General features: G+C 60.7%; 53 protein-coding genes (2 of these 53 cut by a window edge). 27 read left to right on the top strand and 26 right to left on the bottom strand.

Going from position 1 to position 55,906, the window contains the following annotated elements; genetic code table 11:
* Together ACYU7Q_RS19745 and ACYU7Q_RS19740 are read left to right on the top strand one after the other, a co-directional pair.
* A protein-coding gene (locus tag ACYU7Q_RS19745) for a glycerophosphodiester phosphodiesterase family protein (protein ID WP_460611177.1) crosses the window boundary here: on the top strand, positions 1–615 show its 3' portion. Its footprint begins 237 nt before the window's first position; only the last 615 of its 852 coding nucleotides appear in the window; its start codon lies off the left edge, out of view; the stop codon is at positions 613–615.
* 280 nt (positions 616–895) lie between these two features.
* Complete coding sequence (locus ACYU7Q_RS19740) at positions 896–1,282, top strand: helix-turn-helix domain-containing protein (protein ID WP_460611176.1); 387 nt, start codon at positions 896–898, stop codon at positions 1,280–1,282.
* A 269-nt stretch (positions 1,283–1,551) separates the two neighbouring features.
* Here the strand turns inward: ACYU7Q_RS19740 and ACYU7Q_RS19735 are convergent, their stop codons facing one another.
* Together ACYU7Q_RS19735 and recF are read right to left on the bottom strand one after the other, a co-directional pair.
* Complete coding sequence (locus ACYU7Q_RS19735; protein ID WP_460611175.1) at positions 1,552–1,863, bottom strand: DciA family protein; 312 nt, start codon at positions 1,861–1,863, stop codon at positions 1,552–1,554.
* A 70-nt stretch (positions 1,864–1,933) separates the two neighbouring features.
* On the bottom strand, positions 1,934–3,049 hold the full coding sequence (gene recF / locus ACYU7Q_RS19730; RefSeq protein ID WP_460611174.1) for a DNA replication/repair protein RecF: 1,116 nt from the start codon (positions 3,047–3,049) through the stop codon (positions 1,934–1,936).
* Positions 3,050–3,252: 203 nt separating this feature from the next.
* Between recF and pdhA the strand changes: the two genes are divergently transcribed.
* From pdhA to recJ, 12 genes are all read left to right on the top strand, one after another.
* The gene (gene pdhA / locus ACYU7Q_RS19725; RefSeq protein ID WP_460611415.1) at positions 3,253–4,305 is read left to right on the top strand and encodes a pyruvate dehydrogenase (acetyl-transferring) E1 component subunit alpha; all 1,053 of its coding nucleotides are present in this window, start codon (positions 3,253–3,255) and stop codon (positions 4,303–4,305) included.
* 57 nt (positions 4,306–4,362) lie between these two features.
* Entirely contained in the window at positions 4,363–5,139 is a 777-nt protein-coding gene (locus tag ACYU7Q_RS19720) for a tetratricopeptide repeat protein (RefSeq protein WP_460611173.1), read from the top strand.
* A gap of 179 nt (positions 5,140–5,318) precedes the next feature.
* Complete coding sequence (ribH, locus tag ACYU7Q_RS19715) at positions 5,319–5,795, top strand: 6,7-dimethyl-8-ribityllumazine synthase (RefSeq protein WP_460611172.1); 477 nt, start codon at positions 5,319–5,321, stop codon at positions 5,793–5,795.
* Between the two features lie 188 nt (positions 5,796–5,983).
* Positions 5,984–6,367 carry a TraR/DksA family transcriptional regulator gene (locus ACYU7Q_RS19710; protein ID WP_198069582.1) on the top strand — a complete coding sequence of 128 codons (384 nt, stop codon included), beginning with the start codon at positions 5,984–5,986 and terminating at the stop codon, positions 6,365–6,367.
* Positions 6,368–6,518: 151 nt separating this feature from the next.
* The gene (locus ACYU7Q_RS19705; RefSeq protein WP_460611171.1) at positions 6,519–8,507 is read left to right on the top strand and encodes a pseudouridine synthase; all 1,989 of its coding nucleotides are present in this window, start codon (positions 6,519–6,521) and stop codon (positions 8,505–8,507) included.
* 95 nt (positions 8,508–8,602) lie between these two features.
* Entirely contained in the window at positions 8,603–9,343 is a 741-nt protein-coding gene (locus tag ACYU7Q_RS19700; protein WP_460611170.1) for a type III pantothenate kinase, read from the top strand.
* Positions 9,330–10,661 (top strand): hypothetical protein, encoded by a 1,332-nt coding sequence (locus ACYU7Q_RS19695; RefSeq protein WP_460611169.1) that lies wholly within the window; start codon positions 9,330–9,332, stop codon positions 10,659–10,661. Before ACYU7Q_RS19700 ends, ACYU7Q_RS19695 begins: the two co-directional genes overlap by 14 nt.
* A 26-nt stretch (positions 10,662–10,687) precedes the next feature.
* Entirely contained in the window at positions 10,688–11,266 is a 579-nt protein-coding gene (gene lptC / locus ACYU7Q_RS19690; RefSeq protein WP_460611168.1) for an LPS export ABC transporter periplasmic protein LptC, read from the top strand.
* A gap of 22 nt (positions 11,267–11,288) precedes the next feature.
* Positions 11,289–11,552: a hypothetical protein gene (locus ACYU7Q_RS19685; RefSeq protein WP_460611167.1), complete on the top strand. Its 264-nt coding sequence runs from the start codon at positions 11,289–11,291 to the stop codon at positions 11,550–11,552.
* 164 nt (positions 11,553–11,716) lie between these two features.
* Positions 11,717–13,843, top strand: coding sequence for a peptidylprolyl isomerase (locus ACYU7Q_RS19680; protein ID WP_460611166.1), 2,127 nt, complete (start codon positions 11,717–11,719; stop codon positions 13,841–13,843).
* A gap of 191 nt (positions 13,844–14,034) precedes the next feature.
* The gene (locus tag ACYU7Q_RS19675) at positions 14,035–15,861 is read left to right on the top strand and encodes a tetratricopeptide repeat protein (RefSeq protein WP_460611165.1); all 1,827 of its coding nucleotides are present in this window, start codon (positions 14,035–14,037) and stop codon (positions 15,859–15,861) included.
* Between the two features lie 289 nt (positions 15,862–16,150).
* A complete protein-coding gene (gene recJ, locus ACYU7Q_RS19670) occupies positions 16,151–17,890 on the top strand; it encodes a single-stranded-DNA-specific exonuclease RecJ (protein ID WP_460611164.1) in 1,740 nt (579 codons plus the stop codon).
* A 16-nt stretch (positions 17,891–17,906) separates the two neighbouring features.
* Here recJ and ACYU7Q_RS19665 read toward each other — a convergent pair whose 3' ends face one another.
* Positions 17,907–18,263: a DoxX family protein gene (locus ACYU7Q_RS19665; protein WP_460611163.1), complete on the bottom strand. Its 357-nt coding sequence runs from the start codon at positions 18,261–18,263 to the stop codon at positions 17,907–17,909.
* Between the two features lie 178 nt (positions 18,264–18,441).
* On the opposite strand from ACYU7Q_RS19665, the gene ACYU7Q_RS19660 reads away from it, so the two are divergent.
* On the top strand, positions 18,442–19,602 hold the full coding sequence (locus tag ACYU7Q_RS19660; protein WP_460611162.1) for an acyl-CoA dehydrogenase: 1,161 nt from the start codon (positions 18,442–18,444) through the stop codon (positions 19,600–19,602).
* Between the two features lie 158 nt (positions 19,603–19,760).
* The gene (locus ACYU7Q_RS19655; protein WP_198069593.1) at positions 19,761–20,687 is read left to right on the top strand and encodes a helix-turn-helix domain-containing protein; all 927 of its coding nucleotides are present in this window, start codon (positions 19,761–19,763) and stop codon (positions 20,685–20,687) included.
* A gap of 84 nt (positions 20,688–20,771) precedes the next feature.
* On the opposite strand, the gene ACYU7Q_RS19650 is transcribed toward ACYU7Q_RS19655, so the two are convergent.
* A complete protein-coding gene (locus ACYU7Q_RS19650) occupies positions 20,772–21,593 on the bottom strand; it encodes a hypothetical protein (protein ID WP_460611161.1) in 822 nt (273 codons plus the stop codon).
* A gap of 138 nt (positions 21,594–21,731) precedes the next feature.
* On the bottom strand, positions 21,732–22,094 hold the full coding sequence (locus ACYU7Q_RS19645; RefSeq protein ID WP_460611160.1) for a hypothetical protein: 363 nt from the start codon (positions 22,092–22,094) through the stop codon (positions 21,732–21,734).
* Positions 22,095–22,429: 335 nt separating this feature from the next.
* Here ACYU7Q_RS19645 and ACYU7Q_RS19640 point away from each other — a divergent pair, with 335 nt between their 5' ends.
* From ACYU7Q_RS19640 to ACYU7Q_RS19625, 4 genes are all read left to right on the top strand, one after another.
* Positions 22,430–23,140, top strand: a complete 711-nt coding sequence (locus tag ACYU7Q_RS19640) for a C40 family peptidase (protein ID WP_460611159.1) — start codon at positions 22,430–22,432, stop codon at positions 23,138–23,140.
* A gap of 251 nt (positions 23,141–23,391) precedes the next feature.
* On the top strand, positions 23,392–25,125 hold the full coding sequence (locus tag ACYU7Q_RS19635) for a DUF1800 domain-containing protein (RefSeq protein WP_460611158.1): 1,734 nt from the start codon (positions 23,392–23,394) through the stop codon (positions 25,123–25,125).
* A 16-nt stretch (positions 25,126–25,141) separates the two neighbouring features.
* Positions 25,142–26,719 carry a DUF1501 domain-containing protein gene (locus tag ACYU7Q_RS19630; protein WP_460611157.1) on the top strand — a complete coding sequence of 526 codons (1,578 nt, stop codon included), beginning with the start codon at positions 25,142–25,144 and terminating at the stop codon, positions 26,717–26,719.
* A gap of 184 nt (positions 26,720–26,903) precedes the next feature.
* Entirely contained in the window at positions 26,904–27,143 is a 240-nt protein-coding gene (locus ACYU7Q_RS19625) for a hypothetical protein (protein ID WP_460611156.1), read from the top strand.
* A gap of 121 nt (positions 27,144–27,264) precedes the next feature.
* Here the strand turns inward: ACYU7Q_RS19625 and ACYU7Q_RS19620 are convergent, their stop codons facing one another.
* From ACYU7Q_RS19620 to ACYU7Q_RS19605, 4 genes are all read right to left on the bottom strand, one after another.
* Complete coding sequence (locus ACYU7Q_RS19620; protein ID WP_460611155.1) at positions 27,265–28,392, bottom strand: energy transducer TonB; 1,128 nt, start codon at positions 28,390–28,392, stop codon at positions 27,265–27,267.
* A gap of 35 nt (positions 28,393–28,427) precedes the next feature.
* Complete coding sequence (locus ACYU7Q_RS19615; protein WP_460611154.1) at positions 28,428–29,216, bottom strand: energy transducer TonB; 789 nt, start codon at positions 29,214–29,216, stop codon at positions 28,428–28,430.
* A gap of 115 nt (positions 29,217–29,331) precedes the next feature.
* A complete protein-coding gene (locus ACYU7Q_RS19610; protein WP_460611153.1) occupies positions 29,332–31,767 on the bottom strand; it encodes a penicillin acylase family protein in 2,436 nt (811 codons plus the stop codon).
* 216 nt (positions 31,768–31,983) lie between these two features.
* Entirely contained in the window at positions 31,984–32,871 is an 888-nt protein-coding gene (locus tag ACYU7Q_RS19605) for a septal ring lytic transglycosylase RlpA family protein (RefSeq protein WP_460611152.1), read from the bottom strand.
* 346 nt (positions 32,872–33,217) lie between these two features.
* On the opposite strand from ACYU7Q_RS19605, the gene ACYU7Q_RS19600 reads away from it, so the two are divergent.
* Positions 33,218–34,144 carry a DUF72 domain-containing protein gene (locus ACYU7Q_RS19600; RefSeq protein WP_460611151.1) on the top strand — a complete coding sequence of 309 codons (927 nt, stop codon included), beginning with the start codon at positions 33,218–33,220 and terminating at the stop codon, positions 34,142–34,144.
* A 72-nt stretch (positions 34,145–34,216) separates the two neighbouring features.
* Here the strand turns inward: ACYU7Q_RS19600 and ACYU7Q_RS19595 are convergent, their stop codons facing one another.
* From ACYU7Q_RS19595 to ACYU7Q_RS19540, 12 genes are all read right to left on the bottom strand, one after another.
* Entirely contained in the window at positions 34,217–34,807 is a 591-nt protein-coding gene (locus ACYU7Q_RS19595) for an arylesterase (RefSeq protein ID WP_460611150.1), read from the bottom strand.
* 120 nt (positions 34,808–34,927) lie between these two features.
* On the bottom strand, positions 34,928–35,230 hold the full coding sequence (locus tag ACYU7Q_RS19590) for a DUF4286 family protein (protein WP_460611149.1): 303 nt from the start codon (positions 35,228–35,230) through the stop codon (positions 34,928–34,930).
* A 77-nt stretch (positions 35,231–35,307) separates the two neighbouring features.
* On the bottom strand, positions 35,308–35,439 hold the full coding sequence (locus tag ACYU7Q_RS19585; protein ID WP_460611414.1) for a DUF6526 family protein: 132 nt from the start codon (positions 35,437–35,439) through the stop codon (positions 35,308–35,310).
* 143 nt (positions 35,440–35,582) lie between these two features.
* A complete protein-coding gene (locus ACYU7Q_RS19580; RefSeq protein WP_460611148.1) occupies positions 35,583–35,978 on the bottom strand; it encodes a hypothetical protein in 396 nt (131 codons plus the stop codon).
* A 139-nt stretch (positions 35,979–36,117) separates the two neighbouring features.
* Positions 36,118–37,356 carry an MFS transporter gene (locus tag ACYU7Q_RS19575; RefSeq protein ID WP_460611147.1) on the bottom strand — a complete coding sequence of 413 codons (1,239 nt, stop codon included), beginning with the start codon at positions 37,354–37,356 and terminating at the stop codon, positions 36,118–36,120.
* 58 nt (positions 37,357–37,414) lie between these two features.
* Entirely contained in the window at positions 37,415–38,398 is a 984-nt protein-coding gene (locus ACYU7Q_RS19570; RefSeq protein WP_460611146.1) for a cation diffusion facilitator family transporter, read from the bottom strand.
* A gap of 127 nt (positions 38,399–38,525) precedes the next feature.
* On the bottom strand, positions 38,526–39,326 hold the full coding sequence (locus tag ACYU7Q_RS19565) for a GldM family protein (RefSeq protein ID WP_460611145.1): 801 nt from the start codon (positions 39,324–39,326) through the stop codon (positions 38,526–38,528).
* Between the two features lie 135 nt (positions 39,327–39,461).
* Complete coding sequence (locus ACYU7Q_RS19560; protein ID WP_460611144.1) at positions 39,462–40,157, bottom strand: ClpP family protease; 696 nt, start codon at positions 40,155–40,157, stop codon at positions 39,462–39,464.
* A gap of 94 nt (positions 40,158–40,251) precedes the next feature.
* Positions 40,252–40,506, bottom strand: coding sequence for a hypothetical protein (locus ACYU7Q_RS19555; RefSeq protein ID WP_460611143.1), 255 nt, complete (start codon positions 40,504–40,506; stop codon positions 40,252–40,254).
* 3 nt (positions 40,507–40,509) lie between these two features.
* Complete coding sequence (locus ACYU7Q_RS19550; RefSeq protein ID WP_460611142.1) at positions 40,510–41,097, bottom strand: RNA polymerase sigma factor; 588 nt, start codon at positions 41,095–41,097, stop codon at positions 40,510–40,512.
* Positions 41,098–41,213: 116 nt separating this feature from the next.
* Positions 41,214–43,583, bottom strand: coding sequence for a TonB-dependent receptor (locus ACYU7Q_RS19545; RefSeq protein WP_460611141.1), 2,370 nt, complete (start codon positions 43,581–43,583; stop codon positions 41,214–41,216).
* Positions 43,584–43,772: 189 nt separating this feature from the next.
* Positions 43,773–44,123, bottom strand: a complete 351-nt coding sequence (locus tag ACYU7Q_RS19540) for a hypothetical protein (protein ID WP_460611140.1) — start codon at positions 44,121–44,123, stop codon at positions 43,773–43,775.
* A 172-nt stretch (positions 44,124–44,295) separates the two neighbouring features.
* On the opposite strand from ACYU7Q_RS19540, the gene ACYU7Q_RS19535 reads away from it, so the two are divergent.
* Together ACYU7Q_RS19535 and htpG are read left to right on the top strand one after the other, a co-directional pair.
* Positions 44,296–44,772, top strand: coding sequence for a hypothetical protein (locus ACYU7Q_RS19535; protein ID WP_460611139.1), 477 nt, complete (start codon positions 44,296–44,298; stop codon positions 44,770–44,772).
* Between the two features lie 126 nt (positions 44,773–44,898).
* Entirely contained in the window at positions 44,899–46,716 is a 1,818-nt protein-coding gene (gene htpG / locus ACYU7Q_RS19530; protein WP_460611138.1) for a heat shock protein Hsp90 family protein, read from the top strand.
* 118 nt (positions 46,717–46,834) lie between these two features.
* Here htpG and ACYU7Q_RS19525 read toward each other — a convergent pair whose 3' ends face one another.
* Positions 46,835–47,749: a class I SAM-dependent methyltransferase gene (locus tag ACYU7Q_RS19525; RefSeq protein ID WP_460611137.1), complete on the bottom strand. Its 915-nt coding sequence runs from the start codon at positions 47,747–47,749 to the stop codon at positions 46,835–46,837.
* 108 nt (positions 47,750–47,857) lie between these two features.
* On the opposite strand from ACYU7Q_RS19525, the gene ACYU7Q_RS19520 reads away from it, so the two are divergent.
* Positions 47,858–48,814 (top strand): YpdA family putative bacillithiol disulfide reductase, encoded by a 957-nt coding sequence (locus ACYU7Q_RS19520; RefSeq protein WP_460611136.1) that lies wholly within the window; start codon positions 47,858–47,860, stop codon positions 48,812–48,814.
* 72 nt (positions 48,815–48,886) lie between these two features.
* Here ACYU7Q_RS19520 and ACYU7Q_RS19515 read toward each other — a convergent pair whose 3' ends face one another.
* From ACYU7Q_RS19515 to ACYU7Q_RS19505, 3 genes are all read right to left on the bottom strand, one after another.
* Positions 48,887–49,351, bottom strand: a complete 465-nt coding sequence (locus ACYU7Q_RS19515) for a hypothetical protein (protein WP_460611135.1) — start codon at positions 49,349–49,351, stop codon at positions 48,887–48,889.
* 212 nt (positions 49,352–49,563) lie between these two features.
* Positions 49,564–50,955 (bottom strand): SGNH/GDSL hydrolase family protein, encoded by a 1,392-nt coding sequence (locus ACYU7Q_RS19510; protein WP_460611134.1) that lies wholly within the window; start codon positions 50,953–50,955, stop codon positions 49,564–49,566.
* Positions 50,956–50,984: 29 nt separating this feature from the next.
* Entirely contained in the window at positions 50,985–52,328 is a 1,344-nt protein-coding gene (locus tag ACYU7Q_RS19505) for an OmpP1/FadL family transporter (protein ID WP_460611133.1), read from the bottom strand.
* 149 nt (positions 52,329–52,477) lie between these two features.
* On the opposite strand from ACYU7Q_RS19505, the gene lptB reads away from it, so the two are divergent.
* The 3 genes from lptB to ACYU7Q_RS19490 all read left to right on the top strand — a co-directional run bounded on the left by lptB (position 52,478) and on the right by ACYU7Q_RS19490 (position 55,240).
* Positions 52,478–53,209 carry an LPS export ABC transporter ATP-binding protein gene (gene lptB / locus ACYU7Q_RS19500; protein ID WP_460611132.1) on the top strand — a complete coding sequence of 244 codons (732 nt, stop codon included), beginning with the start codon at positions 52,478–52,480 and terminating at the stop codon, positions 53,207–53,209.
* Positions 53,210–53,322: 113 nt separating this feature from the next.
* The gene (locus tag ACYU7Q_RS19495) at positions 53,323–54,876 is read left to right on the top strand and encodes a GH3 auxin-responsive promoter family protein (protein WP_460611131.1); all 1,554 of its coding nucleotides are present in this window, start codon (positions 53,323–53,325) and stop codon (positions 54,874–54,876) included.
* A gap of 133 nt (positions 54,877–55,009) precedes the next feature.
* Positions 55,010–55,240 carry a hypothetical protein gene (locus tag ACYU7Q_RS19490; protein ID WP_460611130.1) on the top strand — a complete coding sequence of 77 codons (231 nt, stop codon included), beginning with the start codon at positions 55,010–55,012 and terminating at the stop codon, positions 55,238–55,240.
* Between the two features lie 16 nt (positions 55,241–55,256).
* Here ACYU7Q_RS19490 and ACYU7Q_RS19485 read toward each other — a convergent pair whose 3' ends face one another.
* A protein-coding gene (locus ACYU7Q_RS19485; RefSeq protein WP_460611129.1) for an AIM24 family protein crosses the window boundary here: on the bottom strand, positions 55,257–55,906 show its 3' portion. Its footprint extends 133 nt past the window's final position; 650 of the gene's 783 nt are visible here — the last part of the coding sequence; its start codon lies off the right edge, out of view — the gene reads right to left on this strand; it ends in the stop codon at positions 55,257–55,259.

Genomic DNA, 55,906 nt, shown 5'->3' with positions numbered 1-55,906 from the left:
CCGCGCTTCAATCTCTACCAAATGCCCTATGCCACCATTCGCCGCTGCGATTGCGGCCTGCGGCATCATCCGGCCTTTCCAGAGCAAGTTTCCGAGCCCGCTCACAAGCCGCTGCTACGCGAAGTGCTGGCTGCTGCCGAGGCTTTCGCCCGCCCCACTGACCTCCCACCCATTCGGTATGCCATCGAAATAAAAAGCAGCCCGTCCGAAGATTATCTCTTCCATCCTGCCCCCGAATATTTCCTGTCATTGGTCTTAGCCGAAATCAGCAAGGCGCAGGTTGCAGCCCGTACCACCTTGCTATGTTTTGACCCCCGGATTCTTCGGCTCACCCATCAGCAACAACCCTCCCTCGCTACCTGCCTGCTCCTTGAAGCCGACCAACCCTGGATTGCCAGCATCGACGAGCTCGGCTTCGTGCCCACCACGTTGGGCCCCGATTTTACCTCTGTTACAGTAGCGGCCGTGCAGCAGTTGCGTAACCAGTATCCCAGCCTTCGGCTTGTACCGTGGACCGTAAACCAAAAGTCCGATATGAAAAACTTAATCGCACTTGGCGTAGACGGCATCACCACTGATTACCCAAACCGTTTTCTAGCTCTTACTGCCGAGTAGTGGCGGCAGTTGGGGGCATTTGGTAGCTGCGGTTTGTGCTAAAATTGATTTTGTAGTGCCTGGAAGTCAATTACTCAGTGTATCAATTTGAGTTTAAATCTGTGTTACAGAAATGCATTGCAAACTGTAATTCTGTTCAATAGTGTATCTTTATTGTGTTATTGTAACACTGTTAATCGAGTCTTTTAACATTGTTACAAGTGTAATTATTGTCCAAGGTTATTTGTTTAACTGGGTTACGTTATACATATTTGCATCAGCGTTACGCAACACTCTTTCTATGCCACATCAAGGCGAAATCCTTCAAGAAGCCATCAAAAACAGTGGTATTTCTATCACTCGTATCGTCGAGGAGCTAGGTATTACACGTCCAACCATCTACCGTAAATTCAAGGATGAGACAATTGATTACGGGTTTGTAAAAAGAATCGGTGAGATAATCAATCACGATTTTTCCGACGAGTTTACAAGCGTACAACAATCTGTTTTACCGTTTGTAACAAGTGCTCCAAAACATACAGTTGCAAATAGTGTTACGCCACGTGTAACACAAACACTTAATACTGACGCCGAGCTTTCTAAACAGCTATTAGCCCTTCAAACGAAGTACATAGCGCTACTGGAAGCCTATAATGAGCTATTGCTAAAAGTGTATGGACCTAAGTGACAAAAACGTTCCACGTGAAACATTTTTGTCCTCGCCCCGTCCCTTAGAGGTGTTCGATTCAGAGGCGTCTAAGCGTCTAAATAGTAAAGAAGGGTAGGGGGGATTAGGAGAAGCCCAACGGCTAACAAGCATCAAGCATTGGGTGCAGTGCATCGATGAGAGTGCTCGCAGCTGGGGCGAGGGGTTATGGAAAATGATTGGCGAACGAACACGCCGCAAATGCTTAACCCCATCTTTAATCCACGCAGACAATGGCTGCTTCAGCCAACCTAAAGGAAGATGACTTCCGTGACCACCGTTGCTCCAACCTCTGCATTGATAAGTTCGGCCACGCGGGTCTTTGCCATGAGCAGCTCGTGTTTGAGAGGGGCAGAACTGAGACGCACAAAAAGCCGGCCCTTATTGACGTAGACCTCCTGGGTTTTCAACGCAACGGCTTTGCCCATTACCCGCTCCCAGCTCGATACCACGGTTACCTCATTAAGCTTGCCCTGTAGCTGGTAAGCGCGAACCAGCGCTTCGAGGCCTTCCTTGAGCGGAATGATATCGCCGGAGCGAGAAGGAGCAGAAGTTTTTTTCACGAGGGATAGGCAAATTCAACCAGCAAAAGGGCGCTAATTGGGCGCCCGCAAAGGTACTGCCGTGCGATGCCTAAACGGGTGCCACGGTGCCATTCTGCACCCGAAATCGGAGGATGGGGACGGTCACCCGCGCCAGGGCCTGGTCGGTACGTTCGAGGTTGGTGTCGGTGAGGAAAACCTGGCCGAAGGTCTCGTCGGCTACCAATTCGAGAAGGCGGGCAATACGCTTGTCATCAAGACGGTCAAAGATGTCATCAAGCAGGAGCAGAGGCTTGTTGTGCTGCTTGGCTGCGAGCAGCTCAAACTGCGCCAGCTTGAGGGCAATAGCGAATGACTTCTGCTGGCCCTGGGAGGCGTGGCTCTTTACCGGCATGTCATTCATGAGAAAGACAAAATCGTCGCGGTGGGAGCCCACGGTGCTGCGCTGCATCACAAAGTCCTTGCGCTCATTCAGGCGCAGCAGTTGAGCGAAGTCGGCTCCAACCAGCTGGCTTTTGTAAGAGAGCATGACCTGCTCGCGGCCATCAGCCAGCTGCTCGTAGTGCCGCTGAAAGATGGGGAGATAGTCGACGAGAAAAGCTGCGCGCAGTGCTGTGAGCTGTTGGCCCAAGGGGGCCAGCTGCTCATCGATGGCTAGCAGGTAGTCGCGGTCGAAACCGTGGGCGTTGCTGTGCCCGCCTTGCTTAAGCACGGCATTGCGCTGGCGCAACAAAGAATTATAAGAAATGAGCTGCTCCAGAAACTCATGGTCGAGCTGCGCCATGAGGCTATCGAAATACTTGCGACGCTCCTCGCTGCCTTGGCGGATTAAGTCCGTATCGTAGGGCGAAATGAGGACCGCGGGGTAGCGACCAATATGGTCGGCCATGCGCTCGTAGGCCTGCTTGTCGTGCGTAACGGTCTTTTTCTGACCCTGGCGGAGGCTTACCTGGATGGTTTCTTTATCAGAAGTAGTAGTCGAAGAAAAAACGCCCTTAACTACAAAGAAATCAGCGTCTTGCTTAATGCAAAGGGCGTCGGAAGCGGTAATTGCGCTTTTCGTCAGGGATAAGTAGTGAATGGCGTCCAACAAGTTGGTTTTGCCGCTTCCGTTGTCACCGATGAAGCAATTGAGGCCGGGCGATAAACGAAGCGCGGCGTCGTCGTAATTTTTAAAAAAAAGAAGCTGGAGGGAGTCAAGAGTCATAAGGTGCGGATTTGCCAGCAGTTTTACGTAATTTCGCCCTCCCAACGCGAATTATTTCTTTCCTTAACAGTGCTATGGCGGATACGAAAGTAAAAGCTGCTTCTAAAAAACCGACGGCCTCGAAGGCTACCAATGGTTCAGCCGCCAAAGCTGCCAAAGGAAAGAGCAACGGTGTAACCACCGTGGCCCAGCCCGACCCCGTTATGCCCGGAACCGATAAGCCCACGGCGGCTGCGTCGGGTTCTGCTACGACTGTGCCCGCCTCTACGGCTACGTTCCCGAAGGAAACGTACCTGAAGTGGTACGAGCAAATGCAGCTCATGCGCAAGTTTGAGGACAAAGCAGGGCAGCTATACGGTCAGCAAAAAATCAAAGGTTTTTGCCACCTCTACATCGGCCAGGAGGCTTGCGTAGCGGGGCAGGTATCGGCGCTGGAAAAAGGCGACAAATACATCACCGCTTACCGCGACCACGCCCATCCGCTGGCGCTGGGCACTTCGCCCAATGCCGTGATGGCCGAGCTGTTTGCCAAAGCCACCGGCTGCTCAAAGGGCAAAGGCGGCTCGATGCACATGTTCGATAAGGAAGTTGGTTTCATGGGCGGCCACGGCATCGTGGGCGGCCAGGTGCCGATGGGCGCGGGCATTGCCTTCGCCGAGAAGTATAACAAGACGGGCAAGCTTTGCATCTGCTCGATGGGTGATGGCGCGGTGCGCCAGGGTGCCCTTCACGAGGCCTTCAACATGGCCATGCTGTGGAAGCTGCCGGTCATCTTCGTGATTGAGAACAACGGCTACGCCATGGGCACGTCGGTGGCACGCACCTCGAACGTGACCGACCTCTACAAGATTGGCCTAAGCTACGACATGCCTTCCGAGCCCGTGAACGGCATGCGGGTAGAAGACGTGCACGAGGCCGTGGCCCGCGCCGCCGAGCGCGCCCGCGCCGGCGAAGGCCCCACGCTGCTCGAGTTCAAGACTTACCGCTACAAGGGCCACTCGATGAGCGACCCGGCCAAGTACCGCACCAAAGAGGAGCTGGAAGACTACCGCCACCGCGATGCCATCGAGGGTGTGCGCCACACGATTCTGACCAATAACTTCGCCACCGAAGCCGACCTCGAAGCCATTGATGAGCGCATCAAGGCCGTAGTGCAGGAGTCGGTTGACTTTGCCGAGAACTCGCCTTACCCCACGTCCGATGAACTGTATAAGGACGTGTACGTGCAGGCCGATTATCCCTACATCCACGACTAATTAACCGGGCCCCCGCCCCCGGCCTGCTTGCGGGCCGCCGTAGCAATACCCATTGTAATGTCGAAGATTCCCTACACTGGCAAGAGCCAGCAGGCCCGCCAGGGGCAAGCAAACCAGCCAACCAACGTGCCAGCCGACCCGCTGGCTCCGGCTGAAGAATTTGTGCCGTCCGAAAACCCGCTGCTGGAAGACCCGGACGCCCTGGCCGCCCGCCTGGCCGAGTCCGAGGATTTTGTGCGCAACAACCGCAGCCTGCTGCTGGGTATTCTGGCCGTGGTGGTGCTGGCCGTGGTAGGCGGCTTCGGCTACTACACCTGGCGCAACCAGCAGGACTCGAAGGCGCAGGCCAGCATGTTCCGTGCCGTGAATAACTGGGAAGCTGATTCGCTCAACAAAGCCATTAAAGGCGACGGCAAGGCTCCCGGCCTCACCACTGTGGCCAATGAGTACGGCAACACGAAAGCCGGCAACCTGGCCAACTTCTACGCCGGGGTGGCTTCGCTGAAGCAAGGCAAATACAAGGAGGCCCTCGATTACCTCGAGGATTTTAGCTCCGACGACTACCTGGTGCAAAGCCGTGCCTACTCCCTGATGGGCGATGCGCAGCTGGAGCTGAACAAGCCCAAGGAAGCCGCCGACCTTTACGCCAAAGCCGCCGAGCACAACGCTAACGAGTTTTTCTCGCCCGGTTATTTGCTAAAAGAAGGCATGGCCCGCGAGCTGGCCAAAGATGACGAAGGTGCCATCAAAGCCTACGACCGCATCATCACCGATTATCCCACGGCCCAGGAAGTAGCGGAAGCCCGCCAGTACAAAGCCAAGCTGGAGAAATAAGCCGAGTGAACAGCCCATCGGGCCGGCATCACAACTTTAATTGCGCTTCCTCATATTTGGGGAAGCGCAATTTTTTTACTTTAATCAAAGGGAAAGCAAACCATCGCGGCAGTTCCGGCTTACTGACACGGCGGCGAAAGGCCTCTGCACAAAATTCTCTTTCGAACACCAACCGCGATATGGCAACTTCATTACAAAATCTCAGCGAATACGACGCTTCTACCTTTATCGACATCAGCAACAAGCGCTTCGGGCTGGTGGTGGCCGACTGGAACCGCGAGATAACCGATGTGCTCAGCACCGGCGCATACGATACGCTGATAAAGCACGGCGCCGTGGCCGATAACATCTACCGCAACACCGTGCCCGGCAGCTTCGAACTGACCCTTGGGGCGCAGTTTCTGGCCCAGCACGAGGAGATTGATGCGGTGATTTGCCTGGGCGTGGTCATTCAGGGCGAAACCAAGCACGACGACTACATCTGCCACGCAGTGGCGCAAGGAATTACCCAGGTGGGATTGAAATTCAACAAACCGGTTATTTTTGGTCTGGTGACGACCAACACGCTGGAACAAGCCTGGGACCGCGCCGGCGGAAAGCACGGCAATAAAGGCGTGGAAGCGGCTGTAGCAGCCATCCAAATGTTAGGCTTTTAGCATTCGGAGGAAAAACGAGCCGAAACGCGTAACTTTGCACCCGCAAAATCAAGCCTGCAAAGGCTTGTAATGGTGGGAATAGCACCGCTAATGGGGATGCCAAACTATTTAGCAGTTTCCGACGTTGCGGCACCACCATCTACTCATCATTCCTTAACTTCCCCTAGCAGGCCTTTTTTCTCATTGCAATGAACGACGACAACATTCGCTATTCGCGGGAGGACTTGAATGAGTTCGACCAGATTATCCAGGAAAAACTGACAGCGGCCCGCAAGGAACTGTCTTTCATCAAGGAAACCCTGAACCGCAGCAACGACTCGGGCACCGACACTACGGCATCTTCGGCCAAGGTATTGGAAGACGGTGCCGAAACGGCCGAGAAGGAGAGCATGAACCAGCTGGCCTCGCGCCAGATGAAGTTCATCCAGCAGCTCGAAAACGCCCAGGTTCGCATCAAAAACGGCACCTACGGCGTGTGCATCGGCACGGGCAAGCTCATTCCCAAGGAGCGTCTGCGCGCCGTGCCACACACCCAGCATTCGATTGAAGCTAAAATGGCCCGGCGCGACTAAGCCGCCGCTTTTTTGGTAGTCGGCATTGAGCAGCCGATAGTCAGAATTTTATTCGGGTTACCACTGTTGCCCACTTTCTGACTACCGGCTGCTCAATGCCGACCTTTTTTTAACCTGTACCGTAGCGATACGGCACGCAACTTTTCTCCCCATGGGCAAGAAACATTTTTCAGAAGATAAGGCGGACCGTCGCGGCGGCCGCAGTGCCGGCGGTCCCGGCGGCTTTGGTGGCAATGCTGCCGGCCGAAGCGAGCGGCCCGGCGCAAGCCGAGGCGGTGAGCGCGGAAACGACCGTGGTGGTGACCGTAGCAATTTTGGCGGCAACGGCCGGCCGGCTTCCAATGGTGCATTTGGTCGCCCTGCTACTGGTAGCGCATTTGGCCGTCCGTCGGGCGGAGCCTTTGGCGGCGGGAAAAAACTTGACGGTGGCGGCGAGAAGCGCCCTTACGGCAGCAGCTACGGCGGTGGCCAGCGCGAAGGCGGCAGCGGCTTCGGTAGCGGCAACAAGAGCTTCGGCGGCGGCAAAAGCTTCGGCAATGACCGTCCCTTTGAGCGCCGCGACGAGCGTCCCCGCCTGGGCAAGGAGCAGCGTACCGGCACCAGCTACGGCCGCACCGCCGAGCCCCGCCCCGAGCGCAACAGCTTCGGCGGCGACCGTGACCGCAACGACCGCGGCGCCAACACCGAGGCCCGGCCCGTCCGCCCGTATCAGCCCAAGGAGAACTGGAAGGGCCAGCCCTACCGCCGCGATGGTGAGAAGGCCGTGCCGCGGGGCGAGCCCGGCGAACGCAACCGCAAATTCCAAAAGAGCAACCCCTACGCGCCGGCCGCCGACAGCAGCCCGCGCAGCGGTGGCAGCTTCGGCCGCAGCACACCCCGCGAAACCGAGAGTTTCGACCGCAGCGACGAGCGCGGCCCGAACCGGCCCATCCGCTCGGCTCGTCCCTTTGAGGCCAACCCGCCGCAACCACGGGAGGAGCGTAGCGAGCGCCGCGGTGCCAACATCGAGCGCGACAATGCCAGCAATGCCGACTACCGCGCCGACCAGGCCGCGTTTGGCCGCAAGTTCACGCCCGGCGCCTTTGGCCGCCGCGATGGTGCGCCCGGCAGCAGCCGTAGCACCGGCGAGCGTCCCGGTGGCTATGAGAAGCGCAGCACCGAGCGCTGGACGCCGGCTCCCGGTAGCTTTGCCGAACGCCGCGAGGCCCTGAAAGCTCAGGAGCGCAGCGTGCGCCGCTCGGGTACGGGCTACGGCGCCAACGTGGACAAGCCCCGCGCTGCCCGCCCCGCCGTGCAGGAAAACCGCGCCGATAAGCCCCGCTTCGGCGAGCGCCCGGGTGAGGCTCCCGACTACAAAAACCTGAAGCACTACGAGCAGGACAAAACGCGCGGCAACAAACGCCGCCGCGAGGAAAGCGAAGACTTTGGTACCGACGAGACGCGCCTGAACCGCTACATCGCCAACGCAGGCATTTGCTCGCGCCGCGAGGCGGATGCGCTGATTGCGGCCGGCGAAATCCGGGTGAACGGCGAAGTGGTGACCGAAATGGGCTACAAAGTGCAGCCCGAGGACACCGTGCAGTACGGCAAAACCAACCTCAACCGCGAGAAGTCGGTGTACGTGCTGCTGAACAAGCCCAAGGACTTCATTACAACCACGGAAGACCCGGAAGGTCGTCGCACCGTGATGGATTTGGTAGCCAGTGCTTCGAAAGAGCGCATCTTCCCCGTGGGCCGGCTCGACCGGAACACCACCGGCCTGCTGCTCTTCACCAACGACGGCGAAGTGGCGCAGAAGCTCTCGCACCCTTCGCACAAGAACAAGAAAATCTACCAGGTAGAACTCAGCCAGCCGCTGGCCGAGGACGACCTGCGCAAGATTTCGGAAGGCCTGGAGCTGGAAGATGGCAAAGCCATTGTCGACGACGTGGCCGTGGTGGCGGGCAACGCGCACTTTGTGGGCATTGAAATTCACATCGGCCGCAACCGCATCGTGCGCCGCATTTTTGAGCACCTCGGCTACGAAGTGGTGGCCCTGGACCGCGTGCAATACGCCGGCCTCACCAAGAAAGACCTGCCGCGTGGCAAATGGCGCTTTTTGAGCGAACAGGAGGTTATTCGTCTGAAATACTTCCTGTAGGAAAAAATGAGGAATGAAGACTGAGGGATGAGGAATTGGTCTTGTAGCCGGTTCCTCATTCCTCGTTCTTCATTCCTCATTCCTCATTTTAAAGAATGCGGACTCTCGTTTTGGACATTGGCAATACGGCCGTGAAGGCGGGCTGCTTCGATGGCCCGCTGCTGCGCGAAATGGCGGCCGGCCTTACGCCGGCCTCGGTGCGGGAGTTGGTGCAGCGCTGGCAGCCCTTGCACGTCATCGTGGCCTCGGTAGCCGAGGCGGCGGTGCTGGCCGTGGAGGAATTGCAGGATTTGGTGCCGGGCCAGGTGCTCGGCTTCAGCCCCGGCACCACGCCGGTGCCGTTGCGCAATGCCTACGCCACGCCCCACACGCTGGGGGCCGACCGGCTGGCGGCCGCCGTGGGTGCGGCCGGCCTGCGCCCGGGCCAGAACACGCTCATCATCGACGCGGGTACAGCCCTGAAATGTGACCTCGTGACGGCCGATGGCACCTACCACGGCGGCAGCATCGGGCCGGGGCTGGCCATGCGGCTGCGGGCGCTGCACACCTTCACGGGGCGGCTGCCGCTGCTGGAATTGCCCGGCCCCGATGCAACGATTCCGCTGGTCGGCGACTCCACTACCGGGAGCCTGCTGAGCGGCGTAGTGAACGGCACGGTGGCCGAAATCAACGGCTTAGTGGCTCAATATCAGCAGCAGTACCCCGGCATTGGGGTGTTGCTGACCGGGGGCGATGCCGCGTTTCTGGCGGCCCGGCTCCCGGCTCGTATCTTTGTAGTGCCCGAGCTGGTGCTGCTTGGTCTTAATCGGATTCTAGTTTATCATGTTGACAAATAAAGAGATGAAGCGTTTGGTGCTGGCAAGCCTGGCGGTAGTGGCGGCTGGCGGTGCGCAAGCGCAGGGCCTCGGCAACTCGCCGTACTCGCGCATCGGGCTGGGCGAATACAACGCCAATACCGGCGGCGTGCGCCAGATGGGCATGGGCGGCGTCGGCTTGGCTGCACCCAACGCAATCAACGTGAACGAGTTGAATCCGGCCATGCTGTACTACACGGGCCGGACCACGTTTGAGGCCGGCTACAGCGGCCAATACAAAACGGTGAAAAACGCCAGTGCTTCCAGCCGCACCGGCAACGGCACGCTTGGCTACTTTGCCATGTCGGTGCCCTTGAGCTCGAAGTGGGGCGCGGCCGTGGGCCTGAAACCGCTCAGCGCGGTTGATTATGAGTCGAACATCGTGAAGGACGTAATCAACACGCCCACCGGGCAGCCGGCGCAATCGCTCACGCAGCTGAAAGGCACGGGCGGCGTTTCGGAGGCCTATTTTGGGCAGGGCGTCCGCATCACTAAGGCCTTCACATTGGGCTTCACGGCCTCGTACGTGTTTGGCGTGGTGGACGAAACCACGGGCACCACCGTGGTGGTAACCAACGGCACGAACACCCTGCAAAAAGCCGTGGACCGTCAGCACACCCGCTATTCGGATTTCGCCTTCCGGGCCGGCGCGCACTACCGCCAGAAGCTCGGCAAAAACCTCAACATGAACCTGGGCGGGGTGTATAGCTTCGCTCATGACCTCAAGGGGCAGCAGACCAATACCCAGGAGCGCGAAGACACCAATGGCACGCTGGTGGGCACGTCCACCGTTGTAAGCGACGGCCGCGGCAGCACGTTTGTTCCGGCGCTAGCGCAGGCCGGCCTTAGCTTCGATAATGACAAGAACTGGAGCCTGAACCTGGACGTGGCGCAGCAGCAATGGTCGAAATTCCGGAGCTTCAACTCCACTGGGCCGGCCCTAAGCAACACGCTGCGTTTCGGCCTCGGCGGTGAGCTTACTCCGGACCCGGGCTCGGTGGAGCACTACTTCCAGCGGGTGGCCTACCGGGCCGGCATCTCGCTGGCGCAGCTGCCGTACCAGCCGGGTGGCAAGATGCTGTATGACCGGTCGGTAAGCTGGGGCTTCGGCTTCCCGCTGCCCACGGCTACGCCGCTGGAGGCCACCACCATCAGCCTGGCCTTCACCTACGGGGTGCGTGGCAATACCGCGTTGGTAGACGCAACCACGGGCAGCAGCAACGTGCAGGAAAACTACATCCGCGGCCAATTGGGCATCACGCTCAACAACCGCTGGTTCATCAAGCGCCGCCTGCAATAAGGCGGGATTACCCAATCGATATTCAAGTGAAAGCATCGTGGTGCGCGGCAGGAGTGGGGGCAATGCTGGCCGCACTGGCCCTGGCTGGCTGCGACAAAAAAGCTGCCACCGGCCCCATGCAGGTCTACACCGGCCCGCTGATGGAAACCACCAACGTGCTGACGTTGGTGAGCGACTCGGCCAAGCTGAAGTTTCAGCTGACCGCGCCGCTGGAGCAGCAGTTTGAGAACGGCGACATCATTTACCCCAAGGGCATGCTGGTTACGTTCTACTCGGCCGATGGCAAGAAGAACGTTATCAATACCTTGAAGGCGGATTATGGTAAGTCGGACAAGGGCAAGAACCTCTATATCATGCGCGGCAAGGTGCACGTGATGAACGTGCCCGAGCAGCAGAACATGGACACCGAGGAGCTGTTTTTCGACAAGACCAAGCAGTTGATTTACACCGACACGGCCATGTTCGTGAAGGTGACCACGCCTACTGAGTACCTGACCGGCTACGGCCTGAAGGCCAACCAGAACTTCTCGCGGTATAAGATTAACCGGCCCACCGGCGTGTTTGCCGCGCCGCAGGCTGTAACGGCGCCTCAGCCGGCCCGCTAACGGCTTTTAACCAGCAACTCCCATGAAATTCGACAAAGACTTGCTGCGCACCGTGCTCTTCGCCGTGGGCGTGGTGGCCATGGTTATTGGCATTTACCAGACGCTGTTGTTCAACGACCTGATGCGCAACTACTGGATTTTCATGGTGGCCATGGCGTGCTGGATGCCGCTGCTCTACTGGCGGCAGCAGGAGCGGCTGGACGCAAAAATTGCCGAGCAAAAAGCCAAGCTGGCCCAGCAGGCCCGCGCCAAAACCCCAGCCAAATCGACCAAAAAACGCCGCTAGGCCAGCATTGGGCCGAAATGCCGCTGTAGCAATACGGGCGATGCAATCGGTTGGGGCGGGCTGGGTGAGGACTTTAAAAACGGTAAAACTTTGATTGCCGGTCAAATTCTGGTTATTTTGCGACTCTTTTGACCAACACAGACTTCGATTCTTTTGACAAGTAAATGGCTTTAATTAACACGATTCGGGAAAAATCTGGCTGGGCGGTGGGTACCGTAGCCGTCGGGATGCTGCTCTTCATTGTGGGCGGCGACCTGGTGGGCGGCAAAAACCGGCTCTTCAACCGCAACGACCAAACCGTGGGCGAAGTGGCGGGCGAGAAAGTAGAGCTGGCCGATTACAACAACGCCCTGGAGCAGGCCAAGCAGGCATTTGTGGCCCAGCAGCAGCGCCAGCCCGACGAGCAAGCGCTCGGCTACCTGCGCGACCAGGCCTGGAACCAGACCATTTACCGCATGGCGTTCAAGCCAGAGTGGGACAAGCTGGGCCTGACCGTGAGCGACGACGAACTGGTGGACATGGTGCAGGGCGACAACATCAGCCCCGGCATCAAGCAGGCCTTTACCGACCAGAAAACGGGTCAGTTCGACAAAGCACGCCTGATTGAGTACCTGAAAAACCTCGACAAGCTGCCCCCCGAAAACCAGGCCGCCTGGCACAACTTCGAAGCCAACCTGCCCGCCGAGCGCCTCGCCAACAAGTACAACGCCCTGCTGAAAAATTCGGTGTACGTGACCACGGCCGAAGCCAAGCGCTTCGACGCCAGCCAGAACACCAAGGAAACGGTTAAGTACCTGTTCGTGCCCTACGGCAGCATCTCCGACTCGGCCGTGAAAGTGACCGACGAGCAGCTGCAGGCTTACCTCGACAAAAACAAAGGCAAGTACAAGGTGGAAGACGGCCGCTCGGTGGAGTACATCACCGTGCCGGTAGTGGCTTCGAAAGAGGACAGCGCCGCCGTGAAAAACTCGATGGCCGAACTGGCCACGCAGTTTGCCTCGGCCCCGGTCGACTCACTGTTTGTGATGCAGAACTCGGAGCAGCCCTACAACAAGGCCTTCCGCAGCCCCGCCGACCTGCCCGAGCAGCTTCGCAAGCAGCTGCCCCTGGCCCAGGGTAAAATCTACGGTCCGTACGCCGAGAATGGCACGTACTCGCTGTACAAGGTGACCGGTACGGGCGTGGGCAAAGAGCCCGCCGCGCGCGCCAGCCACATCCTCATCAAGGCCGACGGCACCACGCCCGAAGCCAAAGCCGCCGCGAAAGCCAAGGCCCAGGACATCCTGAACAAAATCAAAGGCGGCGCCGATTTTGCGGCCATGGCTCGCCAGTTCGGCACCGACGGCACTAAAGAGCAGGGCGGCGACCTCGGCTGGTTCGGCAAAGGCCGGATGGTGCCGGAGTTCGAGAAAGCCATTTTCGGCGCTACGGCCCCCGGCCTGCTGCCCAACGTGGTGGAAACGCCGTTCGGCTACCACATCATCAAAATCACCGCTGCGCCCACCAAGCAGACCTACCAAGTGGCCGAGGTGAAGAAGACCATCGCTCCGAGCGATGCCACCCGTGAGGCTGCTTACGCCAAGGCCCAGGAGCTGAAAGGCCAGGCTACGGACCTCGCCAGCTTCCGCGCCCTGACCACCAAAGACAAGACCCTGCAGAAACAGGAAGCCAAAAACCTCGACCGTGGCGCCCGCAGCGTGAACAACCTGCAGAATGCCCGCGAGCTGGTACGCTGGGCTTTCGGCTTCAACCCGAACGGGACGGAAACCAAGGTGGGCGACGTCTCGGAAGTGTATGAAATGGGTGACCAGTACGTCATTGCCGCCCTCACCGACGAGCGCGCCAAAGGCACCGCGACCGTGGCCAATCTGAAGCCCGAGCTGTCGGCCATGGTGCGCAACGAAGAGAAAGCCAAGCAAATCATCGCCAAGCTGCCCAAAACCGGCAGCCTGGAGGAAATGGCCTCCAAATACGGCCCCACTGCCCAAGTAGGTACCGCCGAGAACGTGATTCTGGGCCAGGGCAGCATTGCCAACATCGGTTTCGAGCCGCTGGCCGTGGGCAAAGCCTACGCGCTGAAGCCCGGCCAGAAATCGGCCCCGATTCAGGGCGAGCAGGGGGTGCTGGTGATTGAGCCGGTGACCATTGCCGAGCCTCAGGTTGCCAACACCAACCTGAAAGCCGTGCAGCAGCAACTGGCCCAGCAGCGCGCCCAGCAGCAGGACGGCAAGATTTACGAGGCCGTGAAGGCCCACGCCAACGTGAAAGACAACCGCACGAAGTTTTTCTAGGACGTCAATCCGTGAGTTTAAAAAGGGCCGTACCTTCGGGGGCGGCCCTTTTTCGTTTTTTGGTGTTGGGGTTTGTGCGGCCGGGCCGACGCGTCAGCGTTGAACGAAGCGCCTGCGGTCCGGCGTTTTGAGACCAGTGGTCGGTGACGCTTTGCGGCCGGCTGGCGTTTCCTGAATCGACTTTTGAAACTATGCGTTCGTCTTCTTTCCTTGTCGCTGCTGCTCTGCTTCTTGGCCTGCCCGCGCACGCCCAGCCTTCCAAAGGCTGGGCTCCCGTGAGCAATAATGCGCTGGCTCAGGACTATGCTAGTCGGGGCGAGCACGAGAAAGTGGTGTTTCTGTTTGAAAAGCTGCCCGTGCAGGAGCAGACCAGCTTGGCCACTTTCCCGGTCTACATTGCTTCGTTGCAGGCGCTGAAACGCCACAAGGATGCCGAAAAACTGACCAAAAAGGCCATCAAGCTGCGCCCTGAAGATGCCACGCTGGGCGTAACGCTGGGCAGCGTGTACCAGGCCGCCGGGGATAAGTCGGCGGCTGAAAAGCAGTGGCAGAAGGTGCTGGCCCAGCTCACGCCCGCACAGGTGCAGCCAGTGGCGGCCGAATTCAGCCGTCGCGAGCTGCCCGAATGGACCGAACGTACCTACCTGCGCGGTCGCGCTCTGGCCAAAAATGACACCGAATATGCCCCACAGCTTATCCAGCTATACACGCAGATGGGCAACCAGCCGCAGGTGCTGGCCGAAACCCTGCGCCTGATAGCCCAAGACGACAGGCAGCTGCCCTACGTGCGCAACATGCTGCAAAATGCCCTGCACGAGGAAAAGGACTTCGATGCGCTGGAAAAACAGCTGATTACCGCCATTCAGGAGCACCCCGACCAGTCGGCGTACAGCGAATTATTGCTGTGGCTGCAGGTTCAGCGGCGTGATTTCGGCGGCGCGCTGGTGCAGGCCCGCGCCCTGGACCGCCGCAGCCGCAGCGAAGGCGTGCGGGTGATGGAGCTTGCGGCCATCGCGCAGCAGAACAAGGACTACGAAACGGCCATCGAAGGTTTCTCCTACGTGGCCAAGGAGTACCGCAACGGCCCATACTACAATGGGGCTCGCCAGCGCCTGCTGCAAGCCCGCGAAGCCCAGGTGCGCGAAACCTACCCGGTGGATGTGACGAAGGTGCGGGCCCTGGTGACGGACTACGACCAACTGCTGGCCGAGATGGGCCGTACGCCCGATACCGCGCCCGTTATCCGCAACCTGGCCAACCTCTACGCCTTCCAGCTGAATGACCGCGCCAAGGCCATGACGCTGCTTCAGGAAGTCATCGATATGCCCCGGGCCAGCGATGAGGTGGTGGACGAGGCCAAGGTTACCCAAGGCGACCTATACCTCCTGAAAGGGGAGCCTTGGGAGGCCACGCTGCTGTATTCGCAGGTGGAGAAATCGCACAAAGACTCGCCGCTGGGCTACGAAGCCAAGCTGCGCAATGCCCGCCTGAGCTACTACGCCGGCGATTTCAAGCTGGCCCAGAGCCACCTCGACATCCTGAAAGAGGCCACCACGCGCGAAATCGCCAACGACGCCATGCAGCTTTCGCTGCTGATTCAGGACAACACCGTGGAGGACACGCTGGGCCTGGGGCTGAAGGCCTACGCCGCCGTGGAGCAGCTGGTGTTTCAGAACAAGATTCCGGAGGCCATCAAGGGCCTGGATGCGTTGCTGGAGCGCTTCCCCGGACATTCATTGGCCGATGATACCTACTACCTGAAAGCCCAGCTTCAGCGCCGAACCGGCGACTTTCCAGGGGCTATTGCCACGCTGGAGCGCATCACTACCAACCCCAAAACCGACGTGCTGAGCGACGACGCGCTGTTTCTGCTGGCCCGCATTCAGGAGGAAGACGTGAAGGACAGAGGCAAGGCCCAGGAACTCTACAACCAGGTGATTACCAAGTTCCCCGGCAGCATCTACGTGGCCGAAGCCCGCAAGCGCTTTCGCAAGCTGCGAGGCGATGGCGTGCAATAGGTTTTAGGGTAAGAAGGTGTGTGAGTAAGAGGTAGGAAAGAAACACTCTAACTCATGCCCTTACACCCGTTTACCCTCTTACCCTAAAAACACGAACATCAGCGCCAGCACCAGAAGAAACACGCCGTACATCAGCACATCGGTCCCGATGTACTGGCGGTACTGGCGGTAAAAATCTCGGAGCTTTTTCATGGCGCGCGGGGCTGGCAAAACGTGGGGCAAAGGTAGGGCCGTCGGCGTGGGGGAGGGGTTTGGTCGTACTTTTGGACCCATTTTGACGAAGTATCCGATGCCCATATCCGCTGGTAAGCGCTGGAATTATATCCCCGAACCCGACCCTGCCCAGGTCCATAGCCTCACCCAGGCCCTCTTCATTGCCCCCGAGATAGCCGCCCTGCTAGTGCAGCGCGGCATTGCCACGCCCGAAGCCGCCGCCGCCTTCTTCCACCCCGACCTGCGCCAGCTCCCTAATCCGCTGCTGATGCGCGACATGGACCGCGCCGTGGCCCGCCTGGCCCACGCCCTGCAAGCCGGCGAAAAAGTGCTGGTGCTGGGCGATTACGACGTGGACGGCATCACCTCGGTGGCCACGGTGATAAGCTACCTCACGCCGCTCTTCGGGGCCGAGCGCCTGCGCGACTACATTCCCGACCGCTACACCGAGGGCTACGGCATCTCCCAAAAAGCCATTGATACGGCTGCCGACCAGGGTTTTACCCTCATCATCGCGCTCGACTGCGGCATCAAAGCCGTGGAGCAGGTGGCCTACGCCAGCAGTCGGGGCGTTGATTTTATCATTTGCGACCACCACCTGCCCGGCGAAGAGCTGCCAGCCGCCGTGGCCGTGCTCGACCCCAAGCGGGCCGATTGCAAATACCCGTACAAGGAGCTGTCGGGCTGCGGCGTGGGTTTCAAGCTGATGCAGGCGCTGGGCGAGCACCTGGGCCTGCCCGCGGAGCCGCTGCACGACTTACTGGATTTGGTGACGGTGAGCATCGCCGCCGACATTGTGCCCATCACCGGCGAAAACCGCATTCTGGCCTCCTATGGCCTGCGGCGCTTCAACGAGGACGCTCACTTGCTGCGCCCTGGCCTGGCCGCATTGCGCGAATTGGCCACCCTGCGCGAAGGCCCGCTGGGCATCAGCAGCCTGATATTTGGTTTCGCACCGCGCATCAACGCGGCCGGGCGCATGGGCGATGCCCGCCGCGCCGTGGCCATGCTGCTGGCCCCTGACCAGCAGGAAGCCCGCTACACCGCCGAAGTGGTGGACCAGATGAACCAGCAGCGGCGCGGCTCGGACCAGCACACCACCCAGGAGGCGCTGGACATGATTGCCGGCGACCCCACCCTGCAAAACGCCCACGCCACCGTGCTTTACAAGGCCGATTGGCACCAGGGCGTGCTCGGCATTGTGGCCTCGCGCTGCCTCGACCAATACTACCGCCCCACCGTCATCCTCACGCAGCGCGACGGCAAGGCCACCGGCTCGGCCCGTTCCGTGGCTGGGTTTGACGTGCACGAGGCGCTGGAGGCCTGCTCGTCGCTGCTCGACCAGTTTGGCGGGCACCGCGCCGCCGCCGGCCTCACCCTGAAGGTGGAGAACGTGCCCGCCTTCCAGCGGCGCTTCGAAGAAGTGGTGGCCGATACGCTCACCACCGAGCACCTGGTGCGGCCCGTGGAAATAGCCGCCGTGCTCCCCTTGAGCCGCATCACCGAAGAGTTTTTCGGCGAGCTGCGCCGCATGGAGCCGTTCGGCCCCGGCAACCCTAATCCGGTATTCGCTTCGCAGCGGCTGATTGCCGTGCCGCACAGCGCCCGCGTGGTGGGGCAGGGCCACCTCAAGCTGCGCCTGGCCTCGGCCGATGCCCAAGGGCCGGCCGTGGACGCCATTGGTTTCGGCTTAGCCGATTACCTACCCGAAATTGAGCAGGGCCGACCCTTCAGCGCCTGCTACACGGTGGAGCTGAACGAGTACCGGGGCCAGCGCAGCGTGCAGTTGCGGCTGCTGGACGTGCGCTGGGAGTAGTACAAAGTATTACTATTTACTGCATCACGCGCCACACCCACCACAGCAGCGGCAATTGCAGCGGCAGCCACCCCCAAGCTACCCAGCCGGGGATGTGGAGCTGCTCATGAATGAGGGCCATGTGCACATTGGCCGGAAACACGGCCACCAGCAGCGCCAGCAGGCCCCCGCCGGCCCACCGCCGCGTGCGAGCCGGCAGCAGCCCCAGGCCGCCCAGTATTTCGAAAATGCCACTCGCGTACACCAGCGTCAGCGGGGCCGATAGTACGGGTGGCATAATGGCCAGGTAAGTGGCGGGATGCACAAAATGCCAGATGCCGGCCAGCACAAACAGCAAGGCCAGCGCGTAGCGGCTGAAGAGGCGAAGAATCATATCCGGGTAAAAGTCGGACAAAAACCCCGGGCTACTCAGGGCGGTTGTCTGGGGCAAAAGGCCAGAATCTTTTGTTGGCTAACGGCTGTTAGGAAGGCTGGGTGCATGCTGTCACCTTGCCCGTCGTGCCCCAGGGCCGTACTTTTGTGCCATTAAATCAATTATTCCCACCCCGCCCATGCAAACCGCCACATCCTCCAATATTTACCAGCTCAGCGAAGAGCAGCTGGCCGTACGAGACGCTGCCCGTGACTTCGCCCAGAGCGAACTATGGGCCGGCGTAATTGAGCGCGATGAGCACCAGAAATTTCCCGCCGAGCAAATCAAGAAAATGGCTGAACTCGGTTTCATGGGCATGATGGTAAGCCCCGAGTACGGCGGCTCCGGCCTCGACACCGTGAGCTATGTGCTGGCGATGGAGGAAATCTCGAAGGTTGACGCCTCGTGTTCGGTTATCATGAGCGTGAACAACTCGCTGGTGTGCTGGGGCTTGGAAAAATACGGTACCGAAGAACAGAAGCAGAAGTACCTGCCCCGCTTGTGCTCCGGCGAAATCATCGGCGCCTTCGCCCTGAGCGAGCCCGAGGCCGGCTCCGATGCCACCAGCCAGCGCACCACCGCCGAAGACATGGGCGACTATTACCTGCTCAACGGCACCAAAAACTGGATAACCAACGGCACCACAGCCTCGGTTTACCTCGTCATCGCCCAAACCCACCCCGAGCTGAAGTCGCGCGGCATCAACGTGCTCATCGTGGACAAGGACATGCCCGGCTTCATCCAGGGTCCGAAAGAAAACAAGCTCGGCATTCGCGGCTCCGATACCTGCTCGCTGATGTTCACCGACGTGAAGGTGCCCAAGGAAAACCGCATCGGCGACGACGGCTTCGGCTTCAAGTTCGCTATGCAGGTGCTGGCCGGCGGCCGCATCGGCATTGCCTCGCAGGCCCTGGGCATTGCCTCCGGCTCGCTGGAGCTCAGCCTGAAGTACGCCAAAGAGCGCAAGGCCTTCGGCGTGCCGATTGCCCAGCACCAGGCCATCCAGTTCAAGCTGGCCGACATGGCCACCAACGTGGACGCCGCCCGCCTGCTCTGCCTGCAAGCCGCCGCCGACAAAGACAACGGGGCCGACTACGGCAAGTCGGGCGCCATGGCGAAGCTTTTCGCCTCCAAAGTCGCTATGGACTCGGCTGTAGAAGCCGTGCAGATTCATGGTGGCTACGGCTTTGTGAAAGAATACCACGTCGAGCGATTCATGCGCGACGCCAAGATTACCCAGATTTACGAGGGTACTTCCGAAATTCAGAAAATTGTGATTTCGCGGGATATCCTCAAGTAAACAGGGAATTGCCTAAAATTCAGATTCATTGCACAAAACCCAGCCACTTTTTGGCTGGGTTTTTAGTTTTTGTGAATTTCAAGCTGTTATATTGCACTGCGGTAGCCACCCAGTTACCTCCTCCGCACCCCTCAACGGCCTTTCGGGCCACCTGAATTATGGAAGATTACAATAAAGTTATCGAGTCGTTGGGCGTTCGATACATCAAGGCCAAAAACCTGGTGTTGCATCAACCCTTCACTGTGCGCAATTCTTACGATGTCGGCAATAACCTGATTCTGCTCCACAAAGGCCACATCACGTTTGGCGAAGAGGCCATGGTGGTAGAAGAAGGCGAAATGCTCTTCATTCCCGGCGGCCGGCCCACCCGCGTGAGCTACGGCGAAGACACCAAAAACCGCGTCATCACCAACGACGACCTTATCTCGAATAAGGACAAGTTCTTTCATTCAAACGACAACCTTGACCTCATCGGCGACGCCGACGAAAGCCACAGCTTTGTGAGCTTCGAGGCCAAGGTATTCGATTCGGTGAACTTCTTCGCCTCGCTCGACGTGCCGGCCTTCCTCATCTCGGGGCAGCCCAAGCTTGCCAATCTGGTGATTAAAGTGGTGGAAGAGAGCATGCAGGACTTGCCCGGCCGCGAGCGCCTCATCAACATCTACACCGAGAACATTGTGGTGGAAGTGGTACGCTACGTGCTGCGCAACAACATGTTTGTGGAGCAGCTGGCCACCAACAGCACCTACTTCAAAGACCCGCGCCTGATTGACCTGTTCAACTACATCAAGGAGAACCTGGGCGGCGACCTGTCGAACAAAGTCCTCTCGGGCGTAGCCAACGTGAGCGAGGACTACGTGGGCCAGTATTTCAAGATGCTGACCAACATCAACCCACAGGACTACATCGAATACCAGCGCATGGAGCGCGCCGTGTTCCTGTTGCGCACCACCAAGAAAAGCATTCGCGACATCGGCAAGGAAGTGGGCTACAAGGACACTGCCTATTTCTGCCGCCGCTTCAAGATGATGTTCGGCATCCCGGCCGGCAAGATGCGCCGCCGCGAATCGGCCATGAACATCTAAATAATGTATTTGTCTTCAAGGCAATAAAAGCAAAAAGCCCCGCTTCTCATCGAAGCGGGGCTTTTTGCTTAAACGAAAACGAGCTTACTCCAGGCTGCGGAAACCGTCGTCTTTCGAGCGGAAGCTGCGGTCAGAAGACTGCGCGCCGTGGTCGGTGTGAGACGAGGCACTGGGGCTGCTCTCGCTGCGGCCGCTGCCCGAATGGATGCCGGTGTTGCCGGAAGATGATTTGGAGCTGCTGGCATCGCTGCTGTAGCTTCCGCTACTGCCGAAGCGGCTGCCGCTGTTGGCATAGGGCGCACCGCTATCGGAGCGGCCGGTGGTGCCAGCGGCCGAGCGGCGGCTGGTGGTAGCGTCGGGGGCCTGGTAGCCGTAGCTGCGGCGGCCGTAGCTGCCAGCATCGCGCTGGCGGCCATAGTTATACGAACTGCTTTCGCTGCTGTCCGACTTGCCCTTGCGGGTAGCCAGCCAGGCAATGCCGCCGGCTAGAATAGCGCCACCCACTACTTTTTGAGTCGTGCTGAGGCCATTAACCCGGTCAAGGGCGCGGTTGCCAAGGTCTTTGAGCGACTGGGGCAACTGGTTCACGCTGTTGAGGACGCCCGAGTCTTCAATCCATTTTTTGCCGCTGTTCAGGGCCGTATCGAGCAGGGTGCCTTCCTGGTCGTTGGTTTGCTGACCTTCGCCCTGGCGGCTTTCACCGGCGTTGGCCGTGTTCTGGTTCTGAGCGTTGGGAGTAGAGGAGGAGCTTTGAGCGCTGGGCGTGGGGGCCGATTTGCGCGAGGCAGACGAAGCGCCGCTGGAAGTGCTGGAGGTGCCCGGCGTGGTGGGGTTCTGGCCGGAGCGGCCGGTATTGCCGGTGTTAGCTTGGTTCGGGGTCCCGAACTGGTCTTGCTGGTTATCCATGAGTATGAGCGGGAATTGGGAGGTGGAAAGAATAAGAACAGCGCCTGGCACCGAAGCGCCGAAAGCGTGTGGGTTATTCGTAATCGGCTGCCGGTTAGTTGCAATTCGCTGGTTTTATTTTGGCTAATGCCGGTCTGCCTAAGTCGTTTCAGGGCCGGGTTGCGAGTGGCGCGGCAGGGGGCGTAGCACATGGCCGGGGTCGGCCAGTACCACGCGGCGGGCTTCTTCGCGGGCTTCCACTTCATACTTGTTGTGGTAGTAGCCCACGCGGGCCGACTCCAGGAGATATTTCCAGAGGAAGGGGAGCAGGCCGTGCTCTTGGTACTGGCGCAGGTGCACGGCCTCGTGGGCCACCCACTCGGCATCGGCCAGAAATTCCTCGCGGGAGGCCCCGCTCAGGTGCACCGTTTGGCCCACTACCATGGCCACGCGCCGGGCTTTGAGCACGCGGCGGGCAATAAGGGCGAGAGGGGAGTTGGTCCAGGTCCGAAGCATTTTCATAAAAGGCAAGATATAGGAATATTTTGGTCGCGCAGATACGAAGCAAAGATGAGCTTGGTTGCAAGCTGTTCAGTTAATATTTATTGATAAAATTATCTTTTGGAAAGTATTTTTGCTTTTTTTTGAGAAAAAGTACCGCACTTACCAAATGTTTACCCTAGCTTTACCCTGCGACCTGTTCTACGCACAATAGAAATTATCGGGTACGACTTCTTTTCATCACCTCTTCACTCGGCTATACTCAGCCTTGCCTATCGCCTAAGAAAGCTACTACTCCGGCTCTTCCGCCCTCACTTTGGAACCCGGTTTTTTGCCCCCAACCCTAACGACGGACAATGAAACACAGCCTCCTGTATTGCCTCGCCGCTACCTCGCTGGCCCTCTCCTTCTTCTTTGAACGCGCCCCCGAAGCTTCGGCTACGGCCCGTGCCACCTCGGCACCGGTCGTGGCCGAAGCTTCGCTGCTTCCGGCCCTGACGAGCGAGACTGCCCCCGAAAGCGACCCCAGCAACCCATCGGCCACCAAACCCACCGCCGCTGAGCTGGCCGCCTCCCGCGACTCGCTTACTTACCACTACTACGCCCAGACCCTGGGACTGCACCTGGCTTTCAATGAAAACAAGGACTTGCTGCGCACGGTAACGGATTGGATTGGTGCTCCTTATAGCTACGGCAGCAACTCGCGCCGCGGCACCGATTGCTCGGGCTTTGTGACGCGCGTGTTCCGCGAAGTGTACGGCATCAACCTGATTCACTCTTCGCGGGCCATGTTCAGCAACACCAAGCGCGTGGCCAAGGCCGAGATGCAGACCGGTGACCTGGTGTTCTTCCGCCGGGGCAAAGGGCCGATTTACCACGTTGGCATCTACCTGAAGGACGGCAAGTTTGCCCACTCGGCTACCAACGGCGGCGTGATGGTGAGCTCGCTGAACCAGCCTTACTACCACCGCAATTTCTACGCGGCCGGGCGGGTGCGCGCCGCGGCAGCGGCCGATGAGGCTGCTACCGAAGCAGCCGCCGAGTCAGCAATTGCCTCCGTTGAATAATCTTCGATTCTGAACCAGAAGTTCAAGCAAAACGCCCGGCCTTGCAGCCGGGCGTTTTTTTTATGCCCTTCGCCGGGGCATTGGCTCCGTTGGCTTAGAGTTCAGTGATTACTCATTATAGAAACTGGATACTTGTATTAAACGCAACAGGCTTTGTCTGGTCTATGCTAAACCATTGGCTCAGAAGATAAAAAATGCCGGGCCAGGGCTCGTTTCATTGTTGCTTCTGATTCCATCATTATGCCCTGCTTATGAACCGCAGACATTTCCTCCAACGAAACGCGGCCGCCCTGAATGCCCCGGCGGCGGCCGTGGCTGAGCGACCCGTAGCCGCACAGGCCCAGCAGGACCCGCCCGAAACCGTGAGCCGCTACGCCAACAAGGCGCTGCCCACCGGCCTGGCCCGCACCACCAGCACCCTCACGCCCTACGCCGGCACCTGGGGCTACGCGCAGGCCGCGCACCTGCTGCGCCGCTGTCTGTTCGGGCCTACGCGCACGGAGATTATGACCGCGGCGGCCTCCAACCTCACGGCGGTGCTCAACGGGCTGCTCACGGCCCCGGCTACGACTCCCGACCCGCCCGTGAACGTGTCGGCCACCGATACCAGCGTGCCCATCGGCCAGACGTGGACGGCGCAGGTGTTCGACCAGAATTTTGAGGGCGTGCGGCGGGCGTCGCTGCGCGACTGGTGGCTGGGCCAGCTGCTAAACCAAAGCACCACGCTGGTGGAGAAGATGACGCTGTTCTGGCACAACCATTTTGTGGTGGAGCTAGGCAATATCGACGATGCGCGCATGGGCTACGAATACTGCCGCCTGCTGCGCCAGCACGCGCTGGGCAATTTCAAGCAGTTGGCCAAAGACGTGACCGTGACGCCCGCTATGTTGCGCTACCTCAACGGCAACCAAAGCACGGCCGGCGCGCCCAACGAGAACTACGGCCGCGAGCTACTGGAGCTGTTTACGGTGGGCAAGGGGCCGCTCATCGGGCCGGGCAACTACACCAACTACACCGAGGCCGACGTGCAGGCCGCCGCCAAAGTCCTCACCGGCTGGCGCGACCTGGCCACCGTGCCTGTGGGCAGCTACTTCACGGCCAGTCGCCACGATACCACAACCAAGGTGTTTTCCTCGGCCTTTGGTAACGCCAGCATCGCCAACAGCGGCGCTACGGAATACCAGGCGCTTATCAACCTGATTTTTCAGCAGGTGGAGACGGCGCGCTTTATCGTGCGCAAGCTGTACCGCTGGTTCGTGTACTACCTGATTGACACGCAGGTGGAAACCGATATTATCCGGCCGTTGGCTACCATTCTCATCAACAACAATTTCGACATTGTGCCCGTGCTGCGGGCGTTGTTCAGCTCCGAGCACTTCTTCGATACCCTGAACGTGGGCTGCCTCATCAAAAGCCCGCTTGATTTCACGGTGGGTTTGTGCCGACAAATGCAGATGGTGTTTCCGCCCGCTACCAGCGTGGCCGTGCAGTATGGCATGTGGGATTACCTCAACAGCCTGACTTTCGTGCAGCAGCAGACGCTGGGCGACCCGCCCAACGTGGCCGGCTGGGCCGCCTACTACCAAACGCCGCAGTACCACGAGCTCTGGATAAACGCCGTGACGCTGCCGCGCCGCAACCAGGTCACGGACCTGTTCATCGGCCCGGGCTACACGCGCAGCGGGGTCAAAATCGTGATTGACGTGCTGGCCCTTACGCAGACATTCCCGGCCGCCACGGCGGCCGACTGCAACCTGCTGATTGCCGAATATGTGAAGTTGATGGTGCCCATCGACCTCACCACCAACCAGATTGTTTTCCTGAAGACCGCGCTGCTGCCGGGCCTGCCCGATTTTGAGTGGACCGTGGAGTGGCAGCAGTACCTGGCCGCGCCCACCAACACGGCCAAGAAAGCCGCCGTGACCACCAAGCTGCAAGCCATGCTCCGCGCCCTGATGGGCCTGGCCGAATACCACTTGTCCTAACGCCAACAGCCACACCATGAAACGTCGCGAATTTCTACAGACTACGGCTGCGGCCTCGGTTGGCACTGCTTTTTTGAGCGGGCTGCCCATTGGCGCCTACGGGTATTCGGCCCAGCTGGCGGCCCTTACCAATGCTACCACGGTTACGGATAAAGTGTTGGTCATCATTCAGCTGCAAGGCGGAAATGATGGGCTGAACATGATTATCCCGCTCGACCAGTACCCGGCCCTGCTGGCGGCACGCAGCAACATTGCCCTGCCCCAGGCGCAGGTGCTGCCGCTCACCACGGCCACCGGCATTCACCCGGCCATGGCTTCGCTCCAGAACCTGTATCAGAACGGCAAGCTGGGCGTGGTGCAGAGCGTGGGCTACCCCAACCCCAACTTCTCGCACTTCCGGGCCACCGATATCTGGACGTCGGGCTCCGACTCGAACGTGACCTGGACCACCGGCTGGGCCGGCCGCTACCTCGACGGCGAGTTTCCGGGCTTCCCCACCGGCTACCCCAGCACCCAGAACCCCGACCCGCTGGCCATCAGCATCGGCTCGGTGGTGAGCAACTGCGTGCAGGGCCCCACCGTGAACATGGGCATGGCCATTGCCAGCACATCGTCTTTCTATCAACTGCTTAGCGGCGGGGTTGATGCCGCGCCGAATACGCCGGCTGGGCACGAGCTGACGTTTATCCGCCAAGTGGTGAGCCAGACGCAGGTGTACACCACGGCCATTCAGGCGGCAGCGGGGCGGGCCCAGAACCTCTCGCCGCTGTACCCCACAGCGGGCCAGAACTCGCTGGCCGACCAACTCAAAATAGTAGCCCAGCTGGTGGCCGGCGGCCTGAGCACGCGCATCTACGTGTGCCAGCTCGGCGGCTTCGATACGCACACGCTGCAGGTGCCCAGCACGGGCAGCACCACCGTGGGCACCCACGCCACGCTGCTGGGCAAGATTGCGGAGGCCGTGAATGCCTTCCAGGACGACCTGCGGCGGCTGGCCATCCAGGACCGTGTGGTGGGCATGACGTTCTCGGAATTTGGGCGGCGCATCCGGTCCAATTCGGGCTTCGGCACCGACCACGGTGCGGCAGCCCCGCTGCTGGTGTTCGGCACCAAGGTGAACCCCATTGTGCACGGGGCCAACCCCACGCTGCCCACCAATGCCGGCGTCAACGATAACATTCCCATGCAGTTTGACTTCCGCAGCATCTACACCAGCATTCTGAAAGACTGGTTCCAGGTGACGCCGGCCACACTCACGCAGCTCTTTGGGCAGGCCTTCACCTATGTGCCGGTGCTGCGGCCCGGGGCCGTCACGGCCACGGCTTCGGCGGCCGAGGTGGCCGAGTTCACGGTGTATCCTAACCCGGTGGCGCGCGACGGCCGCACCACCGTGGCCTACGAAAGCGCCGGCGGCCACGTGCAAATCGTGGTGCTCGATGCGCTGGGCCGCGAAGTGCGCCGCGCCGTGGACCAGCTATTGCCCCGCGGCCCTCAATTGCTACCCGTGGACCTGAACGGTCTGGCCCCCGGTGCCTACTACTGCCAGGTGCGCGAGGACCGGCGCACCGGCTCCCGCATCGTAGTAGTAGAGTGAGATTGAGAAATGTTGGCAATATCTGTTAATAAATGTTGTTGACAATGAGTTGCTTGTTATTCGTTATTGTGAATAGATTCGGTTGAAAAACCGAAAAAAGGCAGCCCTGCCCCGGCCTTTTCCGTACAGCGAATCCGGGGCGGTAATTGCCCTCTTTCACCTCTCCCTTCTCAATACCAGCTTTATGGAAGCGCAAATCGAAAAACAACTCGAAGACATCCTGCCCGAAGACCTTGCCCGTACTTTCGAGAGTGCCTACCACGTATTTCAGGGCAAAACGGAACACGTAGACGACCTGCTGAAACACGGTGGCGTGCTGCTGCGCAAAGCTGCTCAGCGCTTTACGCCCACGCAAATGGTGCTTGGTATTGCCGCCATCGCGGCCGTGACGGTGGTGCTAATTAACCGCGCTAACCACGACTAACTATTAATCGGCCCACCGCTGCAAAACGGTATAAGGCCAATGTGATACAGAAAAGGCGACCTTCTACCAGAGGTCGCCTTTTCTGTGCTTTTAAAGTGCTGATTTTCGAAGAAAAAGCCGCTCAGCGAATGTCTACCACAACTGGTACGGCGAGGCGCACGGCCACCGGCTGGCCGTTGTGGCGGCCGGGCTCGAAACGCGGCAGGCGCAGGGCCGCTGCCAGCACGGCCTCATCCAAAGGGCTGTTGATGGGCTTGAGCATCACCGGGCGCGTGACGCGGCCGTCGGGCTCCACCACGAAGCTGACCTGGCCCTCGCCGCTGCTGGCGCGCTCAGGGTACTCAATCAGCTCCTGAAGGGCGGCTTGCAGGCCATCGAGACCGCTGCGGCCGGGCAGCACGGGCATCTGCTCAACCTGGCTGTAAACCTGGTTCTCGGGCACTGGCGCGGCTTGGCCGGAAGGTGGCGCGGGCGGGCTAAACCAGATGTTGACCACCTGGTACATGGCCACGGGCTGGTCGTCGTAGCCCAGGGCGGGCTGCCAGCGCGGAAAGCCGCGCACGAGGCGCAGGGCTTCGTCGTCGCAGGTGGGGCAGAGGGAATTAATGACTTCGCTGGCGCCTACGCGGCCGTCGGACTTCAGCACGAAGCGCACCACGACGCGGCCTTTGAGGTCGCGCTGTTTCACTTCGGCGGGCGTGGCTTTGTTCTTTTGCAGGTACTGCTCCAGAGCGGCATCACCGCCGGGAAACTGGGCCGGCCGGGCCACTTCCGTATTGGCAAACACATGGCGCGGCGACAGGAACATGACCGGCACGGTGAGCAGGACCGCCACCGGCTGGCCCTGGTAGCGGCCCGGCAGCAGGCGCGGCATGCGCTTCACGGCGGCCAGCGCGGCGGCATCACAAGCAGGACTGAGCGACTGCACCACGGCCGCTTGGCGGGCCACGCCACTCACCCCAACCACGACGCGCACGAACACGCGGCCTTCGGTACGGCCCTCGCGCACTTCCACCGGGACTTGCAACTGCTTCTGCACGGCCTTCACCAGCGCCAGGTTGCCGCCCCCGCCGGGCAGGGTGGGCATCTGGTCCACGTAGTTGAATATCTGGGTGGTATCCGTGACGTACTGGCCGTAGTATTGGGCGGCGGCAGGATGGGTAGTGAGCAGTAGCACAAGCAGCAGTGCCCAAAGCAACATGGGGCGCTGGCTACCAAGGGTGTTTGATTGGAAAGCGCGGGAATTCATGCCGCAAATTTATTGGCGGACGCGAACTGCGAAAATCAACGGAAGCGCGCAGCCCGCCCAAACTCAACGGGCACGGTGAAACTAACCGATACGGGCCGGCCCAGCATTTTGCCGCCAATAAAGCGGGGCAGGTTGTTGATGGCGGCCACGGCAGCAGCGTCGTATTCGGGGTTCACGCCCTTCACGACCTTGGCATCGCGCACAACACCGCTGGGACCTACCACAAAGGCAACAAATACCTTTTCGGTTTTCCGGCTCGCTAACGCGGCTACCGGCTGAACCAGCGCCCGCTGCACGGCGCGCAAAATGGCTTCGGAACCCCCGCCGCCGGGTTGCTCAGGCATCTGTTGCACCAGGGTATAAATCCGGTGGAGGGTGTCGTCTGGGGCAGCCAAGCCACCAGCCGGTGCAATCATGCGAAAGGTAACGGGCACCGTAAAGCTCACCGGCACCGGGCGGCCCGCTTGCCGGCCGGGGATGAATTGCGGCAGCTGCTGCACGGCGGCCAGAACCGATTCGTCGCAGCCCGCCCCGATGCCTTTCACAACCTTGGCGTCGCGCACCATCCCGTTTTCGCCCACTGTAAAGCTCACAAATACGCGCCCCTCAATGTGCTGTTGAATAGCCTGGGCCGGGTACATCACCCGGCTCTGAATGGCGTTGACAACGGCCGCACTGCCGCCGCCCCCGGGAAGCTGCGGCATCTGCTCGACGTACGTGTAGATTTTGCCATTAACCCGCACGGTATCGACAGCTCGGGGCGGGGGCGGAGTGGTTTGTGCCAGGGCTGGTTGCGCTGCACTGAGCGTCACTAGCGGTAGCATTGCGCAGAGCGACCGTAATACTGGGGCAAATATGGTTTTCAAAGAAGGAAACTTATTATTGGAGGAAGGCAAATCAGGTGCAGAACGGCAGCGGTAATGGAGGAATCCCCACAATCTACTTCGATTGCAGCGTCCAGCTCGTAGCCACCCGCGCATTCGGCTCCTGCGCGCTCCTTAGAAACACCAGCTCGTCGAGCTGGCCCACACGCCAGGTTTCCAGTAGGTTGCTGTAAAAAGGTGAGCCGGGGTTGCCGCTCTGGCCGCCGGGGTACACGCCATAGGCGCGCACCTGCGGGCCCAGGGCCACCACCATGCGCCAGCTGGGGCCGTTGCGCTCGGTGGTGGCATTCACGATGCCCGCGCCGCCGCCGCAGTCCACGTCCATCTGCCCGAAGCCGGGGAGCTTGAGCAGGTGCAGGATGTCGGTGCTTTTCTGGCTGGCCCAGCGCCATTTGGGACCTTGTGCGCCGTATTTGCGGGTGAGACTGTCCACGGCCCAGCGCAGGCTTTGGCGGGCCAGCAGGGGCAGGGTTTCGCGGGCGCGGGTGCGGTAGTCGTCAATCCAACGGCTGCTGTCTTCCTTCAGAATCAGGTTGTTGGTGCGGTCGCGGGCGGGGTAGCGGTAGGCTGGGCCTTTGGGGTCGAGGGGGAAATCATCGTCCCAGAGACGCTTTACCAAATTGTCGTACCACAGCTCAAACAGGCTCGGCCCCACGGCATCGGCTGTGTACTGATAATTCCAGGCGCGTAGCGCGGCCAGGGCCTGGCCCTCGGCCGTGGTCGTGGGTTGTGAGCCGGCCAGGGCCAGCATGCGCGGCAGCATCAGCTGGGCATTCAGGCCGAGCACGTCGTTCTGGAGCAGGCGCAGGCTGTCGGCCGTTACCATGGGCATCTGGCCCAGGCGCTGGTTGATGCGCCGGCCGCGCTCTGACGAGCCGTAGTCCCAGTTCATATAATACGGATAGTCCTGCGGCCGCACCGACGACTGGTTGGCCGACGACACGAACCCCCGCGCCGGGTTCTTCGCGTGCGGGTTCTGGGCGGCCGGAATCCAGCCCTGCCAGTCCTGGGCCGGGTCGCGGCCGTCGAGCAGGTACTTGCCCTGCTCGTGCCATTTCAGCGGCAGGTGGCCGTTGGGCCAGATAGCAATGTCCTGGCCGGCATCGGCAAACACGAAGTTCTGGGCGGGGGCGCCGTAGCTCGCCAGCGCGGCCGTATAGTCGGCGTAGGTGCGGGCGCGGTTGAGCTGGTAAAACGTTTTGAACTCGTTGGCCGCATCGTGGGCCGTCCAGCGGGCCGCGTAGCCAATGGGCGTCTGGGGCAGGAAAGGCTTCTCGGTGCGGTCGTACACCACCGGGCCGTGGTGGGTGTATAATACAGTATCGAGCCGGTCGGCCTGCCCGCGCACTTTGATGTGCTCTACCACGCGGCGCACTGGCTTCCAGCGGCCGGCGTGCCAGTATTCCAGCTTGCGGGCATCCCGAAACTGCACCTGGTACCAGTCCAGCACGTCGGCGTAGGTATTGGTTACGCCCCAGGCCACCTGCTCGTTGAAGCCGATGATGGCCAGCGGCGCGCCCGGAATCGACACGCCGTACACGTTCACGCCCGGCGCGGTCATCTGCACCTGGTACCAGATACTGGGCAGGTTGAGCTGCAGGTGCGGGTCGTTGGCCAGCATCGGAAAGCCGGTTGCCGAACGGGCCCCACTCACCGCGAAGTTGTTGGAACCCAGGTCGCGCGAGGGTTCTTGGGCTGGCGCATACGGCGCTTCGGCCGCCACGAAAGCGGGCGGTACGGGCGGCGTAGCGAGCGGCTTAAAATCCAGGGCCGTACCGGGCGGCACCACCGGGTCTTCGCGGGTGGGGTAGTCCGGAAACAGGTCGCGCATCACCGCCGGGCCGTACCTGCGCAGGGCATTGCTCATGCGCAAATCGTCGGAACGACCGGTGAGGTCGAAGGCCATGTATTTGAGGATGAGGGCGCTTTTTAGCGGCTCCCAGGGCTCAGGCGCGTAGTCGAGTAGCTTGTACTCAAACGGATAAGTGGCCGGCGTGAGGCTGCTGATGTAGGCATTGATGCCGTCGGAATAGGCACGGGCTACTACGCCGCTCACCGGGTCGGCCAGCACCGCGGCCACCGATTTTTGCGCGCCGAAGCCCAGGCCCATGCGCCGGAAAAACCGGTCCGTCTCCAGCCGCTCCGGCCCCACGATTTCGGCCAGCCGTCCGGCCGCTACGTGCGCCACAAAGTCCATCTGCCAGAGCCGGTCGCGGGCCGTGAGGTAGCCCTGGGCCAGGTACAGGTCGTGGTCGTTTTGGGCGAAGATGTGGGGCACGCGGTGGTCGTCGTAACGCACCGTTACGGGCTGCTGCAGGCCCGCGATGGTCAGCTTCTGCTGGGCCGGGAAGTCTTCGGGCCGCTCGCCGTTCTGCCAGAAGCCCCGGTACGGGCTCAGCAGCTTGCCGAAGGGCGGCACATTGCCCTGCTTGGTATTCAGCACCCAAATGAGGGTGAGGCACGCGGCCAGAGCCAGTATGGCTTTTATCATGGCAGATAGTAAGTTGGGATTCTGAGCGCAAGCTACTGCCCGAAGCCGCAGGGCGGCATATAGAAAGCAGGAAAGACAAAAGAGCAAAAGCCCGAGCGGGGCGGCACTCGTCTGACGAGTGCCGCCCCGCTCGGGCTTTAAAATTATTAGAAACGGCGCTACTACCGATGGGTCACCGCGCGGCGGCCAGTGTTGGTGTGATAAGCAGTGCTGAAGTTAGCGAAGGGCTACTTCGCGCACCAGCCCGCCGATGCCCCAGACCAGCAATTGCTGGCGCACGGCCTCGGCCTCGGGGCGCTCGCCAAACTGGCCTACGAGCACGCGGCTGCGCTGGCGGCCATCGAGCAAATCCTGGGAGATGGTCACGTTGAGCTCGGGCAGCAGCGACTTGATGCGGGCCTGCACCGACTGGGCATTGGCGGCATCAACGAAAGAGCCCGCCTGAATGAGAAAGCCGGCCGGGCAATTCACCAATTCGGTGGCCGTGATAACCTCGGCTTTGGTGGCGGTGGCAGCGGCGATGAGCGTGGCCGTAGCGGCGACCCGGGCTGCCGAATCAGCGGGGCTGAGGCGGGCATCCGGGGTTACCGTGTAGGTCGTGAAGGCGGCTTCGGGGTTGGGGTCGGCGGCGAAGAGAGCGGCCAGATTTTCGGGGGTAGAAGCAGGGCCGAGGGGCGTTTCGGGGGCTACTACTTCGGCTACCACGGTGGCGGCACCGCAGTCAACCACGCCCAGGGGCTTGGCGGCGGCTTCCGATAAATCAAGAATGCGCTGGTGGCGGAACGGGCCGCGGTCGGTAACACGCACAATGACCGACTTGCCATTCTTCACGTTCGTAACCCGCAGGCGGGTGCCGAAGGGCAAGGTTTTGTGGGCGCAGGTGTATTTGAAGCGGCTGTAGCGCTCACCGCTGGTAGTGCGCCGGCCTTGGAAGTAACTGCCATACCAGGAGGCCCGGCCGCGCAACACAGTGGTAGTGGCGCTAGGGGCGGGGGCTGCTTTGGTGGTACCGGGAGCGGTGCGCGCCGAAGCGCCCAGCAAAGTCAGCAGAAAAAAGAAGCAACTGGAAAGGACGAGTACTTGTAGGCGGCGAAATAAAATCATGCGATTTGCAGATGGTGAGCACGACAAACATAGACCCATCGATTTGAGCAATGCTAAAAATCCACTGACCTCTACTAACCGGATTGGGTTAAAAACTGTCCTTTATCAAGAAAACTTGCATTTAATTAATCTTCATGTTGGCCGTAAAAGTAGCCGTGAGGTTGCCTCAAAGTATATTTTGCCGAATCCGGCCTTTGCCATTGCGTAGGTGCAAAAATTAGATTATGCGACGGGTATAAAATTTGGGCATTGGTCCTACTGCTGACTTTGAAACCGGGTTGCAAAAGTCCGGTTTTTGTCGTAAGAGCAGTAGCCCGTCACCGGGCCCCGGTCCTACCTTTGCCCCATGGATTTTGGCCGCTTGCCCGACCTTCGCTACGTTGATTTCAGCCTGCCGCCCGACCACCCCGAAACGGCCCGCGTGCTGGCCCGTGCCCGGCCCACGCAGCCCACGCCGGCTCGCATCCACGTCGGCTGTCCCATCTGGACGAATAAGGAATGGCTGGGCACGTACTTCCCCGCCGGCATCAAGGAGCCCGACTACCTGCGCTACTACGCGCAGCAATTCAATAGCATCGAGCTGAACACCACGCACTACCGCATCCCGGATGCTGCCATGGTGCGACGCTGGCGCGAGGCCGTGGGGCCAGATTCGGGCTTTAAGTTCTGCCCGAAGCTGCCGCGCAGTATCAGCCACGAGCGGGAGTTATTCCAAGCTGATGACCTGGTGGTGACCACCGCGCGGGCATTTGAAGGACTGGGCGACAACCTGGGCTGGGCCTTTTTGCAACTGCCCCCGCACTTCGGCCCCGAGCATTTGCCCCGCCTGGAGCGCTTTCTGCTCGACTTCCCCGAGACGGTGCCGCTGGCCGTTGAGATGCGCCACCCGCGCTGGTTTGCCGATAAGGTGTTGGCCGATGCCGTGTTTGCCACCCTCGAAGCTCTGAACAAAACCCTGGTGATAACCGACGTGGCCGGCCGGCGTGATGTGCTGCCCCTGCGCCTGACCACGCCCACTGCCTTCATCCGCTTCAACGGCCACGGCTTGCACTCCACCGACTACCACCGCGCCGACGCCTGGGCCGAACGCATTGCCGCCTGGGTGGCGCAGGGCGTGCACGATGTTTACTTCTTCATCCACCAGAAGGACGTGCGCCACGCGCCGGTTTTCGCTCAGTATCTATTGGAGAAAATCCGGGGGCTGACGGGCATTGTGGTGCCGCCGCCGCATATCATTCCGCAGCCGGTGCAGGGGAATCTGTTTGGGTTTTAAGGACTGAGCGACCAGAGCTTGTCATGTAGAGTGCCGCTCTGCATGTACAAGCCCACTTTAGGCAACTGCCCGCTACGAGCCAACCGGCTGCTGCAAGAGTGGCCCCAGCACCTGCCACACGTTTTCGGCCAGGATTCGCTGGCCGGCCGCGTTGGGGTGCACGCCGTCGGCCAGGTTCAGCTCGCGGCGGCCCAGCACTCCTTGTAAGAGGAAGGGTACGAAGGGCAGCGAGTTTTTATCGGCCAGGGTGCGGAACAGTGCTTTGAACTCGGTGGCATAGTGCGCCAGGCGGTGGCCGCCGAGCGGGCCGAGGTCGAAGGGAAACTCCAGACCGGCCAGCACGATTTGCGCTTCGGGGAACTGCCGCCGCACGGCATCGATGATGAACTGAAGGTTCTGGGTGGTTTCGCGGACGGGGATGCCCCGGATGCCGTCGTTGGCCCCGAGGGCCAGCACGAACACGTCAATCGGGTGCCGGGCCAGCACGGCGGCCAGGCGCTGACGGCCCCCGGCGCTGGTTTCGCCGCTCACGCCATAGTTGTAGGCTTTATAAGGAAGCGGATGCTCGTCGAGCCGCTGCTGTAAGATGCTGGGAAAACTGTTGGCGGCCGGCAGGCCGTGGCCCGCCGTGAGGCTGTCGCCAAAGAAAATGATGTTTTTCATATAGTGCTGTTTTAACAGCACGGTAGCCGTTTTCGTGCCCGGCTAATCCGCAGAACCTCCCCCGGCCCCTCTCCAAAAGAGAAGGGCCGGGGAGGTTACCCGCGAGAGGCTCAATAAAGCTTACTCCACTACTTCCAGCACGGTGCGGAAGGATACGTACTTGCCGGCGAAGTGCTTTTCCATTTCGGCGCGCAGGGAGGGGGCGCAGATGGCCTGGTATTCTTCCAACTGCTCCAGGCTGAGGCAGTAGTACTGAGCGGCGTAGGTGATGCCGCCTTCTTCCTCATTGAGCAGGCGGCAAAGCTGGCTTTTGATAAAAAAACCGGTTTCCATCACCTCGGGCATGTGGGTGGAGCGCATGTAGTCCAGCCAATCCTCGGCGGCGGTGGGCTCGATGCTGCTGGTAACGTTGTAGAGAATCATGGGTATGGAGTGACTGAGTGGGGGAGTGGCTGAGTGAAGAAACGGCGAATAAAGCATTAAGTCGCTCCCTCACTCAGTCACTCCTTCCAGACGCGCATGGTGTCGAACTGAAAATCAGTGATACGGGCCTGAAAGTCTTTGGGTGAAAGATTGGACGCGACGGCGGCTTGGGCCAGGGCGGACAGCTCAGCATCGCCGGCCAGGCGCAGGCGCAGAATTTAGTTTGGCAGGCGTGGCCATCCAGCGAAGGGGCGTAGGGGCGAAAGCCGGGAGCCTAGGTGAAAGGCAGGCAATAAAAAACTCCGACCGAAGCCGGAGTTTTACTCATCGGAAGACGGAGAAACCGGCTTCGTTATTTCATTTCCTTGGCACGTTTCTTTTCGGCCTTGGCCATGTCGCGAGCGGCGCGCTCCTGCTTCTTGGCTTCGGAGGCGGCGTTGCGCTGCTCTTTCAGTTGGGCTTTCTGGGCTTTTTCCTGGTTGCGCTGCTCGCGAAGCTGCTTTTTCAGGTCGGATTGCTGGCTGGCGTTTTGCTGAAGCTGGTTTTTGCTGTTGCGCACAGCCTGGTCGCTGTTATTGGTTTGCTGCTTGTGTGCCTCGTAGGTGGCTTTGGTGTCGGCGGCGCGCTGCTGCTGTTGCTCAATGGTGAGCGGGGCGGGCTGTTGAGCTTCGGGGGTGATGGAGGTTTGGGCGTGGGCCGAGAGGGCGGAGGCCGTAATAATGGCCAGGAGGCCGAGGAGCTTTTTCATAGGGGCGGGTTATGAAACCCGATTAGGTATGGCCTGTGTACGCCGCGCCTACCGCAAGGTTTTAAGAACCGAGTTGAAATAGAATGATTTAGATGCGCGGATGCTTCGGCGGGGCTCCGCCCGACGCGCTAACGGTTTGTCAGTCCTCTACGTAGTCCAGGTCCTTGCCGTAGCTCTCGGGCAGGGTGCTCACGGCCCAGAAAGCCACCAGCAGCGAGAGGCCGCCCAGCACGGCCGCGCCTGGCACGAAGCCCAGCTGCCCGCTCAAATATTTGAAGGCGGGCACCAGGCCCACCACCGAGCCGCGCGCGAAGTTGGGCGCGGTGGTGGCCACCGTGGCCCGCAGGTTGGTGCCGAACTGCTCGGCTGCCACCGTCACAAACAAGGCCCAGAAGCCCACCGACACACCTAGCACGAAACACACGGCGTAAAAAGTGGCCGGCGAAGCACCCTTGATGCCAAACAGGTACACGGCCACCAGCGTGCCGCAAAACACCAGGAACACCAGCAGCGCCTTGTTGCGCGAGTGCCAGAGCTGGCTGAGCGCTCCGCTGATGAAATCGCCAAACACCAGCCCGAAGTAGCACCAGAACACCGCCAGCCCGGCCGTGACCTCGCCCGTGAGGCCCAGCGCCCGCCCAAACTCCGGGGCCAGCGTAACCAGAATGCCCACCACAAACCACAGCGGCACCCCAATCAGGAGGATGCGCAGGTACTTGCCCAGCCGGGCAGGATGGGTGAACAAGCTCAGGAAATTACCCCGCGACACCTCGGCCTGGGCTTGCACCTGCTGGAACATGCCCGACTCGTAGACGCTCACGCGGAGCAGCAGCAGCGCCAGGCCCAGCCCGCCGCCTACGAAGTAGGCATTGCGCCAGCCCAGCTTTTCGCCTATCCAGTAGCCCAGCATGGCCCCGCTCACGCCCACGGTGGCCACTATCATGGTGCCGTAGCCACGTTTCTCCTTGGGCAGGCTTTCGCTCACCAGGGTGATGCCGGCGCCCAGCTCACCGGCCAGGCCGATGCCGGCAATGAGCCTCAGCCAGGCGTATTGGTCGATGGTCTGGACGAAGCCGTTGGCAATGTTGGCCAGCGAATAGAGCAGAATCGAGCCGAATAACACCGAAAGCCGGCCCTTTTTATCGCCCAAAATCCCCCACAGGATGCCGCCGAGGAGCATCCCGCCCATCTGCATGTTTATCAGGAACAGGCCCCGGTCGGTAACAGCAGCTTTGTCGAGAATGCCGAGGTCGTTGAGGCTTTTGACGCGCACGATGCTGAACAGAATCAGGTCGTAGATGTCGACGAAATAACCCAGCGCGGCCACGATGACGGCAGCGGTGAGGACGGTGGATTTGGCTGGGTGGGAGACTTGCATGGCGAAATGTAGCACCAACTTGTGACCGTACAAGTGGGCGCGTCGGTTCGCCAGCGTCCTAGTGGGCCTGTGCCACCGCTGCCTCGGCCGGTTCGGCCAGCTCGCAGTGGCTGTGGCAGCCGCCGGGCAAGGGGCCGTCCTCCACCTGCACGGTGCTGTGGCGGATATTGAACTCGGTTTCGAGGCCGTGGGTGAGGGTGGCCAGCCAGGCGGCGTCGGCCTGGCCGGGGCGCACGAGGTGGGCCATGAGGGCGGCGTCGTGGCCGCCGCTGCTGAGGCTCCAGATGTGGAGGTCGTGGACGGATTGGACTTCGGGCTGTTTTAATAAGTAGGCGCGCACGGCTTCGGGGTCGATGCCGTCGGGCACGGCTTGCAGGCCCAGGCGGAGGCTGTCGCGCAGCAGCCCCCACGAGCTGTAGGCGATGATGCCCAGAATGATGAAGCTGATGGCGGGGTCGAGCCAGGTCCAGCCGGTGAGCAGCACGAGGCCGCCACCGGCCACCACGCCCACGCTCACCAGGGCGTCGGTGAGCATGTGCAGGTAGGCCCCGCGCACGTTCACGTCGCCCTTCTGTCCGCTGCGGAACAGCAGAGCCGTGATGCCGTTGACGAGGATGCCCACGCCGGCCAGCAGCATCACCCAGCGGCCGTTCACCGGGGCGGGGTGGCGCAGGTGGTCGATGGTTTCCCACAGAATAAAGCCCAGCGCGGCGTAGAGCAGGGCCGTGTTCAGCAGCGCGGCCTGGATGGTGGCGCCCCGGTAGCCAAACGTGTAGCGCCGGGTGGCCGGGCGGCCCGCCAGCCAGGCCGCGCCCCAGGCCAGGGCTAGGCTGAGCACGTCGCTCAGGTTGTGGCCGGCATCGGAAAGCAGGGCACTGGAATGGGCCCAGAAGCCGCCAACGGTTTCGGCGATGACGAAGGCCAAATTGAGGCCGATGCCAATGGCGAAGGCCGCGCTAAACGCGCCGCCGGGCGGCGGGGCCGCGTGTTGGTGGCCGGCGTGTGAGTGGCCAGGGGCGGAATGGTCGTGGTCGTGGGGCATGGGTGGGGCGGTTGGGCTGCGCCAAGAACGTAAACGGTGGGGCTTTGGGTGCGATTTGGGCAGGGCCATTGATGAGGCGTTGCTGAAAGCAAGGAGCTTGAGCGTTGGGAAGCCGCTTCCGTTTACGTTACCAGCCCGAGGTGCTATCCGATGGAACACCACTTGGGGGCTTCAAAAAAAACAGCGGCACATTGAATTGCTTTTGCATCGTCAGGCTTTCCACCTCCCTGCGGAAGTTCATGCGCTGAACAAGTTGAACGTCAATTTGCAGTCGGTCGCCTTCCTGGAAATCCCCCACTTCTGCAAGGCTGGCTTGTGGGCCATCAACCTTTCTGGGCGTGCCAAAAGCAACGCCGTTGCGCAGGCACGTCACGGTATAGCGCGAAACCCGGTAGCGGGCGTCATCGGGCAAAAGGGATGCAAAAGAGCGGGCCGGAATTGCTTTGATGGTTAAGGCCCTGGTGCTGGTTGAATCGGGGCGCTGGCCAAAGCAAACGGTGGCCGAAACCGTGGAGCAAAACACCTCCAGAATTGGCAGCGGCGCTGGAATGGCTTTGAACTGATGCTTGAAGACCAAAGCCTGGCCCTTGTGCGCCCAAAGCGTGACAGTAGCTGCTGTTGGAACAATGAGCAGCCGTCGGCTCTTGGCATCGACGCGTACCGTGGCCCCGGTGGCCGAAAAACGGATAGGAAGCTGACCCTTGCGCGGAGGGCTGGGGGCAATCAGCGGGTTCTCGCAGCCGAGGAATAAGCGGATGGAGTCCGGGACAACGTTCCATTTTACCGCCACCGGCATAAACTGAAGCACTTTCTTAGCTGTTTTCGGCTCCCATCCCTCCCAGTCTCTTTCGCTTACCAGCTGGTGCGTCAGCCGCCACGGTCCCAGCGGCCGGCCTTGCGCCCGCAAGCGCGGCACTGGCAGCAGCAAGTAGCTAAGCAACCAAAATGCCGGGAGTAGAAGACGGACTCGCATGGAATAGCAGAAGAAGGAGGTCTAAAAGTAAACCACACAACGCGCCCACTCCCTACCGTATTACGCCTCGTCACTTTCCGTGGCTCCAAGCTACGGCTGGCGCGTTAGCACCTCGTCAATCAGGCCGTATTCCTTGGCTTCGCCGGCGCGCAGCCAGTAGTCGCGGTCCGAGTCGGCGTGGATTTGCTGGTAGGTTTTGCCGGTGCGCTCGGCGTAGATGCCGTAGAGCTCCTCGCGGATTTTGATGACCTCGCGGGCCGTGATTTCGATGTCAGCCGACGGACCCTGCACGCCGCCCGAGGGCTGGTGAATCATGACCCGGGCGTGGGGCAGGGCCGAGCGTTTGCCAATGGCGCCGCCGCACAGCAGAAACGCACCCATGCTGGCCGCCAGCCCGGTGCAGATGGTGGCCACGTCGGGCGTCACGTACTGCATGGTGTCGTACATGCCGAAACCGGCGTAGACCGAGCCGCCCGGCGAGTTAATGTAAAGCAGAATGTCCTTGCGGGCATCGGCCGATTCAAGGAATAAAAGTTGGGCGTTGATGATGTTGGCAATGTTGTCGTCCACGGCCTGGCCCAGGAAGATGATGCGGTCCATGATGAGGCGCGAAAACACGTCGATTTCGCGGAAATTCTGCGGCCGCTCTTCAATGACGGAGCGGGTCATGTTGGTGAAGTGGGGCCGGGCCAGGGCTTCGGTGCGGGCCAGGTAGCGGTCGACGGTGAGGCCGTTGAGGCCTTGGCCGTGGACGGCGAATTTTCGGAATTCGGTTTGATTGAGCATGATGAAAGCGTTGTTGGAATGGGTGGAAAAGGCATGGCGATGCCGTTCCGGCTGAAAAGCAGGGAGAAAAGGCCCGTAATGAAGGTTGTGATAGTTACCCTGGCCAGAGGCGGCGGAGCCAGGCAAACCGGCCGGTGTACAGCCGCTCATGAATCAGGCGCAGCTCCTGCCGGAGCTGCTGGCGGCCGGCCCGGCGCAGGCCGTGGTAGAGCTGCTGCTGCGCTTCCACATCAGCGGCCAGCTCGCCGTCAACCAGCCGGCGCACGGTCCAGTCCTCGGCCGGGAGGGCGGTCGGGCCGTTGAAGATTTGCTGCTCAATCAGCTGCAGGCGTTCGAGCTCGGGGCGCATGGCTTAGTGGTAAAGGGTTTCGGAATGAAAAGCAGCGCGCACCGAATTCCGCAGTCGCTCCAGGCACTTGAATTTCTGCACCGTGGCCGAGCGCACAGAGCGGTAGCCGTTGGTTTCGGCAATCTGGGTGAGGGGCTGCTGGAAATAATAGAAGGCCAGCAGCACGTTCCGGCATTTCTCACCCAGGCGCTCCACGTAGTCCAGCACAGCAAAAGCCGGCTCGGCCGCATCGTCGGCTTCTTCGGCGGCTAAAGCGGCCAGCGGCTCCGCGTCATCGGGCAGGACTTCGTGCGGCAAGCGGGCGCGGCGGCGCAGCTCGTGGTGCCACAGGTTGCGGGTAATGCCCACGAGGTAAGTGCTGGCCGAGGCCGTGAGGACCAGCGTGCCGCCCACGGCCTGCTCATACAAAATGACCAGCGCATCCTGAAACACGTCCTGCGCATCCTGGGCCGTGCCGCCGTGGTTGCCCACGTAGCGCCGCACCAGCGGGAAGGCCCGGCGGTAGAGCCGGGTCAGGGCCTGTTCACGGTCGGCGAGCAGGGCGTCGCGCAGGGCCGTGGCGGCCGGCGCAGGGGCGAGGGAGGCAGTCATTGGAGCAGGCATGTACTAATTAATCCATTTCCGGCTCAACTATCACCCGGCGAAACCAAAAAAAGCCGTTTGCTTCCCCGAATGGGCGGCAAACGGCTCAAATTGGCAGCTAAAAATCACTTAAAAGCCAGCGGTACCACCAGCCGCACGCTAACATTCCGCCCCTGGTTGAACACGCCGTAGCGGCCATTCGAGGCGTTGTAGTCGGCGTATTTCAGGCGGCTCAGGTGGCTTTGGTAGCCCACGTCGAACAGGTTATTGGCCGTGATGAACAGCGAGAACAAAGTCTTGCCCTGGGCATTGGCCAAGTCGGTGCCGATGCCAGCGTTGATGAGCGTGTAGCTGGGCGTAGCCGTCTCGGTGCCGAAGGCCGAGAAGTAGCGGTCCTGGGCGAAGGTGTGCTCCAGCTGCACGCGGGCGTAGGGATTGGTGAGGCGCTTGCCTTGGCGGCGGAAATTGGCCCGCAGTTCCGATTGCAGCCGGTCGCCGGGGATGAAGGGCAGATACTTTTCGGCAGCGGGCACGTTCAATTGCTCAGCGCGCACCATCGAAAACGAGTTTTCGAAGTGCAGCCAGTCGAGCGGGTGGGGGTGGAAGTCGAGGCTAATTTCGCCGCCCACCAGACGGGCCTGGCCCTGGTCGTACTTATAGGCGCGGGTGTCGTTGCGCAGCGAATCGCCCCCGCTGGCCGTAAGCAGCCGCCGCGTAAAAATGTAATTGCTGATGCTGTTCTCGAATGCGTCGACGCTGAGCCGGACGTGGTCCGTGACGTAGCTCACACCAGCGTCTACTTGCAGGCTGGTTTCGGGGCTGAGGTTGTCGTTGCCGATTTCGTAGCGAATGGTGCCCTCGTGCTTGCCGTTCGAGCCCAGCTCGGCAATGTTCGGCGCGCGAAAGCCGCGCGAAAGGTTGGCCTTCACCGTCAGCTTCTCGTTCAGGTTATACGCCGCCCCCAGGCTGCCGCTGTAGTTGCGGAAGGTGCTCAGGAAGCCCGGAAACTTGGTTTCGGCCGTGGGGTTGGCGCTGGTAGTTGGCCGCTCATTGCTGTCGAGCAGTAGCTTATCGGCCGAAATCTGGCGTACATCGTACCGCAGACCGCCGCTGATATCGAGCGCGCCAATGGTTTTCTTGGCCACGCCAAACACGCCGCCCTCGCTCACCTTATAGGCCGGAATCAGGAATTCCTGGCCCAGGTTCTGGTTTTGCTGGTGCAGGCCGCTGGTTCCCACGGTCAGGTTCCAGCCATTTTTTTCGGGCAGGAAGTAGCGCAGCGAGTAGTCCACGGTGCGCAGCTGGAAGTAGAGCGAGGTTTCGGCGGGGTCGAGCACGTTGCCGTATTCGCGGCGCAGGTTCTGCTGGTAGCTCACCTGCAGGCCGATGCGCCCGCCGTTCGAGCCCAGAATGAAGCTGTTGTCGGTGCCAATGCGCAGGTGGTTAATTTGTTGCTGGGGCACGGCCAGGCCGTAGCCGCGCAGGTCGCCATCGGTCACGGGCACGCTCAGGGTCGAGTCGCCGCTGGGCACGTCTTTCACGAAGCGGCCGGTTTGCGGGTCGCGGGCGCCCTCCGTCAGCCCCAGCCGCTGGTTGAACGTGCTGAAGGTGAGGTGCGAATAGCCCCAGCTTTTGTTTACGCCCACGTAGCCGTTGGCATCCCACTCATTAAATCCCGAGTTATACACCCGGCCATCGTAGCGGTTCTGGTAATCGCCGGCCACCTTGCGGGTGCCCCGCGCCAGCCAGTTGAAACCGTTGAGGTTGCCCGCATTCTGAAAGGAATAGGCCTGCAGGTGGTTGTTGGTCTGGTAGTTGGCCGTGGCCGTGCCCGTGATGTGGCCTTCGGCAATGGGGTCGGGCGCCAGGAAATTGATAACGCCAGCCATGGCATCGGACCCGTACAGCAGCGAGCCCGGTCCTTTGATAATCTCGGCGCGGTCCACGCTAAACTCGTCAATCTCAATGCCGTGCTCGTCGCCCCACTGCTGGCCCTCCTGCTTGGCGCCGTTGTTCAGGGTGATGACGCGGTTGTAGCCGAGCCCGCGCACCACGGGCTTGCTGATGGCCGCGCCGGTCGTAATCTGGGCTACGCCTGGTGTGTGTGCAATGGCGTCCACCAGGTTCGAGCTGGCTGTTTGGTTCAGCCGGGTGTGGTCGACCACCGAGGTGGGAATGGGCGAGCGGCGCAGCTGCGTGGCCTGCGACACGCCCGTCACCACCACCTGCCCAATCTCGGTGGCCGCCACCGTCAGCTTGAAATCGAGTGGCTGGCCGCTACCCGTGTCCACGGTCTGGGTCACGGTATTATAGCCCAGCGAGCGCACCTGCACCGTGAAGCGCCCCCGCGGCAAGCTGCTGAAACTGAAGCTGCCATCCGGCCCGGCAGCGGTGCCCTGCTTCAGGTCGTCGAAAATAATGTTGGCCCCGGGCAAGCCCTCGCCGGTGGCCGCATCGGTCACGCGGCCAGTGAGGGGTGGCGCGGTTGTACGCACACGCGCTACCGGCGGGACGTTTTGAGCAAAAAGAGTCGCTGGCACTATCGCCAGGCCCATCAATAAAGAGAAACGGGAAAGAATAAATGACATGAAAAAAGCCAAAGCAGCCCGGCCCGCCAACCGCGCAAGAGCGTGGCTGCGAACGAGGCAGGGTAACACCACAATGAAAAAGGAATGCGCCGGAGGTTAGGCGCGGGCGGGCGGGCCGCGCAACGACCGTGCAAAAAGAGTTTCGCCCGCCGCCGGCCGTACAGGCGGCAGGGGCGGGGTGGCAGCGTGACGCATAGCCACCCGGGGCCGGGGCGCAGCCACCGGTACCGCCGCCTGAAACGCCACGTTATAGAACTGCTCGACGTCGCAGTGCTGGTGCTTGGCGCTGATGAGAGCCTTGCCCTTGTGGCGAAACGCCGGGCCCTGGGCCGGTTCCTCGGTGGTGTGGGCGTGGGGGTGCAAGGCCAGAATCCACGCCTCGGGCAGCAGCGTCCGCACGAGGCAGAGCAGCAGCAGCAGGGCTAAATGGGAACGAATGGCTTGCACAATACAAAGATGGAGGTAAGCGGCGGAAGTTGCTCAGTAAATAAATTTTGCGAGACGCAACGGTTCACAAATCCGTCGCGCAGGGTTTCTCGTAATGGTGCCGTAACTTGCTGCCCGCGCGGCCTTTTAGCGCCTTTTTTTTGTGATAATTAGCAATATTCCTGACTTTTCTTTGCAATACGACGAACAGCTGAGTCTGTTGCGTATCGAATGGGCTTCAGGAGCCGACACCCGTACCCTGCGCCAAAGCGCCGAGCAGCTCCTGACCCTGGACCGGGAGTTAGGCGTCCGTCACCTGCTGCTCAATATGAATACCTTCCCCGACATCTCGGTCTACGACCAGATGTGGCTGGGCGTGAGCTGGATGCCGGGTATCGTGAAGCTGCCGCTGGAACGCGTGGTGCTCGTGAACCACCGCCACCGCGTGCACAACCAGTTGGCCATCGATTCGCTGCTGGCCATGTTTCGCAGCATTATCAAGTTTGATATTCAGTATTTTCCCCAGCCCGAGCCCGGCCTGCAATGGCTGGCCGACTACTCGGCGCGCCTGCCCGAGTTGCTGGCCGAATGGGACGCCGTCTTTGGTGCCGGCCCGGTACCGACCAGCACCTCCGAAGCCCCGCCCCGGCGCAAACCCGAGCGGTTGTAGCCTACCGCCGCTGTCAATCTGACAGCTGATTATCCCTTGGAACGTCCTTTGAAAGCTACGCAAACCGTGGCCGGGGCCTCTGCGCCCGGCCATTCCGTCTGTATTCAACCGTTTCCAACCTATATCATGCAAGAAACCGGCTCCATCTCCATCCACACCGAGAACATCTTCCCGATTATCAAGAAGTTCTTGTATTCCGACCACGAGATTTTCCTGCGGGAACTGGTCAGCAATGCCGTTGATGCCACCCAAAAGCTGAAAAGCCTGGCCCAGCTGGGCGAATACAAAGGCGAACTGGGCGAGCTGAAAGTGCGCGTAACCGTGGACAAGGAAGCCCGCAAAATCACGATTTCTGACCACGGCCTGGGCATGACCGGGGAAGAAATCAAGAAGTACATCAACCAGATTGCCTTCTCCGGCGCTACCGAGTTTGTGGAGCAGTACAAAGAGAAAGACGCCGCGACGAAAGACCAGATTATCGGTCAGTTCGGCCTCGGCTTCTACTCCGCGTTCATGGTGGCCAGCGAGGTTGAAATCTTCTCGCAGAGCTATAAGGAAAGTACCGAAGCCGCCCACTGGACCTGCGACGGCAGCACTTCCTTCACCCTCGAAACCACCGAGAAAGCCGAGCGCGGTACCGATGTGGTGCTGCACGTAGCCGAAGATTCAGACGAGTTTCTGGAGGAGGCCCGCCTGCGCGGCATCCTCACCAAGTACTGCAAGTTCCTGCCCATTCCGATTGAGTTCGAAGGCGAGGTCATCAACCAGACAACCCCCATCTGGACCAAGCAGCCCTCGGAGCTGACCGACGAGGATTACAAGAAGTTCTACCAGGAGCTATACCCCATGAGCATGGACGAGCCCCTGTTCTGGATTCACCTGAACGTGGACTATCCGTTCAACCTCACTGGTATTCTGTACTTCCCGAAAGTGAAGGACGAGCTCCAGTTCTCGCGCAACAAGATTCAGCTCTACTCGCGCCAGGTGTTCATCACCGACGAGGTGAAGGACGTGGTGCCCGAGTTTCTGATGCTGCTGCACGGCGTCATCGACTCGCCGGATATTCCGCTGAACGTGTCGCGCAGCTTCCTGCAAGCCGACGCGGCCGTGCGTAAAATCAACACCTACATCACCAAGAAGGTGGCCGACAAGCTCAGCAGCCTGTTCAAGCAGGACCGCGCCGGCTACGAGGAGAAGTGGGGCGATATTGGCCTGTTCGTGAAGTACGGCATGCTGAGCGATGAGAAGTTCTACGACCGCGCCAAGGACTTTGTGCTGCTCAAGAACGTAGATGGCAAGCTGTTCACCATCAATGAATACACCGAGCACATCCAGGCCAACCAGCAGGATAAAAACGGCAACACCGTGGTGCTCTACACCAACGACGCCGAGCACCAGCACAGCTTCGTGGCGGCCGCTCAGGAGCGCGGCTACGATGTGCTGAACTTTGACCAGGTGCTCGACCCGCACTTCGTGGGCCAGCTGGAGCAGAAGCTGGAGAAAACCAGCTTCAAGCGCGTGGATGCCGATACGTTGAGCAAACTCATCGAGAAGGATGACTCCACCGAAAGCGTGCTGAGCGAGGACGACACCAAGAAGCTGGAAGAAACCTTCACCACGGCCATTGCCAACCCGGCCATGCACGTAAAAGTGGCCGCCCTGAGCCCGCAGGACGCCCCGGTAGTTATCACCCAAAACGAGTTTATGCGCCGGATGAAGGACATGCAGCGTACCGGCGGCGGGGGCGGCATGCAGATGTTCGGCGCCTTCCCCGAGTCGTACGACGTGACCGTGAACGCCAACCACCCGCTGGTGAGCAAAGTGCTGGCCGACGGTGGCGACAAACTCGCCAAGCAAGCATTTGATTTGGCGCTGCTGTCGCAGGGCATGCTGAAAGGCGAGGCCCTGACGGCCTTCGTGAAGCGCAGTACGGAGCTGCTGTAGCAGTAGTGCGGACTTTTAGTCCGCGACCAAAGCAAAAAACGCCTGACGCTTTAAGCATCAGGCGTTTTTTGCTTCAAAAGGGTATTGTAATATCAGGGTCGCGGACTAAAAGCCCGCGCTACTTCACGTTCCGCGCCACCACGAACATGCGGTCGCCAAACCGGCCCGTCAGCTTATTCAGATAATACGTCGGGTACTGCCCGGCCAGCTTGCTCACTTTTTCCATCACGCTGCCGCCGAGGCGGATGTTCTTCGGCGGCTTCACCGGGTTCAGCAGCTCCACCACCTCAAAGCCCTGCTTTTTCAGCATTTTGGTGATGGTGGCCGGCGTGAATTCGAACAGGTGGTAGGGCGGAATGTCCATCTTGCGCTCCTTGCCCAGCGCGGCGTAGGCCGCGAAACCCAGGCGCACGGTGGGCAAGTTCAGGGTGGCCGGCAGGGCCAGCACCAGCAGCCCGCCCGGCTCCAGGATGCGGTGGAACTTGGCCAGCGTGGCGCTGGGCGAGAGCAGGTGCTCCAGCACATCGCCCATGTAGGCCAGGTCGAACTGGTTTTCGTGGAAATCCTCGGTGGTTTCGATATTGCCCGTTACCACCGGCAGGTGCAGCTCGCGGCGGGCAAAGTCGGCGGCGTGCTCGGATATTTCCAGGCCGTGGGCTTCCCAGCCCAGCGCCTCCAGGCTTTTGAGCGTGTAGCCGGGGCCGCAGCCCACGTCGAGGTAGCGGAACTTGCGGCCGGGGTACTTGGCCAGAATGTAGTTCGTGAACTTGTCGGGCCGAACCTGGTTTAAAGCAGCCTGCTTCTGGCCTTCTTCGATGAACACGACTTCCTGCTGGGTTCGGTCGTAGTTGGGGCGCTCGGTAAAATAGTCCTTGCCGTAGAGCCGTTCCAGCTGCGCTGGCGTGGGCTGGGGGTCGAGAAACATCAGGGCGCAGCTGCGGCACTGGGTGCCTTGCAGCCGCTGGCCTTCAAATTCGTAGTAAAAGGGCAGCTTCTTAAAATCGGTGCTGCCGCACAAGTCGCAGGTACGCATGGCGCAAAGGTAGGGGCGGGGCTTGCCCCCGCCCGAATTGTACGGGCCGTACCAACGATAATCGCTTCACGACGGGCGGGGGCAAGCCCCGCCTCTACACTTGTTCTCATGCTCGACGTTCTCATCATCGGAGCTGGCCCTGTGGGCCTGGCGTGCGCCCTCGAAACCCAGCGCAAGGGCCTCAAAGCGGCCATTATCGAAAAAGGCGCGCTGGTTAATTCCCTGGTCGGCTACCCCACCAACATGGAGTTTTTCTCCACGCCCGAACTTCTCGAAATCGGGGGCTACCCCTTCCCTACGGCGCACTACAAGCCTCTGCGTGAAGACGCCCTCGACTACTACCAGCGCGTTGCACGCGATGAAAAGCTCGACATCCGTCTGCACGAAAAGGTGCTGAAGCTCGACGGCGAGCAAGGCAATTTCACCATTACCACTAGCAAGGGCGAAATCCCGACCCGCAACGTCATCGTGGCCACCGGCTTCTACGACCTGCCCAACCTGCTCAACGTGCCCGGCGAGGAGTTACCCCACGTAAGTCATTATTACAAAGAGCCATACCAGCATGTGATGCAGCGCGTTGTGGTCATCGGGGCCAAAAACTCTTCGGCCAAAGCAGCCTTGCAGATGACCCGCGCCGGGGCCAAAGTCACGCTCATCGTGCGCGGCCCCGAAATCAGCAATTCTGTCAAATACTGGATTCGCCCCGACCTCGTCAACCGCATTGCCGAGGGCCGCATCACGGCTCATTTCAATACCACCGTCACGGCAATTACTCAGGAGGCCATCGAAGTCCTCACGCCCGACGGCCCGCTCCGCATCCCCACCGATTTTGTGTACGCCCTCACCGGCTACCACCCCGACGAGGCCCTGCTCGGCCGCCTCGGCGTGGAGCCCGACCCGGCCGACGAGGCCTGCGCCCCGCTCTTCGACCCCGCCACCCACGAAACGACCCGCCCCGGCCTGTTTGTGGCCGGCACTGTGTGCGGCGGGCGCGCCACCAGCCGCTGGTTCATTGAGAATGGCCGGCACCACGCCCAGCTTATTGCCGCGCACCTGGCAGGTTAGCCCGCCATTGTTTCACACAAAAAAGGCCCTTTCCACCGGAAAGGGCCTTTTTTGTGGTACTAACAAACCGTATTAGAACGCGGTAAACGTGATGGTTTCTACTTCAGTCGTGCCGTTGGACGTATCGCTCTGGCTGAGTTTAAGGCTGGAAGCGGTCAGTTCTACAACATCGAACTGGCCAACCATGGAAGTGCCGGGAGCACCCAGCGTGAGCTTGGTTTGGTCAGAGTTAAAATCCCAGACACCGGTTTCGGTTTGGTTGGCGCCTTGGCACTTATTCGCGCCTTCGTCGAAAACCGCCTTCTTGTCGGTGCCAAACTTAATAAAGTTGTCTTTCTCGCACGCCGAAGCCGTGGCGAAATTGTCGGTGGTAGTGGATTTGCCGTTGGTTGTTTGAACCGTTACATCGCCAGCGATTTTCCAGCTTTTAGACGTCAGCAAGTCGGTCTTTGAAGGAGTTGTGCTGTCTTTTTTGCAGCTGCTCAGGACGGATAGGCCCACAGCGGCAGCAAGGAGGTAGGTGGAAAGGTTTTTCATTAATGAGTATATGGAAAGGGGTGAAATTCAAAAAGCACTGTGCTTTTTTTCCTGGCAAAGCTAAACGTTCGGTTTCAGACTTTCTGTATTTCAGAAAGGATATTTTGTCGCCTTACGGGCCGCTGCTATCTATGTAGTGCGCTGGCAATGAAACAAAAAGCGCCTTCTCCTGAGTGAGAAGGCGCTTTTTAGCTTTGTTAACGGAGTGTTCCTTATGGGAACAGCACGCCGCGGTAGTCGTTCGGAGCCACGGTTGGGATTGCCGAGCCGTAGTACGAGTTGATGACGCGGATAAACTCATTGGCTACCACAGCGTAGCCGCGCGGCGTGGGATGCACGCCATCCAGGCTGAACAGGTTGCCGGAAGCAAACGTAGTCGTGTTGTTCACCGCATTAGTCACGATGCCCTGCTGGGCAATGCTGGTAAAGAAGGCGTTCATATCGGCCAGGGCCACCTTGTTCTGGCGGGCCGTTTTGGCGATGATGGCGTTCAACTGCGTAGTGCGGGCCGATACTTCGCCTTGCTCAATTGGGTCAAGCACGTAATCGCTTGGCAAGGCGGCTGCGGGCGAGGTGCCCACGCCGGGGTGAGTGGCAATGTAGCTTTGAGCCGTCAGCGTGAACAAGTCCGTTGCGGTAGCCGCACGGGGGGCTAGCGTGGTTGTGGTGGCGGAAGAACGGGCCTGAATATAAATGGCCGTAATCGGTACATTGGCGGCCTGATATTTGGCAAGGACGGCAGCGGCGGTGACGGTATTAAAGTACGGCAGGGCCGAAACGTTGGGGATATTGGCGCACACACCCTTTACCGTGCCGGCTTTGGAAATGGTACCCACAATGGCCCGGTAGCCAATGCCGAAACGGGTAGTATCGGTAAGGCCGCTGAAGGGGTTGGTTGCAGAGGTAACGCCGCCGTTGGTGGCATAAGTCAGCACGTCGTTGTTGCCCATCCAGCACGTGAAAAAGGTGGGCGTTTTCTGACCAATGTAAGTGACGTAATCCTTGCTCGGCTTTTCGGCGGCCGTCAACAGCCGCTCGTAAAACGGATTGATAAGCCCGTAAGGGGCCAATCCGCCGGTAAGCGCCGATACGCTGCTGAGGACTGATACGCCGGGTACGCCCAGGTTATCGGGCTGTGTGCCTGTGTATGCGGCTAACTGGGGACCACCGGGCAACTGCACTGCTGGACGCTGTCCGCGGGAAGTAGTTTTAAGGTTAATGGCTACCGCTTCGCCCAAATAGTTGTTGGTGGTATCGGCCGGTACCGGGGTAGCGGCTCCATTCACTACCAATAGCTTAATGTGGCCCGACCCATCGGCTTTCGCAGGGTCAAACGACGGCTGTACGAAAGCAGTCGGGCCTTTGCCCGTTTTGCCAAACTGCTGGGCCAGAATGGCGGGGTACGACGTGGCCTGGGCCTCGTTATACAGGCCCCCGTCGGAGTAGCCCGAGGTAAGGGAGTTGCCCACGGCCACGTAGCTGCTGAAGTTCAGCGAGCCGGCGTCGGCAGCGGGGCGGGTGTCCTCCAGCGTGGGCTGGCAGCTGCCCAGCGTCAGCCCCAGCAGGGCCAGAGCGGGCAGCGAGTAGTTAAAAGTGCGTTTCATTGTTATGCGTCGGAATGCGGGGGTGGGAATTAAAATTTAACGTACAGCCCCACGCCGGGAATGGCAATGGTTGTTTTGTAGGTGCCGGCCACGCGGTCGGTGGTGCCATTGTTCAGCAGGTCGGACTGGCTCTGGCTGCGCTTCAGGAAATCCTCGAACAGGAACGAAGCATCGATGCCGAAACGCTTGGCAAACTCATAGGAAACACCAGCCGACAGGCCAATGCGGTCAGCATCCGGAGTTTCGGGGCTCACGTAGCCATCCTTCACTGCAGCTTGGTCGAAGAAGCCGCCGGCGCGCACCGTCAGGGCATCCGTGGCTTTGTACTGGGCTCCGAGGCGGAAGCACAGCGCATCTTGGTAGTAGCGCTTGGCTGTCGAAGAGGTGTTGTAAGTGGTTACGCCATTCGTGGTGGTGCTACCCAAACGGGCGTCGGTATTTTCACCGGGTTTAGCAAAATCCTTGGCGTAGCCATTGTTGCCGCTGAAGTTGAAGTCGAGCGTGCGATACACGTTCCAAAACACCAGGTTGGCATCCAAGGAAACCGTCAGCTTTTCGGTGGGCATCACGGCTATGCCCATGCTGGCCGTGGCGGGCAGGGGAAGCGTGGCAGAAAAGTTGGTGGCGGTGAAGGCGGCCCCGGTCGAGTAAATCACGTCGCGCAGGCGTACGTCACCGCTTTCAATCTTGGCATCCACCTGCGAGCGGTAACTGACGCCCACATTCAGCTTGTCGCTGGGCTTAAAGAAAATGCCCACGTTGTAGCCAAACGACTGCTTGGCCTTGCCGTTGAGGGTGATGTGGGGCGTGGGAGCACCATTTTGGGCCGACAGCGGAACGTCTTTTTGCAGGTCCACGTCGCCATAGGCCAGCATTACCAAGCCCGCGCCGACGCTCAGCTGGGGCGTGATGGCGTAGGAGCCCGTAACCTGGGCGAAGATGGAGCGCAGGTTGATATCTGTGAGGGCGTAGCGGCCTTCCCAGTTGCTGGCGTAGTGCAGCTCGCTGCCGAAGGGCGTGTAGGCGCCGATGCCTATCTTCCACTTGCCTTCCTTCGGGCCGAAGCCGGCGTAGAAGTTGAAGGGCGTCACCAGCTTGTTGTTGAGGTTGCTCTGGCCGCCGCCGCTTTCGGGAATGTAAGCATTACGAGGCATGGCCGCGTTGAAGCCTACCTGCACGCCGTTTTCGCGCACCATGGCCAGCGCGCCGGGGTTGTAAAACATGGCGGCCTGGTCGAGCGTCAACGCCACGCCGACACCGCCCATGCCGATGTTTTTCTGGCCGCCCAGGTTCACTTGGAAGCCACTGGCAGACGCAGCCGACGCGCTGACCAGCAGCGTGCCCCCCGCAAGGAGTAGTGTTTTTACCGTCATAAAAAAAGAAAAATTAGGTGGGTTAGGTTGTGGGCTTAAAAGTAACGGAAAATTTCACGCCATTTGTTAGGCAAGCCGAATATTCTACCCGTTTCAAACGTTTGACGCAGCATTCGCCCGCCTTCCGCCCAGCCCGTACCTTTGCCCCTATGATTCTTCGCGCCGACCACCTCGTTAAAAAATACAAAGCCCGCACCGTCGTCAACGACATGTCGGTGACCGTTGAGCAGGGCGAAATTGTGGGCCTGCTCGGGCCCAACGGGGCCGGCAAAACCACTTGTTTCTACATGATGGTGGGCATGGTGAAGCCCAACGGTGGCCGCATCTTCCTGGATAATACCGAGATAACGACCATGCCCATCTACCAGCGGGCGCGCCTCGGGGTGGGCTACCTGGCCCAGGAAGCCAGCGTGTTCCGCGACCTGAGCGTGGAGGAAAACATCATGGCCGTGCTCGAAATGACCAGCATGAAAAAAGATGCCCGCCACGCCAAGGTGGAGGAAATGCTTGAAGAGTTCAGCCTGACGCACGTGCGCAAAAATCTGGGCAAAGTATTGAGCGGGGGCGAGCGCCGCCGCACCGAAATAGCCCGTGCCCTGGCCGTAGACCCCAAATTCGTGCTCCTCGATGAGCCATTTGCCGGCGTCGACCCCATCGCCACCGAAGAAATTCAGGGCATCGTGGCCAAGCTTAAGCACCGCGGCATCGGCGTGCTCATCACCGACCACGACGTGAACTCCACCCTCAGCATCGTGGACCGCGCCTACCTGCTCTTCGAAGGCAAGCTCCTCAAGGCTGGCACCGCCGAAGAGCTGGCCGGCGACGAAACCGTGCGCCGCGTATACCTGGGCAAGAATTTCGAGCTAAAGCGCAACGTGTAGCTTTGGGAGGGCAAGAGGGCATAGGGGAGGGTAGGAAGCTGTGGATACGAGTCCTGCTTTGTGCCACTTTTGCTAAAAGCACCTCCTGTCCTCCCACCCCCGTACCTTATTAGATGCTCGACCAGCTACTCGCTCACGCCGTCCAACTCAGCAGCCTGCCGCGGCTGGCCCGCATCCGGCAGCAGCCGCTGGAGGTGCAGGCGCGGCTGCTGCAGGGGCTGCTGCGCCGGGCGCAGGGCACGGAATGGGGCCGGCGCTACGGCTTCGGGGAGCAGATGACGCCCGCCGACTTTGCCCGGCGCGTGCCCGTGAGCACCTACGAGCAGCTGTATCCCGAGCTGGAAAAGGTACTGCGCGGCCAACCCGACGTGCTCTGGCCCGGCCGCCCGCAGTGGTTTGCCAAAAGCAGCGGCACCACCAACGCCCGCAGCAAATTCATCCCCGTCACGGCCGAAGCCCTGCACGACTGCCACTACCGTGCCGGCCGCGACATGCTGTCCCTGAGCACGCACCTTTACCCCCGCGAGCGGCTGCTGGCCGGCAAAACCCTGTCGCTGGGCGGCGCGCACGCGCCCAACCCGTTCCGCCCCCACGAGCCGGCCTCGCGGGTGGGCGACGTGTCGGCCGTCATCATGGCGCAGCTGCCGGCTTGGGCCGAAATATTGCGCACCCCACCCCTCAAGCTGGCCCTGCTGGAGGAGTGGGAGGAGAAAATTGAGCGCATTGCCCGGCACGTGCTGCGGCAGGATGTGCGGGTGCTGGCCGGCGTACCTACGTGGATGGTGGTGCTGCTGCGCCGCGTGGTGGCCCTGGCCGGAGCCGACAACATCACCCAGGTATGGCCGCAACTGCGGCTGTTTCTGCACGGCGCGGTGGCGTTTGGGCCGTACCGGGAGCTGTTTCGCCAGCTCATTCCCGATGCGCGGATGCGCTACCTCGAAATCTACAACGCCTCGGAAGGCTACTTTGCCCTGCAGGACGAGCCCGAAAGCGAAGACCTGCTGCTGCTGCTCGACCACGGCATCTACTACGAGTTCCTGCCCGCCGACCAATGGGCTGCGCCCGACCCACGCCCCGTGCCCCTGGCCGAAGTAGAGCTGCACCGGCCCTACGCCCTGGTCATCAGCACCAATGCCGGCCTGTGGCGCTACCTCGTGGGCGATACCGTGCGCTTCACCTCACTGGCCCCGTACCGCGTCCGTATTACGGGGCGTACCAAGCACTTTCTCAATGCCTTCGGCGAAGAAGTGGTGATTGAAACGGCCGAGGCGGCCGTGGCCGCCGCCAGCCACGCTACCGGTCTGCTGGTGCGCGATTTTACGGCGGCCCCGGTCTGGTTCGCGGCCGACAGCGCCACCTCGCGCGGCGGGCATGAGTGGGCGATTGAGTTTGCCGCTGCCCCAGCTGCTGCCGATGTGGCCCGATTCGGGGCCGTGCTCGATGCCACGCTCTGCGCCCTCAACTCCGACTATGCGGCCAAGCGCCACCGCAGCCTTGCTCTTGCCCCGCCCAAGTTGCAGGCCGTGCCCGGCGGCACCTTCGAGGCGTGGCTGGCGCATCAGGGCAAGCTGGGCGGCCAGCACAAGGTGCCGCGCCTGCTCAACTCGCGCGAGGTGCTGGAGGCCGTGTTGCGGGCCACCAGCGTAGCGGCGGACCCGGCACAATAGTCAATTCTGTAAATTTTCCGTATTCGTTTACAGCGGCTAATAGACATTTGACATAGCAGACTAGGACTTTAGTCGAAACCGACTGCTAACTATTGAGTCAAAAGCGGTAATATTACCGTCATATTCCCACACTATGTCCTACGTCTCCGAATTGTCAACTGTCCAAAAGTCAGCTTATAAGCGCCCCTACAAGTCCCGGCAGCAGCGCCGCGAGTCCGACCGTCGCAAGCACGACGAGTCCAGCGACATGAAATTTCTGATGCGCATAGCCGTGGGCGTGGCCCTCGTGCTGGCCGTCGCCCTGGCGTTTGTGATTAAGGGTGCCATGGGCCCCTCCGAGCCCGCCACCGAAGCGCTGCAATAGCGGCCCGGGGCCGCCGCTACTCGTCGAGCATTCCGCCGAGGAGGCCGCCCAACACGCCACCGCTCTCTTTCTGAGCATTGCCGCCGCCCGGGGCCAGCGCCCGAATGAGCTTTTTGACGGGCATGGATTGCAGCCACACGCGGCCACTGCCGCGCAGCGTGGCCAGCAGCAGCCCCTCGCCCCCGAATATCATCGACTTGAGGCCGCCCGCCCGGGCCACGCTGAAGTCGATGCCCGGCTCAAACGCTACCACGCAACCGGTATCCACGCGCAGCAACTCGTTGTTGAGGCGCTTTTCGATGATGGTGCCGCCTGCGTGCACGAAGGCTTTGCCGTCGCCGGTCAGCTTCTGGAGGATGAAACCCTCGCCGCCAAACAGGCCGGCCCCGAATTTCTGGTTGAAGTGCAGGCTGATTTTGGTGCCCCGCGCGGCGGCCAAGAAGCCGTCTTTCTGCACGATGAGGCCCGCCGGCAGCTCCCGCAAATCGACCGCGATGATGGTGCCGGGATAAGGGGCTGAGAAAGCCACCTTGCTCTTGCCGAAGCCGCCCCGGTGCGTGAAGTGCGTGAGAAACAACGACTCGCCGGTGATGAGGCGGGTGCCAGCCGAGAACAGCTTGCCCATCAGGCCCTGGTCGGGCTCGGAGCCGTCGCCCATTTTGGTTT

This window comes from Hymenobacter terrigena, from assembly GCF_054776515.1.
This window is presented reverse-complemented; position numbering and strand designations above follow the sequence as displayed.

What these genes read in the sequence shown, in the direction of transcription:
- ACYU7Q_RS19635 (WP_460611158.1), top strand. Translation starts at nt 23,392, where the DNA reads ATGAACCGCAGACATTTCCTCCAACGAAACGCGGCCGCCCTGAATGCC.
- ACYU7Q_RS19655 (WP_198069593.1), top strand. Translation starts at nt 19,761, where the DNA reads ATGGAAGATTACAATAAAGTTATCGAGTCGTTGGGCGTTCGATACATC.
- ACYU7Q_RS19695 (WP_460611169.1), top strand. Translation starts at nt 9,330, where the DNA reads ATGTTGACAAATAAAGAGATGAAGCGTTTGGTGCTGGCAAGCCTGGCG.
- ACYU7Q_RS19575 (WP_460611147.1), bottom strand. Translation starts at nt 37,356, where the DNA reads ATGCAAGTCTCCCACCCAGCCAAATCCACCGTCCTCACCGCTGCCGTC.
- ACYU7Q_RS19675 (WP_460611165.1), top strand. Translation starts at nt 14,035, where the DNA reads ATGCGTTCGTCTTCTTTCCTTGTCGCTGCTGCTCTGCTTCTTGGCCTG.
- ACYU7Q_RS19650 (WP_460611161.1), bottom strand. Translation starts at nt 21,593, where the DNA reads ATGGATAACCAGCAAGACCAGTTCGGGACCCCGAACCAAGCTAACACC.
- ACYU7Q_RS19625 (WP_460611156.1), top strand. Translation starts at nt 26,904, where the DNA reads ATGGAAGCGCAAATCGAAAAACAACTCGAAGACATCCTGCCCGAAGAC.
- ACYU7Q_RS19645 (WP_460611160.1), bottom strand. Translation starts at nt 22,094, where the DNA reads ATGAAAATGCTTCGGACCTGGACCAACTCCCCTCTCGCCCTTATTGCC.
- ACYU7Q_RS19710 (WP_198069582.1), top strand. Translation starts at nt 5,984, where the DNA reads ATGAACGACGACAACATTCGCTATTCGCGGGAGGACTTGAATGAGTTC.
- ACYU7Q_RS19510 (WP_460611134.1), bottom strand. Translation starts at nt 50,955, where the DNA reads ATGAAACGCACTTTTAACTACTCGCTGCCCGCTCTGGCCCTGCTGGGG.
- ACYU7Q_RS19515 (WP_460611135.1), bottom strand. Translation starts at nt 49,351, where the DNA reads ATGAAAAACCTTTCCACCTACCTCCTTGCTGCCGCTGTGGGCCTATCC.
- ACYU7Q_RS19550 (WP_460611142.1), bottom strand. Translation starts at nt 41,097, where the DNA reads ATGACTGCCTCCCTCGCCCCTGCGCCGGCCGCCACGGCCCTGCGCGAC.
- ACYU7Q_RS19600 (WP_460611151.1), top strand. Translation starts at nt 33,218, where the DNA reads ATGGATTTTGGCCGCTTGCCCGACCTTCGCTACGTTGATTTCAGCCTG.
- ACYU7Q_RS19490 (WP_460611130.1), top strand. Translation starts at nt 55,010, where the DNA reads ATGTCCTACGTCTCCGAATTGTCAACTGTCCAAAAGTCAGCTTATAAG.
- htpG (WP_460611138.1), top strand. Translation starts at nt 44,899, where the DNA reads ATGCAAGAAACCGGCTCCATCTCCATCCACACCGAGAACATCTTCCCG.
- ACYU7Q_RS19630 (WP_460611157.1), top strand. Translation starts at nt 25,142, where the DNA reads ATGAAACGTCGCGAATTTCTACAGACTACGGCTGCGGCCTCGGTTGGC.
- recF (WP_460611174.1), bottom strand. Translation starts at nt 3,049, where the DNA reads ATGACTCTTGACTCCCTCCAGCTTCTTTTTTTTAAAAATTACGACGAC.
- ACYU7Q_RS19720 (WP_460611173.1), top strand. Translation starts at nt 4,363, where the DNA reads ATGTCGAAGATTCCCTACACTGGCAAGAGCCAGCAGGCCCGCCAGGGG.
- ACYU7Q_RS19520 (WP_460611136.1), top strand. Translation starts at nt 47,858, where the DNA reads ATGCTCGACGTTCTCATCATCGGAGCTGGCCCTGTGGGCCTGGCGTGC.
- ACYU7Q_RS19640 (WP_460611159.1), top strand. Translation starts at nt 22,430, where the DNA reads ATGAAACACAGCCTCCTGTATTGCCTCGCCGCTACCTCGCTGGCCCTC.
- ACYU7Q_RS19705 (WP_460611171.1), top strand. Translation starts at nt 6,519, where the DNA reads ATGGGCAAGAAACATTTTTCAGAAGATAAGGCGGACCGTCGCGGCGGC.
- ACYU7Q_RS19660 (WP_460611162.1), top strand. Translation starts at nt 18,442, where the DNA reads ATGCAAACCGCCACATCCTCCAATATTTACCAGCTCAGCGAAGAGCAG.
- ACYU7Q_RS19700 (WP_460611170.1), top strand. Translation starts at nt 8,603, where the DNA reads ATGCGGACTCTCGTTTTGGACATTGGCAATACGGCCGTGAAGGCGGGC.
- ACYU7Q_RS19605 (WP_460611152.1), bottom strand. Translation starts at nt 32,871, where the DNA reads ATGATTTTATTTCGCCGCCTACAAGTACTCGTCCTTTCCAGTTGCTTC.
- recJ (WP_460611164.1), top strand. Translation starts at nt 16,151, where the DNA reads ATGCCCATATCCGCTGGTAAGCGCTGGAATTATATCCCCGAACCCGAC.
- ACYU7Q_RS19595 (WP_460611150.1), bottom strand. Translation starts at nt 34,807, where the DNA reads ATGAAAAACATCATTTTCTTTGGCGACAGCCTCACGGCGGGCCACGGC.
- ACYU7Q_RS19615 (WP_460611154.1), bottom strand. Translation starts at nt 29,216, where the DNA reads ATGCTACCGCTAGTGACGCTCAGTGCAGCGCAACCAGCCCTGGCACAA.
- ACYU7Q_RS19555 (WP_460611143.1), bottom strand. Translation starts at nt 40,506, where the DNA reads ATGCGCCCCGAGCTCGAACGCCTGCAGCTGATTGAGCAGCAAATCTTC.
- ACYU7Q_RS19620 (WP_460611155.1), bottom strand. Translation starts at nt 28,392, where the DNA reads ATGAATTCCCGCGCTTTCCAATCAAACACCCTTGGTAGCCAGCGCCCC.
- pdhA (WP_460611415.1), top strand. Translation starts at nt 3,253, where the DNA reads ATGCCCGGAACCGATAAGCCCACGGCGGCTGCGTCGGGTTCTGCTACG.
- ribH (WP_460611172.1), top strand. Translation starts at nt 5,319, where the DNA reads ATGGCAACTTCATTACAAAATCTCAGCGAATACGACGCTTCTACCTTT.
- ACYU7Q_RS19665 (WP_460611163.1), bottom strand. Translation starts at nt 18,263, where the DNA reads ATGATTCTTCGCCTCTTCAGCCGCTACGCGCTGGCCTTGCTGTTTGTG.
- ACYU7Q_RS19680 (WP_460611166.1), top strand. Translation starts at nt 11,717, where the DNA reads ATGGCTTTAATTAACACGATTCGGGAAAAATCTGGCTGGGCGGTGGGT.
- ACYU7Q_RS19560 (WP_460611144.1), bottom strand. Translation starts at nt 40,157, where the DNA reads ATGCTCAATCAAACCGAATTCCGAAAATTCGCCGTCCACGGCCAAGGC.
- ACYU7Q_RS19505 (WP_460611133.1), bottom strand. Translation starts at nt 52,328, where the DNA reads ATGACGGTAAAAACACTACTCCTTGCGGGGGGCACGCTGCTGGTCAGC.
- ACYU7Q_RS19740 (WP_460611176.1), top strand. Translation starts at nt 896, where the DNA reads ATGCCACATCAAGGCGAAATCCTTCAAGAAGCCATCAAAAACAGTGGT.
- ACYU7Q_RS19610 (WP_460611153.1), bottom strand. Translation starts at nt 31,767, where the DNA reads ATGATAAAAGCCATACTGGCTCTGGCCGCGTGCCTCACCCTCATTTGG.
- ACYU7Q_RS19590 (WP_460611149.1), bottom strand. Translation starts at nt 35,230, where the DNA reads ATGATTCTCTACAACGTTACCAGCAGCATCGAGCCCACCGCCGCCGAG.
- ACYU7Q_RS19525 (WP_460611137.1), bottom strand. Translation starts at nt 47,749, where the DNA reads ATGCGTACCTGCGACTTGTGCGGCAGCACCGATTTTAAGAAGCTGCCC.
- ACYU7Q_RS19685 (WP_460611167.1), top strand. Translation starts at nt 11,289, where the DNA reads ATGAAATTCGACAAAGACTTGCTGCGCACCGTGCTCTTCGCCGTGGGC.
- lptB (WP_460611132.1), top strand. Translation starts at nt 52,478, where the DNA reads ATGATTCTTCGCGCCGACCACCTCGTTAAAAAATACAAAGCCCGCACC.
- ACYU7Q_RS19580 (WP_460611148.1), bottom strand. Translation starts at nt 35,978, where the DNA reads ATGAAAAAGCTCCTCGGCCTCCTGGCCATTATTACGGCCTCCGCCCTC.
- ACYU7Q_RS19495 (WP_460611131.1), top strand. Translation starts at nt 53,323, where the DNA reads ATGCTCGACCAGCTACTCGCTCACGCCGTCCAACTCAGCAGCCTGCCG.
- ACYU7Q_RS19570 (WP_460611146.1), bottom strand. Translation starts at nt 38,398, where the DNA reads ATGCCCCACGACCACGACCATTCCGCCCCTGGCCACTCACACGCCGGC.